This window comes from Chryseobacterium tongliaonense, from assembly GCF_041224435.1.
Classification (GTDB): Bacteria; Bacteroidota; Bacteroidia; order Flavobacteriales; family Weeksellaceae; genus Chryseobacterium; species Chryseobacterium tongliaoense.
On the sequence record NZ_JBGFFD010000013.1, the window covers coordinates 1 to 57,671 of the forward strand.

The following is a 57,671-nucleotide window of genomic DNA, read 5'->3' on the forward strand; positions in this document are numbered from 1 at the left end:
TAAATTTTCAAAATTAGGGAAAGGAGGAGAAAGAAAGTAAAAAATCATTGGGAATCCATTCAAAGCTTATAGGTTTTAAAAACCTATAAGCTGTAATTTTTTAGAATTAGAATGTCTGTGAAAGATATTTGGTACAAACCGGATATATCTGAAATCGGCGAACTAATAGAATATAATATAGCTTTTTAAAATAGATAAAAAGAAATCCCAACCAATAGATAGTCGGGATTCTTGTTGCTCATTATTTATATTTAATAATGAACAAACTACAATTTAGTATATGATTGAATGTTTTGGTGTCGTTTGAAGTATTTTAATTACATAATGTTAAAAACTGATGGCTCATTTGTACTTTGAACCTTGCTTCAGATTTTAACTTACTATATATTGTATGTTCTAAAGCATGTACTGCTTTTAGTTTCTGATCAATAAAGCCTGCAATCTGTACAATTGAAAACATGAAATTCCTGTATAATGTTATATCAACAGTCTGCCCGTAAACCGGCAGATAAGCTTTTAAAAAGGGAATTGTTGATTGATGCCGGCTATAATTTACACAATAACCTGGTCCTTCTTTGGAGGTAATAATTTCATCCTTATTAATATAGTCTAAAATGTTTTCGTTTTCTTTGGGAGAAATCCTGTTTTTAGAAAAATAACGATTGATCTTGTCCAGAATATGTTGGGCATATTCCATCATTGTAATGGTTTTCCATTCGAATACGTGTTTCATTCCATTTTTTACTGCATCAGAAGAAGGTTTTACATTTTCGCAACTTGTACAAAAAGAAATCCCTATTTTTTCGGAGTAAGGAAAAAAACAATCTTTAATCTGAATGGAAGCGTCTGCCTGAAGCCTGTCATTCGCAAAATTATAATACAGATACGGACTGTATAATTCCACGAGGTTTTTCAGATAATCTGTTTCGCTTGTATTGTAATATTCTTCAAACCATTTTTCAAGGTTATCATAATAATGGTTTTCAAATTCATTAAAACTTAAATAAAACGGCAATTCCATAGCTTTGTATTTTGATAAAGCAAAACTATTGCGGTAAAGCGACAAAACTTGACGTGTTAAAAAAAGTTTTCAGAAATCTGAAATTTTGAAGTCAGAGACTGGAAACACTATCTCTGTCTATCAACTCTTAACTACTTGTCATAATTCCTCATTATATATTCAAAATAATGAATCATCTTCATATAGTTTTCTATGCTGATATATTCATTGGTACTGTGAATACTCTGTTTTTCAGGATCGTTGATTTTAATGGGCATGAATCTGTAAATATGGTTACTGACGATCTGATATTTATAGGCATCCGTAGCAGCAATGGTAAGATAAGGTGTCGCTATGGCGTCAGGATAAATTTGTTTAATCCCCGACTCTATCATCTGATACGCTTTTGTATTGGAAGGTGACACCAGCGAAGCCTCTCTTGTATTGTCGATTTCCTCAACCTCAACATCGAAACCTTCTGTGGCTTTGGCAATATGTTCTTTAACGTCTTTAACAGAATTTCCGGGAAGCAGTCTGAAGTTTACAATAAATTCCACTTCGGGAGAAAGCACATTCGGCCCGTCACTTCCTTTCATCATCGTTAAAGCTGTGGTAGTTCTTACTAAAGCATTAGTGGAATTATTTTTTGTCAGCTGAGATAATAAAAGAGGTTTTAAAAGCCATTGATTGGAAATAGCCAACCGGTTGGCAAAAGGCATAGATCCGCCAATATTATCAAAAAAACCTTTGATAAGAGGAGTAATCGTTGGTTTCATCTGATTTTCTTCCAGCCGCTGCATGATAACGGCCGCTTTACCCATCGCACTTTCCGTAGGTGGCATCGAGGAATGCCCGCCTAATCCTTTTACTTTTATTTTTGCGGATAAAAATCCTTTTTCTGCACAACCAATAACTGCCACATCAGAATTAATGCCTTTAATACTTCCTTTTTCCAATATTAAACCACCCTCATCATATACGGCGTCAAACTTTAATCCTTTCTTTTTAAAATAATCCGCAATCTGTACCGCTCCTTTTTGTCCGCCTACCTCTTCATCAAATCCAAAGGCCAGATAGATATCCCGTTGTGGAGTCTGCCCGCTTTTGATCATATTCTCCATAGATTCCATTAAAGAAAACAGCATTCCTTTCATATCTATTGCTCCTCTTCCATAGATTCTTCCATTGGCTACCGCTCCTGAAAACGGGGCAAAATCCCAATCTTCCGCAACTTTTGTTACAGCAGGTAAAGGCTTGTCATCCGGCCTGAAAATATTTTCTTCTTTATTTTTCACATCAGCATCCCCCGGAGGCACCACATCGCTGTGTGAAAGAAATACAATCGGTTCAAGTGCGGGATTGCTTCCTTTAAGCCTGAATACCAAAGCATGGGTATTGATCTCGTAATTTTCCGTATGCTGATAGACCAAAGGATATGAGCTTTTTAAATATTCTTTAAACCTGTCAAAGGGGCCATAATCAAAATTCCCTAACTCACCTGTAGAAACCGTTGGAATCTTTATCCCTCCGGAAAGCCTTTGAACAGCTAAATTATTTTTCATCCATTTTACTTTATTTCCTGAACCGGATGCATTTTTTTTAAACGGATAGGTAAAGGTTTTTATCAGCAGAATGGCGATCAGAACAATAAGGATTCCCAAGATAATTAAAAGGATTTTTTTCATGGTGATTAAGTTTTGTGACGGTATGATTTATTACAAAGATAATGAACATACTTCCGGTAAGAAGGAATTATTTAATCTGAAATAAAAAAGCATTGAAAATTCAATGCTTACTCGTTATACCTGTTTAAATAGGATTCAATGTCGAAAAATTATTTTTATTATCCAGCTCATATTTTCTTTTTCGGATAAAATCAGTGGGGCGGATGCCATTAATTTCATAAAATAAGTCTGAAAAATTCTGCCTGGAAGCAATTCCGCATTCTTTGGCCAGTGTTTCAATTCCGTATTTCAGGTATTTTTTATCTTCAAAAAGCAGAACGGTTATATAATTAATTCTTAATTCGCTCAGGTATTTATTGAAATTAACGCCTTTACAGTCATTGATCACCTGCGAGAGATAATTCGAGTTGGTTCCCAGCTGACCGGCCAGCTTATGAATGGTGAGGCCTTTTTGGGTGAATTCTTTTTTGTCTTCAAACCTTTTCAGCTTTCTGAGTAATTCTTCCACTTTATTTTCATCCGGTCCTGATTTTTTCTCTTCCGTGGTGGTAAGAGATTTTTCGCTTAATGCATTCTGATGCAGGATAAACCGTTCTTCCAACAAAATATATTTCTTCTGAATATTCTTTTCTTTCCGATACCTGATGATCAGTAAAATAATTAAGCTAACGGCCAGAATAATCAATCCGGTAATAATCCAGCTTCCCCACGAATTGGCTTTCTCCAGTTTACTTTTTTCTTCCAATAAAGTTTTTGTATCATATTCTTTATGAATTTTGGGCGACAAATAAACAAAATCTTTTGAAATAATGCTATCTGCTTTTAAAAGCTGACCTGTATAATATAATTGTTGTCCCTGATCGCCTTCCTTTTTATAATGATTGATAAGAATTTCGTAGTTTTCTCTTAATTCGGGAAGAATAAACTGGTGTTTCTGGAAAATAGAATCTACCTTTTTAAAATAGGAAATAGACTCAGCATTATTCTTTAAGCCTGCATAGCTTTTCCCGGTGTAAAAATAATCTACCGACAGCCATGCAAAATCTCCTTTATCTTTAATAGGAAACGTTGATTGCCCCAAGTGATCTAATGCAGATTGGTACTGATTCTTTTTATAATCTGAAATTCCCCTGCAAAGAAGAAAGTAGCCTTTTTCCTGGATATAGTCTTTATCATCCCCCGTTTCAGCAAGACCTGTTTCTATCGCTGTATCTGCTTCTTTAAATTTTCCCAGGTTCCGGTAACAGATGATCAACTGGTGTAAGCTGTTCAGATACCCTTTTTTATTGTTGTAAATTTCATTCGGGTGAAGATCTGATTTTGTTTTCGGCAGATAATGGGCAATGCATTGCTTAAACATTTCGGAAGCTTCCTGATAATATCCCAGATAACTTTTTACGACACCAATATGGTACAGGTTCTGAAATTTTAAAAACTCATTTTCCGTATCTTTTGTGTATTCATAAGCCAGCAGATATTCATTAAGGGCAGACTGGAATCTTTTATAATGATAATAATAAATAATTCCTTTTTCCAAATAAGCAATTCCTATCAAATCTTTACTGTCAGATAATTTTGCAGCTCCGATGGCACTGTCTGCATAGATGATTTTTTTCTCGTTAGATGGTGAATAAAAAATCCCGTCTTTATATCCCTGTACTAATTTCTCATAGTTCTTTTCAGTCTTTGCCTTATTGATATAGGATTGAATGTAGGGGAAAGCTTTGGGATTATTTTCCTCGAAATTTTCATATTTCGTTCTCAGTTTATAATACTCACTATACCCTTCCTGAGAAAAGAAAAGTTGAAAAATTAATAGAGATAGTATATATGGTAGTTTTTTTATCACATTTAAATAATTATCAGGGTACAGTTTGTCATCAAAATTACATAAAATCATTTAATTTTTATCATTCAATATTGAATTAATAGGGATAATCTTCATTTCTTAAAACAAAAGAATAATATATTGATTATTAATACTTTAAATAAGTCCTAATTCATTAATTAGGACGTCTCAATTTCCGAATAGAGACAACAAGTGCTTTTTTTTATGGTTTTATGAGTATAATTTCGAACTCAGAATTCTGAAACAATATAACCTGGCCGGGATAACCTTTATAACTCTGAAATTATATGAAAAAGTTTATCTCATTAAAAATATCCTTAGTATTAAGTATTTTATTTTATTCAGCAACACTAATATCCTGCAGACAGGATGATGACAATGATTTTCAAAGATCTGAAACCGTTTTCAAGGACAGTAAAACAACCGGTAAAATAATACAGGACACTATACAGGAAGGCGATCCACCGATAAAAACAGGAAGCCACTGGAAAACAAAAAACTAAATTTAAAATATCCTAAGAAAGACTTTTCATTTTTATAATTAAAACTAATAACCATGTAAATATATAATTTAGTTGCTATTTGCAGGTAAATTGCAAGGGTCCGGGATCCGCCGGACCCTTTTATTTTAAAAACTTTTTAAAGCACAAAACACTATAAAAAAGAGGCTGTCATACGACAGCCTCCTCTTTCAAAAAACATTAAGGATTTATAATCACTTCCAGCCTCCGCCTAAGCTCTTATAAATATCTACAACTGTACTCAGCTGTTTTTGTTTAGCTTCAACCAGTTCCATTTTTGCATCCAAAGCATCTCTCTGATTCAAAAGAACCTCAAGATAATCTGCCCTTGAATTTCGGAATAATTGATTAGCAATATCGATCGATTGTTCTAACGATTTTGTTTCCTGTGCCTTTAGCTGATAATATTGGTCTATATTTTTCACTTTAGACATCAGATTTGCCACATCTAAATAGGCATTCAAAATCGTTTTATCATATTCATACAAAGCCTGGATCTGTCTGGCATCCGCTGTTTGGAAATTTGCTTTAATCGCACTTTTATTAATTAGCGGGCCAGCCAATTCTCCTGCTAAACTTGCAGCCATAGATTCCGGCAATTTAACCAAATAAGAAGGTTTGAAAGCTTCTAATCCTAATGTTGCGGAGATTTCCAGTGAAGGATAAAACTCTTTTCTCGCTGCTTCTACATCTAATTTTGATGATTTTAATTCGAATTCAGCTTGTTTAATATCAGGACGGTTTGCCAATAATTGTGACGGAATCCCAGTATATACCGTCTGCGGAATTGTGGTCATAAAATCTTCCTTCGTTCTTACAATCGGCTGTGGATAACGACCGCAAAGCGCATTGATTTGGTTCTCCTTTTCGGTAATATCCTGACGGATCGTATATTCTGTTGCTTTAGATTTTGCCAGTTCTGCTTCAAATTTTTTCACTGCCAATTCAGTTGCCGCCGCAGCTTCTTTCTGAATTTTTGAAATTTCCAAAGCTTTTTGCTGAAGCTTAATGTACTGTTGAATAATATCCAACTGATTATCCAAAGCCAGCAATTCATAATAATTATCTGCAACTTCTTCAATTAGGTTTGAAAGAACGAAATTCTTCCCTTCGACCGTTGACAGATAATGAGCAACTGCAGCTTCTTTTTCAGTTCTCAGCTTTTTCCAGATATCGACTTCCCAGTTTGCCATCAACCCGCCTTCAAAATTTCCAAGCGGATCCGGCATTTCTTTTCCCGGTTCAATTTCTGTTGTTGCATCACCTGCTCCTTCGCTTGTGTAGCGCCCTGCTTTCTTTACACCTGCTCCAATTCCCGCGGAAACAGTGGGTGTTAATCTTCCTTTTTTAGCTAAAACCCCACTTTTTGCAATTTCAATTTCCTGCAAAGTGATCATTAATTCCTGATTGTTTTTCAGAGCGGTTTCAATTAAGCTTACTAAATTCGGATCGGTAAAAAACTGTCTCCAGGGTGTTGTTCCGCTGTTGTTATTTGCATCACCCTGATCTTCCTGATTAAAGTTTTGAGGCACATTTTCTTTCACCTCATCTTTTATCACGGTCGCCATTGGTGCCTTACAGCTTGCTAAAAGAAGCGATAAGGCGATGGCTGCTATATATCTTTTATTATTATAAATCTTCATGTTTGTCATCGTGTTGATAAGGTTCTGTTTGTTCAGTTAAAGGATTTTCTTCTTCATATCTTGCCAGTCTCGATTTGTCTGCGATTGTTCCGAAAATATAATACAGTCCCGGAATAATCATCAGTCCGAAAATAGTTCCGATCAACATACCTCCTGCTGCAGCTGTACCGATCGTCCGGTTACCAATCGCACCCGGCCCTGTTGCCATTACCAATGGAATCAAACCTGCAATGAATGCAAATGATGTCATCAAAATCGGACGGAAACGAATGGCGGCTCCTTCAATGGCAGCCTGCGCTACCGGAATTCCTTCCTCTGCCTTTTTCTGAACGGCAAATTCTACGATTAATACGGCATTTTTACCCAAGAGACCAATCAACATGACCATCGCTACCTGAGCGTAAATGTTGTTTTCTAATCCTAATAATTTTAAGCATAAGAAAGCTCCGAAAATACCCGTCGGTAATGAAAGAATTACCGGTAATGGAAGAATAAAGCTTTCATATTGTGCTGAAAGAATCAGATAAACAAATCCTAAACACACTAAGAAAATAAATATCGCTTCATTTCCACGACTCACCTCATCTTTAGAGATACCCGCCCAGTCGATACCGAAACCTCTCGGAAGTGTTTTGTCTGCCACTTCTTTAATGGCTGCAATTGCCTGTCCGGAACTGTAACCCGGCGCAGGAGTTCCACTTACCTCGGATGAATTATACATATTATGTCTTGTGATTTCGGATAAACCATAGACTTTTTCCAGGTGCATAAAATCTGAATACGGAACCATCTGCTCTTTATCATTTTTTACATATAATTTCAACAGATCCGTCGGCAATGCGCGATATTGCGGTCCTGCCTGTACAATGACTTTATAAGGCCTGTCGAAGCGGATGAAACTCGTCTCATAGTTGGAACCAATTAACGTAGATAAGTTATCCATCGCATTTTCGATCGTCACACCTTTTTGTTCGGCAAGATCATTATCCACTCTCAACATATATTGAGGGAAACTCGCGGAATAGAATGTAAATGCAGAACCCAGTTCGGGACGTTTTTTCAGTTCCCTTACAAAGTCGTTGCTTACTTTTTCCATCTTCTGATAATCCCCACTTCCTGCTTTATCAAGCAAACGAAGTTCGAAACCACCTGCGGCTCCATACCCCGGAATCGACGGCGGCTGGAAGAATTCTATATTGGCTCCCGGAATATTTTTGGCTTTTGCTTCAAGCTTTTCTATAATTTCCGCAGCGGATTCTGAACGCTCATCCCAGCTTTTAAGGTTAATCAGACAAGTACCTGAATTGGAACCCGTACCTTCTGTAAGGATTTCATAACCTGCCAATGAAGAAACGGACTGTACTCCATCAATATCTTCTGATTCTCTTAATAGCTCTTTGGCAATCTGATTGGTTCTTTCCAATGTAGAACCCGGTGGCGTCTGGATAATTGCATAAATCATCCCCTGATCTTCTGCCGGAATAAACCCGGACGGAAGTGAATTACTCAGGAAGAATGTACAAGCACAAAAAGCTAACAATAAAGGAAGTGTAATGGTTTTCTTCTTTACTGTTTTGTTTAACATCTTCTCATATTTCCCGGCTCCTTTTGTAAATAAACTATTGAATTTATCCAGGAAAATGGTGATCGGAGTTCTTCTCTTAGCTTTTCCGTGGTTATTTTTCAGAATTAAAGCACATAAAGCAGGAGTCAATGTCAAAGCTACAACCCCCGAAAGGATAATTGCAGAAGCCATTGTAATGGAAAACTGACGGTAGAAAACCCCAACCGGACCGGACATGAACGCAATAGGAATGAATACGGATGCCATTACCAGAGTAATCGCGATAATTGCCCCGCTGATTTCATGCATTGCCTCTTCTGTCGCCTTTAATGGTGATAAATGTTTCTCTTCCATCTTGGCGTGAACAGCTTCAATAACCACAATTGCATCATCGACAACGACCCCAATGGCCATTACAAGAGCAAAAAGCGAGATCATATTTAATGTAATCCCAAAAGCGGACATCACGGCAAAGGTACCCACCAATGATACCGGAACCGCTAACGCAGGAATCAACGTCGAACGCCAGTCTCCCAGGAAAAGGAATACCACGATTGCTACCAGAATAAAGGCTTCAAATAAGGTATGAACTACTTTTTCAATCGATGCATCCAGGAATCTTGAAACGTCATAGCTGATGTCGTAGTGCATTCCTTTCGGGAATGTGGTTTTCTGCAATTCTGCCATCAAAGATTTTACGTTTTTGATAACGTCACTTGCATTGGAACCGTAAGACTGCTTTACAGTAATTGCTGCAGAAGGTTTTCCATTCAATGTAGAATAAATATCATACATCGAAGAACCGAATTCGATATCTGCAACATCTTTTAATCTGATAAATTCTCCGTCGGGTTTTGCCTTAAGGATGATATTTCCGTAATCTTTTTCATTATTAAAACGACCCGGATATTTTAAAATATATTCAAATGACTGGGATCTTTTACCTGAACTTTCTCCTGTTTTACCAGGTGATGCTTCCAAACTTTGCTGGTTCAATGACTCCATTACTTCGTCTGCCGAGATGCTGTAAGCCGTTAACCTATCAGGTTTAAGCCAGATACGCATGGCATATTCTCTTGTTCCCAGGATATCCGCAAAACCAACTCCGCTTACCCTTCTCAATTCAGACATTACATTGATATCTGCATAATTGAAAAGGAATTTCTGGTCTGCTTTCGGGTCGTCACTATACAAGTTGATATACATCAGCATGTTTGGTTCCTCACGGGTAATTTTCACCCCTTCACGCACTACCAGCGGCGGAAGTTTATTGACTACGGAAGACACACGGTTCTGAACGTTTACAGCCGCTACATTCGGGTCAGTTCCCAAGTCGAAAACCACCTGGATAGAGGCTTCCCCGTCGTTTCCGGCATCAGACGTCATATATTTCATTCCCGGCACACCATTTAAACCTCTTTCCAACGGGATAACCACGGATTTGATCAACAATTCGTTGTTGGCACCTGGATATTCTGCAGTAATGTTTACTTTTGGTGGTGAAATGGACGGGAATTGTGTAACCGGTAATTTAACCAGGGATAAAACTCCCATAAATACAATAATCAAAGAGATTACGATAGACAGAACAGGTCTGCGAATGAATTTCTTAAACATAAAAATAATGATAATTTATTAATGATGAATGATTAATGATGAATTTGAACAGTTTATATGATCAATTTATCGCTTATCAATTATCATATATTTTCTACTCTGCTTTTAATTTCAATGATTGAAGAACTTTTTTCGGATCCTGGGTTTTTGTCTGAACTTTCTGATCGTCTTTCACTTTCTGAACACCTTCCAGCAAGATTTTATCTCCTGTTGAAAGTCCCGATGCCACAATGTAAACATCCGGAAGCTCGTACGCTATTTTAATATTTTTAGATCTTGCCACACCATTTTTATCAATGACAAAAACATATTTTTGATCCTGGATTTCGTAAGTTGCTTTCTGGGGAATGATCAAAGCATTTTTCAACGGTAAGGTCATTCTCACTTTTCCTGTTTCCCCGTTTCTTAATAATTTATTCGGATTCGGGAATTTTGCTCTGAAAGCAATATTTCCAGTTTCATTGTCAAATTCCCCCTCGATGGTCTGAACTTCGCCTTTTTGCGGGAAAATATCACCATTGGCCATCACCAATGAAACCTGGTTGCTTCCTCTGTCTGCTACATGGGTCTGATAGCTCAAATATTCCGGTTCGGAAACGTTGAAATAGGTATAGATATCAGTGTTATCGGATAGGGATGTTAACAAATCTCCTTCATCAATTAAGCTTCCTAATTTCAAGGGTAGTCTGTCAATAATCCCTGAAAACGGAGCTTTAATATCTGTGAATGACAGGTGGATCTGGGCCAGTTTTGCTTCTGCATTGGCTGCATCAAGCTTAGCTTTTGCCATTGATCTTTCGTTTTTAGAAACAATGTTATTGTTTGCCAATGTACTTGCATTTTTCAGCTCAATCGTAGCCTGAGCGACTTCTGCCTGTGCTTTCAACAGTTCTGCCTGATACAATTTAGGCATAATGCGGAATAATGTCTGTCCCTGGCGTACGTACTGACCTTCGTCTACATAAATTTTTTCAAGGAAGCCTTTCTCCTGTGCGCGAACCTCAATGTTTTTTACAGATCTGATCTGAGCTACATATTCTTTATCAATCACCGTATCCATCACTACCGGAGTGGTTACGGGATAAATTGCAGCTTCTTCTTTTTCTTCTTTTTTCTTGTTACAACTGAACAATAAAAGACTGCTTAGCGCAATACTTGCGACAACTCTTTTCATCATAATTCTAGAGTTTATATAAATCGTTAATGTTTGTTTGAAATAAAAAATAGTAATAGAGAAGATAATGCTGTGATGATTACCGGCATACACAACATAAGCTATTCTCCGCTCCAGTTGAAGGGCAGAAAATATAATCGAAAAATGAATTTTAAATTCTGATAGAACGTATCAGAATGAATCTTTTTACTGTAGAAAAATCAGATAAAAAGCCATGGATAGTAGGCTTTGAACTTTTAAAGCTTTTTAAACCGAAAATATAAACCAGTGTAAAAACACTCGCAAAAACTACGATATCCTGTAAGGTATCTGACAGTTGGAAGTCGTCTTCCGCAAGTTCCAGTGAATAGATATTCCCGATATCATCCGGAGCTTGCTGAATGGAGAGTTTTTCGTAAGTCTGATTCAAACGGTTGACCTTTTTCGGCATATGATGAGAAACATGGCCTGAATAATTGCCTTGTAAAGTCTTGACGTTGATCTTGCTTTCTACTACAAAAAGCAGAAATAAGGCTGTCAAAAAATATACGATATAGTTTCTCATTTTGAAGTTGCAAATGTAAGCTTAGATTTGAATAGTCTTATACAGATTAACAAAATTTAACTCTCCTTTAAATAAGCTGAAATGCGATGGATATTATTTTCCTAAGACTTTTTCAGATTTTTTAAACTTAGTCTGACGCAATATTACACTTCAAATTATGAAAGAAAACGCTAATTAAGAAAATAAGAATTTCTAAATATTTTATAAAAATTTAACACATATTAAATAAAATAATCGTAAATTTATACAAAATCAACACTTAATTCATGAAACACTTAATCACTTATTCTTATGAAAAAATTAGTACCATTCATTATTCTTGGCCTTGCTGCCATTTCTGTAGCAGCGTGTAAACATCCGGGAAAGGAACCGGAAGTCGTCGTCGCCAATCCCCCAGCAACTACTGATGATATCGTTAAAGATATCTATACAGATAATTTCGGGGACAAAATAGAAGTATCCATTAATCATACAATGAATACAGCGACCATACATCTGGACGGTAAGACCTATGAGCTTACAAAAAGTGAAGATCTGCCGGATTACACTGCATCAAACTCCGAATATCAATATTCAAACATCAGAGGGAATATTACCTTTTTGAAAAGAAATGTTGATATGGTTCTCTTCCATCACAAGGCTGATCAAAAAGAATCAGGGCAAACAAAAATGGCATCTTACTAACTTAAATTAATAAACTATGAAAATTTTAACAACGCTTTTATTGATCTTTTTTTTAGCTGCATGCACCAGCAAGCCTGCTTCATCGAAAGATACTGACATTACCGGAAAAACATGGAAGCTTACGGAAATCAATGGAAAACCCATTCAGCTTAAGAATCCTAAAAATAACCCTTACTTTTCATTAAATATGGCAGACATGAGATACTCCGGACACGGAGGTTGTAATGGGGTTGGCGGAACATTTGAAATAAAACAGGACGTAATGCGGATCAAATTTAACCAGGGAATGTCTACAATGATTGCCTGTGAGGATCTTGAAACAGAGCAATTGTTTACAAAAGCTTTGCTGGCTGCTGATAATTATTCTGTTAATGGAAATACTTTAACTTTAAATAAGGCTAAGATGGCTCCGTTGGCAAAATTTGTTTTACAGTAACGAAATAAAACACATCCATATAAAGAGGAGCCTGTATTGCATACAGGCTCCTCAATTTTTCATCTTAATAAATATCACCCGTTCTAAGCTTTTGTGTTTCAAATTATATATTTTAAAATGAGGGATTTTTTTATTTAATTGCAGTTGCATAAATAGAGGTTTCCTGCCAGCTCCCGCCAAATTTTGATATAACGGTATCCTTAGTTGCCGGAGTAGCAGTGCCTCCTTTTACAGTATCGCCTGCTATATACCTGTAAGTTTTATTTCCTGCTGTGGTGTTATTGATAATAATCGTTCCCTGAAATACATCAAACTGTTGAGAATTTGATGCTGTTCCCGGCCCCTGTACTCTAAAGCTCATTAAACTGGGAGACTGTATATCCGAAGTTTTCCCTGCAACAACACCTATCGCTACATTCTGGTCAGTAAATGAGCTTCTTACAAACATCCATTCATCTGCATTTAAAGCACCCGAAGTGTGGGCCAGCTGAGTTATGGTAACCATCCACCTTCCAGGAGGCAGCGTAATTGAACGCCCTGTATACCGGTAGCTTGAATTACCAATAAAAGGTATATCAATCCCTGCATTTGTATCTCTTGTTCCTACAACAACATCTGTTACAGGTGCTTTCCAGACTGCTGTACCGTTTGAATCAGTAGAAGTTAGTACCATCCCCGCAGTAGGAGCACCGGTTTCAAGTCTTATTGTACCCAAAGTATGGAAGGTAGTCTGCGGGTTTGTAGTTCCTATACCTATCCGTCCATTATTTCTCAATACCATGGCAGGGTCTTCGGTAGCTTTGGTTCCGGCACGAAACTGAAGATTTCCACCTGCTGCACCTAATCCATAAAAATCATCACCTGCTGCATTATTATATACTGCTAATTTTTTAATATCATTCGTTCCCCCAAGGTCAAGTTTACTATTAGGTGAAATAGTTCCTATACCTACATTACCATTACGATTAATTACCACATCATTTGATAACTGAGCAGCCGTAGGTGCAGAATTTATATTATTATCTCTTGCCCCATCAATATGGAACATCTGCTGTGGTGTTGCCGTTCCAAACCCGATATCTTGATTATCAGCCACGAATACTCCCGGTCTGGCCGGATTATATGCATATTTGCTTCCGCCTGCTGATCCTATAGCTAATCCGTCGTAACCATACTTTGCTCCGGCTGCTGTATTATGTCTTATATAATAGCCGTAATTAAGGTCGTTTTCACTGAATCTCAATTCACCTCCGGAGCCGTCTGTATTAGCATTTGAATGAATTCTAAAAACAGGATCAGGTACAGATCCTGTCTGGGAAGCAGGCCCGCTCAATCTCATTTCATTTCCTAAAACCTGTAAGTCTGAATTGGGAGCAGCAGTACCAATGCCTACTCTATTATTAACTGCATCAACTGAAAAGGTACTTCCATCTACAGAGAATCCGTTAACAGCATCAGAATTAAAAGCTAATGTATTCTTTCCCTGAGTAACAACACGGTTCCCAGTAAGGCTTCCGTTTATATTATAAATAGTATTATCACTGATCGGGCCTGAGTTTATCTTTACCCAAACACTTCCATCAAAATAATAATATCCCGTATTGTTTATATTAATGGCTGTTCCGGCTGCTGTTCCGGTAGCAATGTTATTGACGTAAACCAACGTAGAAGTAATAACTTCTGTCATAGATTGTGCTCTCTGCCGGTCAACTCTCGGAACCAATAAACCGTCAGTCGTTCTGGCTGTTCCTGTTGCATTTTTTGCTACTACATCAAGTGTTGCCTGCGGATTCGGTGTATTAATTCCAACCTGTGCGAAAGCTAGTGACCCTGTTGAAAGGAACAAGCATGTAAAAATTTTGTTTTTCATTTTCTTAGTGTGTAATTAAATTTTAATTGAACCTGAACTGGATTTCCGAAATACAAATTCGATAAAACCTGGTTACAAATCTAGAACCAATACCCATAAAATGAGATACTGCAATTACACTTCAAGTAAATAACAAACTGATTTACAATAATATAAAAACACAATACAGTATAAATGAAGTAGAAAACATTTATAAAATGTGATTGCTAATAGTGGAGTTATTCTTCAATTTAATCGACAAAAATTGCTTTGATATCATAAAAAAATAAAGATTTGAAAATCAAATTACTTCTTTTTGTAGATCAAATAGCAAATAAATAAACAGGTATTAAGAAGAACTGCAAAAGAATTTGACAAAATAATGGGAAGTTCATTTTTTAAAAAACCATACCAAACCCATAAAGAAAGACCGCAAATAAGAACCAACAGCATTACCCATGAGATATCTTCAACATTTTTTTCTTTTATTACTTTTATTAATTGTGGAACCATTGAAATGGAAGTAAGTATTCCTGCTGCAATTCCTAAAATATTTTCGTTCATGATTTATATCCTATTTTTTTTGAAGATAATAAGTTTTATTTTATTTATGAAATTTCAACTTTTATATTGAAAAATTCCAAGAACACTTTTATATTTAGCATAAAATTCAATAAAAAAGCTATCTTATCATTAAAAATAAATATTTTTCAACATATCTGTAGAAGATATTTATTTAATGGTTAATTTTATATATAAATCTAAAATGATTGTTAATGTAAAAAAACAATAAATTAATTCCAAATTACTGTAAGAAAATCATTTATGAACCAATTTATATTAAGAATAAATATATAATAACAAGGTTAATGTACTATAATCAAATAGTAGTGATGTTATCAATTAATTTTGCACCTTAAAAACAAAATGTATGCTCTCAAAATCTTATTTCAGGAAAGCATTTTATGGTCTATTTTTATTATTTTTCATACAATATCCGGCACAAAATCGTAGCATAAAAGAACTTGATAGCCTTACAGAAAAATTAAGGTTGGAGGGTAATATTCAATCGAGCATTCAATTAAATCAAAATGCTATAAAATCATTTGAAAAGAAAAATAATGTAAATGGTTTAATAGCTGCATATATCAATATGGGTGGTCTTTTATGGTCACTTCATCAGTATAAGGAAAGCCTGGAATATCTGGAAAAAGCAGAAGAGAAGCTAAGAAAGATTAAAAATTACGTTTTATGTGCAAAAATGTATGGGGAATACAGCAGAAATTATGCTTCTTTAGGACTTATACAGCAATCCAACACCAGTCTGGATTCCTCAATCTATTTTGCTAAACAAATTACTGACAAAAAACAAAGAGAACAACTTTTATATTTTTATTATACGTGGAAGCTGGCAAATTTTGAAGAACTGCACCGTGTAGATTCTATTAATGCCATACAAAAAAAGCGCATGGAATTGTCTGCCCAGCCACTTACTTTCGTACATATTGCAGAAAAACATATAAAATCCAAACAGCTGGATTCCGCAGAGCTCTATCTTAATAAAGCTTTGGATATTTCGGAGAATTACAGCCTTTATCAAAAATCAATGACTTTATTTGCGTTTGGAAAACTGTACACTGAAAGGCAGGATTATGAAAAAGCCCTAAACTATTACCTTCAGTCTCTTTCTATTTCCACCAGGCTTCACCGTAAAGTAGATACTAAAAACACTTATAAAGCGATTTCAGATACCTATAAATTTCTTAATGATACAGGCAAAAAAAATGAATACCTGGAAAAATATTCTGATCTGAAAGACAGCATCAATGATTCTGAAAGAGAAGCAATGCAAATTCCTGTAGATAAAATTCTCAATGAAGAAACTCAGAAAGAAAAAAAAGAACGGATAAAGTTTTACATATTGATCTCAATTATTATCGCGACTTCGTTATTCTTGTTGATTTTTTTAACCAAAAAATATATAAAAAGTCAAAGGCAGAAGGATGAAATTATCATTGAAACCATGTATGAAACCGATGAGCTTAAAAGCAAACTCAATACAGCTTTTGAAGATTTATCTAAGCTTGCCATGACTAATGATCCTTTTTTCCTTACCCGCTTCAAAGAAGTTTATCCTGATTTTTATGAAACCCTTACTACAAAATATCCTCACCTTACCACAAATGATATCAAATTCAGCGCTTTTCTAAGGCTGAACCTTTCAACCAAAACCATTGCTCAGTACAAAAACATTTCTATCCGAACTATTGAATCCAGAAAATACAGGCTCAGAAAAAAATTAGAGCTGGCTTCGGATGTAGATCTGAATAAATGGATGATGGAATTATAGAAATTTACCTTTTAAATTTTACAGAATTCCTGTTTTAAATCGGAATCAGTGGATAATTTTAATTAAAACCCGACTGGTTATAAATATTGTATACTCTATTAACACTTCATTTAAAAACCCAAAATACTGTAATACAACATTTTAATAATTGAAGTAAAATTGCAGTAGTGAATTCCTTAATAATCAGCCTTATCTTTGAAACATATTCTAAAGGTTAGTATAAAACACAAATTTGTTCCCGAATAAGGATTTGGTTAGTGAGCGTAGAATAATTAATACGCTCACTCTTTTCTTCTAACCTGAATAAAAGAAAGAGATAATAAGTGTTTGTTTGAAGTGTTCGCTTTACTAAATTATGAAGTGGAAGCAGGAATGCAAATATGCTGATATCAGAAACTCATCCCGTTTTGTATTGGCTATTTGCATCCTTTTTTTTAAAACCAGGGACATCAAAATTTTATTTGAACCTGCTTAAAGAAACTTCTTCGTGCAGAGGAATACCTTTTTCTATAAAATCATACAGATTCTTTGCGAAATAACATCCATTTAAAATTCCTCTTGCTCCAAGGCCGTTAAAAACGTATAAGTTTTTATTTTCAGGATGCACTCCGATAATAGGCCTTCTGTCCTTTACGGTAGGTCTAAAACCGAAATTCACTTCCTTTACTTCAAAGTCATAGGGATAAACTTCTGATAAACCGTTAACCAGTTGTTCAACCGCAGACTCATCAACGTGATGGTGTAATTGTTCCCGGTCATAGGTTCCTCCATAAAAATACAGATCATTATCAATCGGGAACAGGAAATGTTTCTTTTTAATCGTGATGTTCTGAGGGATGGCCTCTGAAAGCTTAACCTTAATATGATGTCCTTTATTAGGATTTACAGGAATATCGGAGAAATACGGATTTTCCTTTACTCCCATTCCCTCACAGAAGATTATATTTTTAAAGGAAATATCATTATAAACAGAGTCTGAAACATTTAATTTATGATAATCGAACTTCTGCTTGATAAGCTGTTCATTTTCTTCAAAAAAACGGAAAAAATCACTGAAAAACCCGCTGACATCAAGCCTTGCCGATTGGTCCACTTTTCCTGTATTAAAAGGATTGTTTATAATCTCCAGATGTTCAAATTCCTTATTTAAAAATTGGGATAACTCGTCATTATCAGATTTCTTCAGCCATAACTTCTGCTCATTCTCATCATGAAAAACTCTGTGAATCGGAGCTTGAATCAGGTAATTTTTACCGGTATAAGATTCTATTTCCTCAAGTGTATTTTTTAGAAAATCAATCTGCTGCTGAGCAAGCCAGAATGTGGTGAATTTTTTAAGAACTACAGGATTAATAATTCCTGCCGAAACCTGTGAAGCACTTTTGCGGCCTTCAGAATAAATCACAAAAGATTTATTATTTCTAATCAATTGATGGGCAAAAAAGATCGCCGCATATCCGTCTCCAACAATAATATAGTCTACATTTTTCATAATAAAAAAACCTGAGTAAAAATACTCAGGTTTTCTATAATTATCAAGTGAAATTTAGTAATTCCACATTTCATTTTCCATGTCAAGAATCTGTGACTTGATTCTGTCACTTTCTTCTATCTGCTCATCAGCATTTCTTGGAATATAGTCTTTAATAGTACCATTTCCTAGTCCTGTTGAAGATTTAAAGATCACAGAAGAGAATCTTCTTGCATTGATAAGGTCGTCAAAAGATAAGTCAGCCGCTGAATTTTTTCTGTTATAAACATAATTGTTAGCTAAAACATCTCTTGCATTAGGATAGAATACCCAGAACAAATCAATCAGATCATTAGCACCATCCAAAGGTTTTCCGTCCGGTCCTAATCTACCGATCATTTGCGGATCCGGTCCCATGGCAGCAATTCCTAATGGTCTGTATTTCATCTGACCGTCTCTTTTATCAATAAACCACATACCGAATATTTTCAAAACTCTAACTTTATCCGTTGTAGTTTCATAAACGTCTGTAAGCTCTTTTTTCTCCTGTTCAGTAAGCTGACGACCACTGTTTAAGATGTTTACCGCTTCATCGTCAACACGAACGCTCACTAATCTGTCTTTGATTTGTTGAGGAGTAAGTCTTGTAACGAAGTTTTCATCATCGTAAACTTCTTTAATATCACCATTTAGAGCACCGTCCAATAATAATTTATAGAGAGATTTTGTTTCTGTAGCTAATAAGCCATCCGGATTGTTGTAGTAGAAAGGTTGATTGATCTTATCGTTCATATCAATAACTTCCCAGATATACATACTTTTCAAGATGTCCTTATCATCAACAAACCCGTATTCCAAAGGCTTTACAGTTTTATCGATAACAGTATCTCCTACTTTAATTTTGTTCTCAGCTCTCATTTTTCTGAACTCTTCCGGAGAAGAAGCGTTCAGAATAGTCTGGGAAAAAGCAAATCCCGAAACTAATACTAAAAAACTGCTAATATATTTTTTCATAATTCTCTATTAATTTTATTGGATGTTAATTAATACCGGTGAAATATTTGGAATTTTCATGTCTCCTAATCCGTTAGCGGTTGCTTTTATTTCAAAGATATATACACCATCTCCTGCTCTTAAGTTTTTAAACAATCCTGCTGCGTTTTGTAATGAATTACCTTGAATAAGCATTGATGCTCTACCAGGAACTCTTACCATGAACGATGTAACGTTGAACGATACAGGGAAATCAAAGTCCGGAATTACAGCCTGAAGATTCTGATTTTCAACTGACGTTGCCGGTAGAGTTAAAGAAACTTTTCCTCTGATCTGTCCTTGTGGCGGCGGTACATTTTTAATTCTGTACTCAAATACCTGTGAAACAGATTTTCCGTAAGGGTCAATTCCTGATAATGTAAGTTTAAGAACATTTCCTGCTCCCGGTCTTACATTCCATTTACCAGGTCCTGTACTCTTCACTGAAGCACCCGGAGCGGATAATGACAATCTTGAGTTATCAGCACCTAATATAGAACCTGAAACAGGGTTTTCAAGATTTCTATACATTACATTCATTTTATCGGCAGAAAGTAATAATCCTTTTTCAAGTTTTACTTCTCTTGGTCCTGCGATTACGTTGTAAGTATGCGTCCAAGGGAAACTCTGAGGCTTACCGCTTGCATCTGTTAAGGTAACAGTACCGCTTAATGTATGTTCTCCGATACCTGATCCTGTAATAGGGATGATACCTTTTCCGTTTTCTACTTTGCTAACTCCTGTAATAGAGATCTTGTTGCTTGTAGAATAAGTTCCCAACATTACTTTAACTTCAGCCTGCTTACCTGCCTGGATATCAACCGGACCGGAAACGATAGGCTCATAGCTAGAGAATTTAATACTTGCATCTACTTTTTCCTGTAGTAATAATGCTAATGCATCAGACTGAACGTTTCTGGCATCATTCTGGATAATCTCTAAATTTGAGATAGCCGCGATTAATGGCTGATGATAGAATTTGTTCTGGAACCAGGTTTTCTCATTCGGTGATTTTCCTTTAGGATATTCAGCGATAAGAGATTTATTAGCTCTTTCAACTAAGTCTTTCAATTGAGCGTTTTTTCCAAAAGTAGCGTTGATATAATTTCTTACATCATCTATTTTTGCTTTTAACTCCATTGCTTTTTTAGAAGGTGAATTCTCGTCACCGTCATTGAAGAAATAGTGTGTAGTAGCTTCATTATTATTAAGTGCAGCAAAATTTTCACTTACGTCAAGTTCCTTTTTTGTTTCAGGATCTCTTTCTCGAAATTCTGATTCCGTGTTCAGTGTATTTTTAATACCCTGAGCAGCGTTAACCAACGCATCGATTTTCGCTTTTAAAACTTTGTAGTCTTCCCAAGGCTGTGCATAGGTATCCGGTACCTGTTGTGCTTTAGCTTCTAAAGTTTTTTCGAAAATTTTCTCGTTCTTTCTTTCCGTTAAAGTTCTTGTTTCGTTAAGTGCTTTTGTAGAATCATAATATGATCTGATGATTTCCGCATCAATGTTTAGGGCCATCATAGCGATGAACACCAAATACATTAGGTTGATCATCTTCTGACGTGGAGTCTGTTTTCCTTGTGCCATTCTTTTTCTTTTTGTTTTGGATTAAAAATTAAATTTTAGAAATGGTTTAGAAATTAAGACTTCATAGCAGTTAACATACCACCATATACTCTATTTAAGCTATTTAAATTAGTTGTTAAACCTTGTAATTCCTGATTGAATTTTTCAGATTGCTCAGCAGACTTCTGCATATCTGCTACATATTTGTTAGCAAATTCAGATTGTCTTTTTCCGCTCTCTAACTGCATTGCATATAAAGCATTCATACTTTCCATATGCTCAGCAGCTTTGTTTAACTGATCGTTATATTTATGAGTAGAAGCAGAAACATCTACAGTCTGGTTGATTTGATCTACTGAAGTTGAAAATTTATCAATTCCTGTTCTTAATCTTTCAAATAATTGAACATCTAATTTTGCATCCTGAAGCATCTTATCCAATTTGGTTGAAAGAGAGTTTTCCAATTCTGCAAACTGAGCTGCATTATTTCTTGAAGATACATTAGAGTGTAGTGGATTAGGATTAGCATGCTTATCTAACAATTCAGGATAAACATTTTCCCAAGCATAAGACTCTTCAGATTTCGGAGGGTCAAAGGCAAAAATAATGAAGATAATAGCTTCAGTGATAAGCCCTACTGTAAGCGCTACGTTACCACTGATAGGCCCGATGTTAATGTGAGTAATTTTAAGCCAAGCTCCAAGAATTACAATTGCAGCACCGAACGAATAGAAGAAATTCATCCAAGCATCTTTAGTCTTAAACATATAAGTTAGTTTTTTTAATGATTAAATTGTTATTGAAAAATAATTGTATGGTTGATTATCTGTTAACCCTTTTTGCTTTAACAGCAGCCTCAGGAATATCCTGTACTGTTCTAAATCCAATGTAACTTCTAGCCGAATCTTTTCTTTCCCAATCTCTTGCACCAGTCATAAGCATAGCACCTATGTCTTTCCAAGATCCACCTCTTACTGATCTCTTCGTATCCTTGATATCTTTTGTAGAAGGATTTAATGTAGAAGAGAACTCGTATGAAGAATTGTTATAAGCAGATGATGTCCATTCAGAAACGTTTCCAGCCATATCAAATAACCCAAATCCATTTTTCTTAAATTTCTTTACTGGAGCTGTATATGTGTAAGTACCTTTTTTATCATCTTCCATGTAGTTACCTCTCTTAGGTTTAAAGTTTGCCAGGTAGCAACCTCTGTCATCCATTAAATATGGACCACCCCAAGGGTAAGTAGCATTTTGCATACCACCTCTCGCTGCATATTCCCACTCGATTTCTGTAGGAAGACGGAATTGTAATGGTCTTTGTTTTCTTCTTTTCAAGCTTTCATTATAATCTGTTTTCAGTTTAGATCTGAAATTACAGTATGCTCTTGCCTGATCCCAGGTTACCCCAACAACAGGATACTCTTTGTAGGCTTTGTGCCAGAAATACTGTTCAAATAATGGCTCGTTATAAGCGAAGTGGAAATCTTTTACCCAGACTGTAGTATCCGGATAGATGGCAATGCTTTCACTCTTAAGGTAGTTTGCACCTCTTTCGTTGTCAGCCACTGCTGCATCCATATCTCCCCACTGATAGTTGTATTTTAATTTACTAACATCGAGAATTCTTTCGTTACCGATTCTTGACGAAGCCGGTAAATATAAAGATTCAAGAACTTCCGCATATTCTACATCAGGATATTTAGAAGTATTCCAATGTAATGGAATTTTCCAGTCTAATCTTTTATTTACATCATAACCTCCGTCTTCTCTACCTCCTTGTCCCTCTAAATATTCCTGATACGGTGTTAAATTTTCCTCTTTTTTCGCAAGGTATGCATAATCACCTATCGTAGCACCTCTGCCGCCACCTTCACCACCTTCTCCGGCAGCTTCAGCAAGCATGGTTCTAGCAATAGAATCTCTTACATAATTAATGAATACCCTGTACTCTGCATTAGTAGTTTCTGCTTCATCCATAAAGAAAGATGAAACGGTTACTGTTTTCAATGATGCTTTCTCAGGAGTATTAGTCATATCCTGATCGGCTAAACCTGCAATGAATGATCCTGCAGGAATCGCAACCATACCGTATGGTCTTTCCGCAACAAATGATTTCGTTTTTTCTCTAGGTATCAATTCTCCTTTTGTTCCTGGTTTCCCTACAGAAGAAGATCCACCACCTGAACAAGATACCGACGCTACCGACGCAGACAATAATAAAAGAAATATCCTTTTCATGTTAATTTTTATAATTAAGCCGTAAATATATAATTTTTTTAAGAAACTTTTAAGATTTTTTTTGAAATAACGAAAGAAATCTAAATTTATTTTATTTACAAGTATTTTTTTATTCTATTCTAACGAAACCCGTTTATTTTATGAACAAAATTTCTATTCTACCGTAACAGATTTTGCCAAGTTTCTCGGCTGGTCTACATTTGCCCCTCTATATACAGCAATATAGTAAGCTAAAAGCTGTAAAGGTACTGATGCTACGATAGGTGAGAAGCATTCTGAGGTCTCAGGAATTTCAATTACATAGTCTGCCATTGCACTTACCTGAGTATCTCCTTTATTTACTACAGCTATAACTCTTCCTTTTCTGGCCTTTATCTCCTGAACATTACTCACGATTTTATCATAATGACCTTTTTTAGGTGCGATGATTACAATCGGCATGTTTTCATCGATCAGAGCGATCGGGCCATGCTTCATTTCTGCAGCAGGATATCCTTCGGCATGTATGTAAGAGATTTCCTTCAGTTTTAATGCTCCTTCCAGTGCAGCAGGATAATTGTATCCTCTTCCTAAATATAGGAAATTGGTTGCACTTATAAAATCTTTGGCAATATTCTGAGTCAGCTCATGGGTCGTATTTAATACTTCTTCGATTTTCTTAGGTATCGCATCCAATTCTGAAATCAGGCTCATGAATTCTGCATTTCCTAAGTTACCATTATGTTTTCCTAGTTTAAAGGCAATTAAAGTAAGGATAGTAAGCTGGGCAGTAAATGCTTTTGTAGAAGCAACCCCGATTTCAGGTCCGGCATGGGTATATGATCCGGCATCTGTAATTCTTGCAATAGACGAATCTACCACGTTACAGATTCCATATATAAATGCGCCTTTTTCTTTTGCTAATTTTAAAGCAGCCATGGTATCAGCTGTTTCTCCTGATTGAGAAATCGCAATAACCACATCTTTATCCGTAATAATAGGATTTCTGTATCTGAATTCCGAAGCATATTCTACTTCAACAGGAATTCTTGCATATTCTTCAATAAGATATTCACCGATAAGACCTGCATGCCAGGAAGTACCACAAGCAATAATAATAATTCTGTTGGCATTCTTAAATTTCTCTACATGATCCCAGATCCCGGCCATTTTAATTACGCCTTCGTCTACAAGCAGTCTTCCTCTCATTGTATCATGAACAGATTTCGGCTGTTCAAAGATTTCTTTAAGCATGAAATGTTCGTAGCCCCCTTTTTCTATCTGCTCAAGGCTTAATTTCAATTCCTGAATTTCGGCTTCTATTTTAGAATTGTCATTGATCGTTCTGATATCTACTCCTTTTTCCAAAGAAATAGTCGCCATATGCCCTTCTTCAAGGTAGATCGCTTCTTTTGTAAATTCTACGAAAGGAGAAGCGTCAGAGGCAATAAAGTATTCTTTTTCACCAATTCCGATTGCTAAAGGAGAACCTAATCTTCCTACCACTAAAACTCCCGGATAATCCTCGTGCATTACGGTAATAGCATAAGCGCCATACACTTCATTAAGTGCATACCGTACTGCTGTAGGGAATTCTGTCCCGGGGTTGATATCCATAAAATACTGAACCAGGTTTACCAGTACTTCAGTATCGGTTTCAGATTTAAAAGTAAATCCTTTTTCCTTAAGCATTGTTTTAATGGTATCATAGTTTTCGATAATACCATTGTGAATAATGGCAATTTTACCATTATTGGATAAATGCGGGTGAGAGTTTCTGTCGCTGGGAACTCCGTGAGTTGCCCAACGTGTATGCCCCATTCCTGTTGTTGCAATACCTTTCAACTGCTCAGAAATACCAACAAGATCGTCAACTTTCCCTTTTGTTTTTTCTACATTAAATTTGTCATTTGCATTCTCCAGAACGATTCCGGCACTGTCATAACCTCTATATTCTAGTCTTCTGAGACCATTAATTACAATATTATAGGCATCTTGAAAGCCTGTATATCCTACTATTCCGCACATATTTTATGAAGTGTTTGTTTAAATTTTTTATTTTGTTCCGTAAGTAACTATTAACTTAGCCTTATTGGCGTTTGTTGCCTCAGTATCAGATCCTACAAAGACAGCTCGAGTTCTGTTATAAGCTCTGGAAGTATATTTTGCTCCTGCTAAACCAGTATTATCTGAAGTAGCCAGGAAACTTCCCATATCGATTCTGAAATATAAAGTAGCTCTTTTAGTAGCGTCATAATCTGCTTTTTCTACAAGATCTTTTACAGATTTTGTGACAACAAAGTCATAGTGTGCCGGAGTTTCATCTAAATCATAAGACTTATAGATAGTATATCCTGTGAGACCTGAAAAATTAATCAGATCATCAGTGAAAGAAGTTACTAATTTAGGTTGACCATCAGCATTAGGTTTGGTAATATCTTTATATTTCTGTAAGAAAGTAAATGCAGTTGGGTTTGTATATTTAGTATCCCATGAATTTTTATCTGTATAGATTCTGATTTTAGCACTAATGATTGCTGCTTTATTATCATTATACAGTTTCTTAAGCTTATCTATCTCCCCTGAAGGAATTTTAATCCCAATTGAAGGACCTCCCATTCCCTGAGCATATAATTTTTTGTCTCCTATTATCTGATTCCCTGTAACCGCAGTTGATAATGCAGATCCTGTTCTGTCATATTCATACTGTCCTATATGGGTATTTCCGGCACCTAAAGCAAATGTGTAAGTAGCCTGTGGTCTCGTCGTAGTACCATTATCTGTTTTATCATACTTATAGTACATGATCAACTCTGTATCATTCGGAGAAAACTGGAATAAATAACCGTCATCTTCCGCTACAGAAATTCTAAGACCTTTGAAATGTCTGATGAAGTTGGCTGCATCCTGAAGTTCAGGTTTTCCTTTTTTGTCGATAATTTTCTGCTGGAATACATCTTTGTTCAGCTGAATTCTGAAATTCGGTGTAGTAGAAGTTGCAAACAATGATGAATTATCAGAATCTTTGGTAATGGTTACAACACTTGCCTTTCCATTCAATTCTTTTGAGCCTAATAAAGTGGCATCGTAAGCAAAAGTTGCATTGGATTTAACAGAGTCTGTTGCCCCTCTTAAGAACTCAGTAACTTCATTTACGTTGATATGCAATGTTTTTTTAGCCTTACCATATTTATTGATAGAATATGTTTTCACTTCTTTTTTAGCAGCTACATTTCCGTCCGGGTAAACATAGTTTTCATCAGTAGTGGTCGTTAATGAATCTGTTGCATAAGTCGGTTTCATTACCAGAACCACAGAGTCAACCACGGCATTGGTTCCGAAATCAGGATTATAACTGGTCAATCTCAACTGAGTAATATAAGATGCTCTCTGCATTCCGAACTGTCCTTCATTGAAGGCGCCCAGAACTGCCGCTCCCAATTGGGTAGCATCACTTTTAATACTATCATTATTGATAATGTTATACGCAATAACATCATAAGGTTTTTCATTACCCTGAGCTGCGTCTCCCAAAAACAACTGCTCGCCTAAAGAATCCGGATCCGGTTCACAATTATATAGCAATGCACTTCCAAAAATCGCCAAAGAAAGAATGGCGAAAGCTCTTTTAATAATATGAGTCATTAAAATGTGTGTTTTATTTTAATAAAGTTTGTTTATAGAATCTATATCAAGGTATTCCGATTTCGGAGTTGAAGTCTCGTTGAAGGCTTTATCTAATTCTTCATTAAGGAATTCATCTCCTTTCACTACACCATCTACATAGTTCATACTTTCAATCACAAAGGTTTGAAAGCTCGGATTATCTAACGCTTTTAACCCGGAAATATTATCGAATTCCAGTTTTTCTCCTATTTTTTCGTTTAAAGGAGCATCTTTCTCATTATATAAGGAAAGCACGATTTTAGCGTCTTTAAAATAAGTGTCAGATTTATAGTATGTTTTAAGGTAGATCGGCACAAAAGAAGCCATCCATCCGTTCAGGTGAATTACATCCGGAACCCAATTAAGTTTTTTAATGGTTTCTATTACTCCTCTTGCAAAAAATATTGCTCTTTCATCATTATCATCAAATGAAACCCCTTCGTCATCAAAATAATATTGTTTTCTTTTGAAATACTCTTCATTGTCTATAAAGTAAACCTGAAGTCTTTCCCCCGGAAGAGACGCTACTTTAATAATCAGAGGCTGATCAAGATCATTAATAATAATATTCATCCCTGAAAGACGAATAACCTCGTGGAGTTGGAACTTTCTTTCACTTATTTGTCCAAATCTTGGCATAAAAACTCTTACATCATTGCCTTCATTGTGCATTTTAAGTGCCATTTTGTTTACCACTGCAGCCATATTGGTGTCTTCTTGATATGGATACATCTCTGTAGTAATGTACAGTATTTTTTGATTCGGCATAAACTTCTATCTAATTTTTGTAAAAATGCTTTAATGTGCAAAATTACAAAAAAACATCCAACATTATTTTAATTAACATTTTTTTACGATAATTCCCATTTTCAAATTATCAAAACCACAGCTTATTATATGATATTTTTAGTATTTTTGAATTACTATTAAAATCAACTATGGAAGTTTTAAAAAATAAAAAAACACTTCAGGATTTCATTGAAAGACAGAAAGAAATGGGTAAAAAAATAGGATTTGCCCCTACCATGGGAGCCCTGCATAATGGCCATCTTTCACTGTATGAAGCTGCCAGAAATGAAAATGATCTTGTTATTTCTTCAATTTTTGTTAACCCCACTCAATTCAATAATGCCGAAGACCTGGAAAAATATCCGAGAGATATCAACAGAGACCTTCTTATTCTGGAAAATTCGGGTTTGGTAGATGCCGTTTATATCCCGGAAGTGGCAGATATATATCCTGAAAAAACAGAAAGTCAGCATTATGATTTTGATGGTCTCGAGAATGAAATGGAAGGCAAGTCAAGACCCGGCCATTTTGATGGTGTCGGAACTGTAGTAGAAGAGTTTTTCAGACAAGTACAGCCTGACAATGCTTATTTTGGAGAAAAAGACTATCAGCAATTGGCCATTATCAGAAAAATGGTTGAAAAGAAAAAGCTTCCCGTAAAAATAACAGGCGTTTCGATCTACCGGGCAAAAAACGGACTGGCCTTAAGTTCAAGGAATCAAAGACTTCATGAAGACAGAAGAGAAGCCTCAAAAATCATTTATGAGACCCTGAAGAAAGTTACCGATTGGTTTAGAGTAATTACGGTTCCTGAGATCAAAGAAAGAGTAGTGGATATTTTTGATCATCAGCAGGGAATGAAACTCGAATATTTCCTTATTGCTGACGAAAAAACATTAAAAGAAACCGATTTTTTTTACAAGGATAAATCTTACAGAGCTTTTATCGTAGTGGTGGTAGATGGTGTGAGATTAATTGACAATATGCATCTTGATTAGCCGGATCAATAAAAAATCAAAGGCTTCCTGACGGAAGCCTTTGAACACCAAATCACAAAATATTAATATGAAAAAAATTTACTTTTCAGTAAACTTGTGACCCGGCTGGGATTCGAACCCAGGACCCATACATTAAAAGTGTATTGCTCTACCAGCTGAGCTACCGAGTCGGCCACATTTTTGAAATATAAATATAAAATTTTTATCTATATTATAATCAAAAATATTATTTTTCTTTTGCAGTGCCTGCGACTGGACTCGAACCAGCACATCCTTAGGAAACCACCCCCTCAAGATGGCGTGTCTACCAATTTCACCACGCAGGCAAAAAAATTACAGAATTTAGTAATATTTTTGCTAGTGACCCGGCTGGGATTCGAACCCAGGACCCATACATTAAAAGTGTATTGCTCTACCAGCTGAGCTACCGAGTCGGCCACTTATTTTAAACAATTTTCATTTAAGTAATGTCCCTTGTTTTAAGTGGTGCAAAGATATAGCTTTTTTTTATTTCTCAAAACTTTTTCGCAAATTTGTTTAAAAAAAATTCATGATAATTTCACTGGTCGGATACATGGGAAGTGGCAAAACACACGTTTCCAAAATTTTAAGCGAAAAAATAAATTTTAAATTAATTGACCTTGATAAAGAGATTTCAAGAAGGAAAAAATTAACCATTCCCGAAATCTTCGAGAAAAAGGGCGAAATTTACTTTAGAAAGCTTGAAAGAGAAGTTTTAGAAGAGATCCTGGCAACCCAAGAAAACCTTATTTTAAGTCTTGGTGGCGGGACTCCGGTTTACTATAACAATATGGAAATTATTAATCATAATTCCCAAAGTGTGTTTTTAAGAGCTTCCGTTGCTACATTATCAGAAAGGCTTTCAAAACAGAAAGAAAAAAGGCCTTTAATTGCCAATGTTTCTGATGAAAACCTTCCTGAGTTTATTGCCAAGCATTTATTCGAAAGAAACGAATTTTACAGCAAGGCACAGTTTATGGTAAGCACAGATTCCAGAGAACCTGAAGATATCGTAAATGAAATTATTGAAAAACTGTATTTATAGATCTTTTTCAGCTTCATTTTCATCATCATCTGTTTCACCAAAAAAATCATCCCAGTCTGTAAAATCTGCTGTAATATCATTCCCTACATAGTCGTCCATGTCTCGTCTGTCTTTTTTGGTAGGCCTTCCCTCGCCCCTGTTTCTGTAATAATCCTGAGACATTTTACGTAGTTTGAGTAATTCATACTGCTCTTTATCGGTGATATCTCTTATGTGCAGAGGAACCAATTTTGCTCCGATCCTGCTTTTAGGGATCTGGATCACTTTAATTTTATAGTCAATCTGATTTTTACGGATCTTGATTTCATCCCCTTCTTTTACCTCTTTAGAAGACTTTACAGCGGAGATTCCAATGGAAACTCTGTTTTTCTTAATTTCCTCTGCTGCAATACTTCTCGTTTTATAAAAGCGAATGCTCCATAAAAATTTATCTATTCTCATAATTTTTTATACTTTTGCCGTTATATTATTTGTAAAGTAATTAAAGTTTTTTGAAATGAAAAAAATATTTTTATATATCCTTGCCGGATCTTTGTGTTTCTCTGCCTGTAAAAAAGATGACGACGTAGAAACATTTGTAGAGCCTGAAGATATTGCGGTAAGAAATACTTATGATGACCAGGCTATCCAAAAATTCCTAGACGAAAATTATCTGGATACGCAGGGAAATATAAAAGCTTTCAGCAGTTCCGATGCTTCTGATGATAACGAGAAGAAATTATCTGAGCTGAATCCCGTAAAACTGCCATCCGGTGTTATTTATATTGTAAGAGCCGGTGCACAGCCTTCTCCGGGAGCAACGATAGGAACCAACACCCTTATCAAAACCATGATGAAAGCAAGCTATTATCTTGCTACTGAGACGGATGGAAAAGGTGTATTTGGTCCTACTTTAAGCGGAACGATTTTAAATACAATTAACGGAACCGGTTCTCCTGTTACCGATCCTCAGTTCTACTATGTGAAAAATGCAGTTATAAACAATCCTGATCTTACTGGTGCAGCAAAAGAAAGAAGCTATTACGAAATTGAAGGTTTACAAGAAGGTTTGCAACACTTCAAAGGTTTCCAGAATATGTCAGACGGAGATCCTTATAATCTGCAAGGGGTAATTATTGTACCTTCAAGAGCTGCTTTTGCGAGAGATTCTCATTTTAATTACACGGGCTATTCTCTTAAAAATGTCTCATTTGTCTTTAACTTTCAAATCTACGATGCGAGGACCAGACAAACCAGTGAGGAATAAAATAAAAAAAACGCTTCAGATATCTGAAGCGTTTTTTTATTCTCTGTTTAGAATCTTGCTTTCTGTTTTACATTTCCTAAAATATCAGGGAAGTAAAGATCTGCCAGATGATCAAATTCATCTCCTCTCATAAACATAGAGGCATCCACTTCTTCATAAGAGCTTCTGCCGGCTGCCGCGATCAGTTCATTACAGGTATGAAGTGTATTTTTATGAAAATGATAAACCCTTTCACTTTTATCAGTAACATCCAATCCTTTGATCAGCATTTTATCCTGGGTCGCAACTCCTGTCGGACAATTGTTTGTATTACATCTTAAAGCCTGGATACAACCTAAAGAAAACATAAATCCTCTGGCATTGTTACACATATCGGCACCCATGGCAACAGCTCTCAGAATATCCAGACTGGTAAGTACTTTCCCGCTTGCAATGACTCTTAATTTATCTCTTAGATTATAACTGTTCAGCGTTCTGTTCACAAAAATCAAAGCAGGTTCCAATGGCATTCCTACTCCATCTGAAAATTCGGGTGGTGCAGCTCCTGTTCCTCCTTCTGCTCCGTCTATCGTGATAAAATCCGGATAAATCTTTAAAACATTCATCTGAACGCAGATATCTTCAAATTCTTTTGTATCTCCAATACATAATTTAAAACCAACAGGCTTTCCTCCTGAAAGTTCTCTTAACTGCTGTACAAAGTTCAATAGTCCTGCTGCATTCGAAAAAGCAGAATGTGATGGCGGGGAAATAACGGTCATTCCCGGTGTGACGTGACGGATTTTTGCAATTTCAGGGGTATTTTTTACTCCCGGTAAAACGCCTCCATGTCCCGGTTTTGCTCCCTGAGACAATTTGATCTCAATCATTTTCACATTCGGAAGGTTGGAATATTTTGTAAATAATTCAGGATTAAATTTACCTTCTTCATCCCTGCAGCCAAAGTATCCGGTTCCGATTTGCCAGCATAAATCTCCTCCTTCCAGGTGATGGGGAGAAATACCTCCTTCTCCGGTATTATGGTAAAAATTCCCTTTTTTTGCGCCTCTGTTCAGCGAAATCTGAGCCCTGTCACTTAAAGCACCGAAACTCATCGCCGAAATATTGAATAAAGAAGCATGATAAGGCTGTGTGCACTGCTCACCTCCTACCCATACTCTTGGCAGTTCTTCTGAAGGCGATTTGGCATAAATGGAATGTTTTATCCCTTCATATTTTCTGTGATTAACTTCTAATTGGGTTCCGAAAGCAACAGTATCACTCAGGTTTTTCGCACGTCTGTAAACGGCGGAACGCTGGTTTCTGGGAAATGGTTTCCCGTCTGTTTCTCTTTCGATAAAGTATTGTTGCATTTCGGGTGAAATACTTTCAAAAAAATACCGGAAGTAGCCCAGCACCGGAAAGTTCCTCAAAATAGCGTGTTTTGACTGGTAAGCATTGTACACGCCTAATGCATAGATAGCGGATAACAGCGTGGGTATCCAGTAATGCGCTCTGATTAGCAATGCTACAACCCATGTAGCAATGACTAATACAATTCCCCAAGATAAAAACTTATCTCTCATGAATGTAGTATTTAAAAGTTAAAATAAATTTAGTGGAAAATTTGCAATAAGACTATGCTTTTGCTAAAAAACTTTCGTAAGAAGAGTGCACAGAAACTGTGCCATCTGACAGGATTTTTTCTAAATTCAGAAATTCGATTTGATTGACAGTTGCAGGATCAAAGTCTTTCTGGACTCTCACATAATTTTCTGTGAAGCCAAACATTTTCCCGCCTTTATTTTCATGCTCCCAAAGTACAGGAAGCGTTTTCCCAAGCTGGGTCTGATAAAATGCCATTTTCTTCTTTTCAGAAAGGATTCTGAGCATTTTATTGCGTTTTTTTCTTTCAGAGACAGGAACTACGCCTTCCATTCCGACTGCTTCTGTATTTTCTCTTTCGGAATAGGTGAAAACATGCAGGTAAGTGATAGGAAGCTCATTCAGGAAATTATAGGTTTCCATAAATCTTTCTTCCGTTTCTCCGGGAAATCCTACGATTACATCAACACCAATTGCCGCATCAGGCATTACCTCACGGATTTTGCTTACCCTTTCTCTGTAAAGCTTGGTAAGATAACGGCGCTTCATTTTTTTCAGTAAATCATCACATCCGGATTGTAAGGGAATATGGAAATGCGGAACAAAGCTTCTGCTCTTGGAAACCAGCTCTATGCTCTCATCCTTCAACAGATTGGGTTCAATGGAAGAAATACGTATTCTTTCAATTCCATCTACCTGATCCAACTCCGTAATCAGATCTAAAAAGGTATGCTCATGTTTTTTATTTCCGAACTCACCTTTTCCGTAATCACCGATATTTACTCCGGTAAGAACGATTTCTTTGATATCTCTTGCCGCAATTTCTTTGGCATTTTTAAGAACGTTTTCAATGGTATCGGAACGAGAAATTCCTCTTGCCAATGGTATTGTACAATAGGTACATTTGTAATCACAGCCATCCTGAACTTTCAGAAAAGCCCTGGTTCTGTCACCGATTGAATAACTTCCGATAAAGAAATCGGTTTCTTCAATTTCACAGGAGTGCACGATTCCTTCACTTTCAGATTTTTCTAAATCATCAAGATAGCTCAGTATATTGAACTTTTCTTTAGCTCCCAAAACCAAATCAACCCCTTCAATCTGGGAAATCTCTTCGGGTTTCAACTGTGCATAGCATCCGACAATAACTACTAATCCTTCAGGATTGGCTTTCATGGCTCTTTTCACGTGAAGTTTACATTCACGGTCTGCATTTTCGGTTACGGAGCAGGTATTGATCACATAGACATCTGCTTTATCATCAAAACTCACCTTATCATAACCTGAATCTGTCAATTGTCGGGCAATAGTAGATGTTTCCGCAAAATTTAATTTGCAGCCGAGGGTATGAAATGCAGCAGTTTTATGAAAAGTAGACATTTGTAGTCCTGAATTTTATGGGTGCAAAGATAGCAATTTTAATAAAAACTCTGAATTGATTCAGTCTATTGTTTATATTCGTCTCTTACTTCCGGGCTATTCTGATAACAAACCGGCGAGGAATTGGCGTTTGAATCATCTCCGGAAAATTTATTTTTCATTTCAGAATTAAATTCCTGTGATTTGTTTCTGGCAATAGAAAGGGTTTTCCAGTCTTCATTCTTTATCATTTTGGCAATGTAGACGATCTGCCCGATATGATACGGATAATGGGCCAACTGACGGAAAACTGCATCAATAACCGGATGCGCCTCTCCTCTTATATAAATGGTGGAATATAAGTTTTCATCATTAATCTGTTCCAGAGCATCAAAAAAGCATTTCCAGCCTTTCTCCCAAAAATCAAGAATATCCTGTTTGTCTGTAAAGGTACTTACAAATTCTTCATCGCGGTTTCTCGAAGCCTTTTCTCCGTCTTCAGTTAAGAAATTCGTCCATCTTGAAAGCATATTTCCTGCCATATGTTTTACAATAATCGCAATCGAATTGCTTTCTTCATTGTACTGCCATAGAAACTGTTCATCAGAAAGCTGTTCAAATGCTTTATCTCCGAGAGATTTGTAATACTCAAAACGTTTGATAAAAAGATCTTTCATACTGTTTTAAAATAAAAACCAAGTTAGCACTTTTCCTGTATATGAATTGCAATTGCATTTTTTAAAATCCATTATACCTGTACAAAAATTAAAAAGCCATCCTATTAAAGATGGCTTTTATTTATTATTAATTTATTCCCTGTTTTTTACCAGAACCCAGCTTGAAAATTTGAAAGCAGTGCTTTTCTTATCATTCTCATTCCAGGTTACAGAATACCAGTAAGTTCCTGTTGGTACTTTCCTGCTTCCATTTGTACTTCCGTCCCATTTGTAGCCGTTTGTTTTATCAGCCTGGTGTACTTTGTTACCATATCGGTCATAAATGTTGATAATCAGGTTTTGTTTATAAGCCAATGCTGAATAATCAATCACATCGTTGATTCCATCACTGTTTGGCGTGATCACATTGATCATGTTAGGAACAGTAACCGTAATATCGATCGGATCACAATCATAATCATCTTTCACATAAATATGAACATCTCCTCTCGGAAGATCTGAGAATGTATTGGAATCCTGCCAGTTGATATTATCGATTGAGTATTTATATGGCGGTGTTCCTCCGATTACATTTACCGTAATGCTGTTATTGGTAATATCTACATTGGTAATAACAGGTTGTTCGGAAGGATAAACTTTTACCGTTTGAGTGGTGAAACATTCTCCTGTTTTTAATTTTACCCAGTAAGTTCCTACACCCACATTGTTGATAGCTTGGGTAGTGGCTCCTGTGCTCCATTCATATCCGTCAAAACCGGGTCCTGCATCAAGAGTGGTCGTATCTTCCATACATATGATCTTATCGATAAGAACGGCAGATTTCACCGGTGGTAAAACGATCAGAGTCACTTTTGCTATAGTATAACATCCGTTTCCATTGGTCACTCTTACGTACACCACTCCGTTTGGAGCGATATAAGCTGAAGGGGTTCCGATTACATTGGTCATATTGATCGCATCGGTTAAAGACGGGTAATATGTTTTCGTAACTCCCGGCTGAGTGGTCACACCTGCAGCAGTAAGGTTGAACGAAGCTGTTGAAGGATTAGATTCGATGAAACATGATCTCAGGGTAGCTTCATTGACTACAACCACAGGGTAAAATTTTAATGTGATTTTGGCTGTAGCAACACATCCGTACTCAGAGGTTACTTTTACATATACTACTCCTTCAGCAGAAAGATATGCAGTAGGACTGGTAATCTCATTCGTTCCTGCGTTAAGATCATTCATCGAAGGGTAATATTTTTTCACAACTGTAGGATCGGCGATCACATTCGCAGTTGTTAAATCAAATACAGCAGTTCCTGCATTGTTATTATTACATTCCGTTAAGGTAGCATCATTTGCCGTGATAGATCCGTCTTTGAATTTGAATTTACCCGTTTGTCTGCATTTATTGATAGGGTTGGCAGGATTGGCAGGATCTGAATAACTGATGCTGTAATAGTAAACCGTGGTCGTATTTACCATAATCGGAGCAGTAATAGGATTGTTTCCTGTCAACGCATCATTTTGGCTTGTATGATAAGATACATTGAAGTTAGGGTTTCCATTAAGGATACCTGCTGTTAATGTACTGAAATCAAAAACCACGGAACTCGAACAGATAACCACTTCTCTTGGATCCGCAGGATTAGCTGCAGGAATTCCAGGAGGTGTAAACGGATGCGGCTGGATCGTAGGATCTGTAAAAGGAGAAGCCAAAGTAGCCGTTCCACCCCAGGTCAAATTAAACGTATACACTGTTGTTGAATAATTATCAACATATAAAAAATACGTTTCGCCGGGAAGAACATCCAGATATTTTACAAAACCGTCTCCGAAACCGGGCCCTTCACTGGTATCTGTAGCTGTCATATTCATTCCTGTAGGATAACCCGCAATCGTACCGTCGTTGGAAGAACATCTTATGGGAGTTCCTTTGGTTGCGCAGGTTTTATTGGGTCCGTAAATCGCCCAGTCATAATCCACCGGACCGGTCGGATTAATTTCAAAGGTAAGAGTACCTCCTGTAGCAATGGTAAATGTATACCATGCTGAATTGTGCTCTGACTGTAAACAGCCGCCTAAACTTTCATTTACAGCACCTATTCCCGAAGGAGTATAAGTAATATCTGAATTACCACAAACTGCTAATGCAGATGAACAATCTGCCTGGGAAAAGAAAATCTGTGAAACAAATAAAAAAATAAAAAGTAGATTTTTTCTCATAAAATACATGTTTTATTAAAAATTAATCATAAATTAAATCAATACATAACACATATTTCAAATATAACTATAATTCAATTAAAAATAACAAAATTGTTAAATTATTGAATTATTTTAATAAAAAAGGTAGATTTATTATCGTATTAAAATTTGAGTTATTTAATACTCGTTATATTACCACAAAGGTTTTCAAGATGGAAAATCTTATGAAAAGGACTTTTAACCTCTTCCAGATGTTCTTTATCCTGGATAAAAGTATATCGTGATGCAATGGAATTCATATCGGAAACAATCACCAGCCAGCATTCGTCAACTGAGGTATCGTAATAAGGGAACTTTTCGTTTTTCTTTTCGATCAGTTCCAAAATCTTCTCAGAACAAAGCTCATCAAAAAGATTCATGCTGTATTCATGAGTAATGAACACATTTCTGCGATGAAAAGATTTTCTTACACTTTTTACACAGCCTACCGCTTTGTTTTTCTTAATGCTTTTATAGATACTGAGTACATTTTCCTGCTGCTCTTCAAGATGGTCAAACTTAATATTCGGGTGGAATTCTAAAAAATAAACACCACGATATTTCGTAGTGTCTTCTTGTTCTAATAATATTTCTGCCTGACGGAACATCTTGTTTAAATTACTTTCAACCTTCTTCATTTCCAGATGATTGATTACTTCCGTAAGCTCGATTCCTATTTTTTTGCCGTTGAATTTGGCGATAAAGTCAGGACTTTCGCAGGTAAGGTTTTCAAATTTAACTTCAGGGAAATGGTGCATAAAAGAATTAAGGAGTAAAATCTCAGACTTTTTTTTATATTTTTCCCTGTCGTGAAGCGGAGATTCGTCTATTGTACGGTGATACTTCTCTATCGGCTTTTTTTTCAAATGTCGATTCAGGTAATATAAGCTCAGATTTTTAATTAAATCTTCGTCGGAAAACACCTTTTTCATGACCGCTTTTTTAGAGTTGACAGATCGTACTGATATTCATCACTTCACTCAAGAAGTTTTTGATTATCAAAATTTTACACTTAAAGGTAAGCAAAAAAACTATTCAACAGATACTTTTAAAAATAATTTATCATATAATTAATGTAGAGTTTATTTTCATAATCAATACCTTTGCCCCTTCAAATATAAAACTGTGATTCATGGATTTTAAAAATTTTAAAATACCTTATAGCATCAATCCACAATACTCAAAAAGAGTTGCTTATTTTTCAATGGAATTTGCCCTTGAGCAGGTTTTAAAGATCTATTCCGGCGGACTGGGATTTCTGGCGGGATCTCACATGAGAAGTGCCTACAACTTAAAGCAGGATCTTATCGGGATCGGGATTCTTTGGAAATTCGGATATTATGATCAGGCAAGAAACCACGACCAGACTTTACAACCTGTCTGGACAAGAAAAATGTACAGCTTCCTTGAAGATACCGGAATAAAATTTCAGATTGAAATTCACAGTGCTCCGGTTTGGGTGAAGGTTTGGTACCTGGATCCTGAAATTTTCAATACGGCTCCTATGTTCTTCCTCTCAACAGATGTTCCGGAAAACGACCATATTTCTAAAACAATCTGCCATAAATTATATGACGCCAACGAATCTACAAAGCTGGCACAGTATATTTTACTGGGAAAAGGAGGTGCAAAATTATTGGATGAAATGAATCTTGAAAGAGATACTTATCATCTCAACGAAGCCCACGGACTTCCGGCCGCTTTTCATCTATTAAAAAAATACAACGGAGATCTCAATAAAGTAAAAGAAAAACTGGTTTTCACCACCCATACCCCTGAAGAAGCCGGAAATGAAAAGCATAACATGAGATTATGCTATGATATGTCCTATTTTTCAGGTTTCACGATGGAGGAAGTAAAAAGTATTGAAGGAGTTGATGATGACCGTTTTAATCATTCACTTTGCGCTTTGAAAATGGCAAGAATTGCCAATGGTGTATCCCGGCTTCACGGCGTTGTTTCAAGAGCAATGTGGAGTAAATATCCGGGAATCTGTGAAATCACTTCTATTACAAACGCTCAGGAATTTAAATACTGGTCTGATAAGCCTCTTTACAATTCCAAAGATGAAAATGACGAAACCGTTTTCGATTACCGTAAAAAACATCTGAAAAAGAGACTCTTCACCATCGTTGCCGATCAGACAGGTAATTTATTCAACCCGAATGTTTTCACAATTGTCTGGGCCAGAAGATTTGCAGGCTACAAGCGTGCAGATTTGCTTTTACATGATAAAGACCGGTTTTATAAATTATTAAACAATCCTAAATATCCGGTACAGATCATCTGGTCGGGAAAACCTTATCCGATGGATTATTCCGCCATTTCTACATTCAATACATTGGTTGAAGAAAGTAAAAATCATAAGAATATGGCTGTTTTAACCGGCTACGAACTTTCTTTAAGTAAATCTTTAAAGCAAGGTTCGGATCTGTGGTTGAATAATCCAAGAGTTCCGAGAGAAGCTTCGGGAACTTCCGGAATGACAGCAGCAATGAACGGTTCCGTAAATCTTTCTACAGATGACGGTTGGATCCCGGAATTTGCAAAACACGGGGAAAATTCGTTTGTCGTTCCAAAAGCAGATTATTTAAACATGAGCATTTATGAGCAGGATAATTACGATTTAAATAAATTATATGAAATCCTGGAAAATGAAATTCTGCCCACATATTATGATAATCCGGACAAATGGAGAAAAATCCAGCATAATGCAATGAATGATGTGAAAGACCAATTCAACAGTGATAGAATGGCTGATGAATATTACAGAGTTTTGTATGGTGAAGGAAAGAGCTAAAAGGTTAAATGGCTAAAAGTTAAATGGCGAATAGGCAAAAGGGTAAGAAAGTAAATAAGTGATTTAGCTTTTCAGAGATTTTACTTTTTTGCTTTTTTACCATTTCAAAAAAAATCCTGAAACATATGTTTCAGGATTTTTTTTGAAAGTTATTCCTTTTTCTTCTTCGGTACTTTCAATCCTTTTTCTCTGGCTTCAGAAATACCGATCGCCACAGCTTGCTTTTTGCTTGTCACTTTCTTTCCGGAAGAAGATTTTAATTTTCCTTCCTTGAATTCGTGCATTACTTTTCCTACTTTGTCCTGAGCTTTGTCTGAATATTTTGTCTTGCTCATGATATTATTTTTTTAAGATTTTGGTAAGGATACTCCTAATTCATACACTTTAGCGTGTTTCAAATATTTTGAACGCTCTCTGGATGTCACCGATTCCAGATGACCATTTTTAATCACAATAATCGGGTCTTCTATATTTTCAATTTCAAAATTGGCAAAATATCTTTCGTCCGGACTTGTTTTATCATTACGGGCTTTTATTTTCTGTAACTCATCAGCATATTTCCTGAATCCAGGGTCTGATGAATGGATAAATTTGTACTCATCACCTGCATCAACATAATAATGAAGTTTTTTTTCTACAAGTCCTGCATCATCTGTTATCTGAGGATTATCATTCCCATCTTTAAAACCTATTTCCACCAATGTTCCCCCTTTTTTATGGGCACATTCTTCAGCATCTTTAAAACTTGAAAAACCTGTATAAACGATCCGGTCATTCAAAACATAACGGTTCAGTTTCTGGTTGTATGCATTTGTTTCCATAATTATTATTTAATTTGATTTGTAATTATATCTATTCAATTTTTCTGCCAAAACAGGTATAAGAAAGCTTTTTTTCATGTATTTTGATAAAATTGTTATCTTTGAAATCCATTAAAATTAGAAATGAAAAAATTCTTATTAACGCTTACTGTTGCTGCTGCATTTCAAAACCTGTCAGCACAGGAAATTACCTTAGATAAAATATATTCAGGATATTACCGTGGAAAAGGCATTGCCGGAATTACTTCCATGAAAAACGGCGAAAATTATCTTGTTATTGAGCCAACCGGAATTGCCAAATATTCATACAAAACTTCTCAGAAAGAAGGAAATATCGTAGACGGCCAATATGAAAGCTATGAGTTTTCTGATGACGAATCTAAAATTCTTTTACTGAAAGAAAGTGAGCAGATTTACAGACATTCATTTTTAGGAAAATTTGATGTAAAGGATCTAAAATCCGGAAAAATAATCAGCCTGAATGACGGAAAAGCCGTTCAGGAACCGAGATTCTCCCCTGATGCAACGAAAGTAGCTTTTGTTTCTGAAAACAATTTATTCTATCAGGATTTAAATTCAGGGAAAATTACCCAGATAACCCAACACGGAGTTAAAAATAAAATTCTGAACGGATTGGCAGACTGGGTGTATGAAGAAGAATTCGGGCACGCAAGATTATATGAATGGACTAAAAATTCCGATGCTATTGTTTTCATTAAATTAGATGAAACTGAAGTTCCGGAAATTTATATTCCGATTTACGGGAAATCGCTTTATCCTAAAGAAATGCGTTACAAATACCCGAAAGCAGGAGAAAAAAACTCTGTAGTTTCGGCTCATATATATCTTTTGGATGGCGGTAAAAAAACAACAATCAATTTAGACAATTACAAACATTACTATATTCCAAACGTTGTTCAGACGGCAAAACCGGATGAAATTGTTTTAATTACTTCCGAGAGAATTCAGAATGCTTCCGATGTTTTAAAGGTAAATACAAAAACAGGTGCTGTTCAGAAATTATTTACAGAAACTGATGAAAAATGGATCGATACGGACAGCCCGACTTTAGAATTCCTGGAAGATGATTCTTTCCTTTGGGGTTCTGAAAGAGATGGAAACCGTCATTTATACTGGTATGACAAAGACGGCAAACTCAAAAAGCAGGTGACAAAAGGAAATTGGGAAGTAACAGATTATTACGGCTACAATCCGAAATCCAAAGAAATCTATGTTCAGACTACTGAAAAAGGAAGTATCAATAAAGTGGTTTCCAAGATCAATATCGAAAACGGAAAATCCCAGCTGATCTCTAACGCAGAAGGAAACAACTCTGCCAATTTCAGCAAAAACTATAATTATTTCATTGAAACTTCTTCTACTGCCGCAAAACCTTACACTTTTGTGTTAAAAGACGGTAACGGAAAAACAGTAAAGGAGCTTCAGAACAACAACGAGCAACTTCAAAAACTGAAGGCTGATAATTTCGTTGATAAAGAATTCATAACGATTCCAAACTCTGCAGGAGACCAGATGAATGCATGGATCATGAAACCTAAGAACTTTGATCCTAACAAGAAATACCCGTTATTTATGTATCAGTATTCAGGTCCGGGCTCTCAGCAGGTTGCCAATTCATGGGATCAGGGAAATGCTTTATGGTTCAATCACCTGGTTCAGAAAGGCTATATCGTAGCTTGTGTTGACGGGCGTGGAACCGGCTATAAAGGCGCCAAATTCAAAAAAGTGACTTATATGAATTTAGGGAAATATGAAGTCGAAGATCAGATAACAGCAGCAAAGTGGTTTGGAAACCAGTCTTATATTGACAAAAGCAGAATCGGTATGTTTGGATGGAGCTTCGGCGGCTATATGACGAGTTTAGCTATGACAAAAGGCGCTGATGTTTTCAAAGCCGGAATCGCAGTAGCCCCGGTAACCAACTGGAGATATTACGACTCAGTTTATACGGAAAGATTTATGAGAACTCCTCAGGAAAATGCCGACGGATACGACAAAAACTCCCCTACTGAATACGCCAATTTATTAAAAGGAAAGCTACTTTTAATTCACGGGACTGCTGATGACAACGTACATTTCCAAAATTCCATGGAATTCTCGGAAGCTTTGATTCAAAACAAAAAGCAATTTGATTTCATGGCTTATCCGGATAAAAACCACGGCATTTATGGTGGACAGACAAGACCGCAACTGTATCAGAAAATGACAGATTTTATTTTGGAGAATCTTTAAAATCATCACTCAATAATAAAAAAATCCGGCTCATTACAGTCGGATTTTTATTTTCTTTTTTTCCAGTTTTCAGGATCTCTGGAAGTATGGAAAACAGCGTATATTTCAATTAAATTTTCCTTTTCACTGTAAGAGTAATGAATTCCGTAGGGAAATTTTCTGAAGAAAATGATTCTGTTATGATCATATTTTAATTCAAAAGACAAAGGATTTTCTTTAATGTAATTGATTTCGAACGAAATTCTTTAATGAAATTATTCCATAACTCTTTATCAATTTTCTTGTACCAATCGTAGATTTCTTTTAAGTCTTGTTTTACAAAAGGGCTGTAGATTAATTTAATCTCCACTTTCCAAATCATTTAAATAATGATCCATTTCAGATTCAGAAACAAAGCTTTGCGGATTATTTTCAGCATAATTCACCCTGCGTCTTACCTCTTCCTTCTGCCATTCTGGAACTTCATCATGTTTTCTTTTAAAATGTTTCTGTTTCAAAAAATCGATAAAATCATTCACTTCTTCATAAAAATTTTCGGGAAGCGTTCTGATATTATTTTCTAAATCTTTTAATGTAATTTCCATTTTCTTCATCTTTATATGAGTCAAAGTTAATAAAATTCGATTATTGTTTTTTTAAATTTTATATTTGTGAAATTTGAAACTTGAAAATATGAAGACTAAACATCCTAAGGGATTGCCTTTCCTCTTCTTTACGGAAATGTGGGAGCGTTTCGGGTATTATCTGATTCTCGGAATTTTTGTTTTGTATGTGATTGAACCAACCGGTTTAAAAGGCGGACTTGGACTTCCCGACAAAACTGCAGATGACATTTTCGGAACCTATATCGCTTTAACTTATCTTACTCCTTTTATCGGTGGATTTTTGGCTGACAGAATTTTAGGATATATCAAATCGATTTATTTAGGTGGTATTTTGATGGCCGCAGGATATATCGGCATGGGAGTTTTTAAAGAATTACCCCTGTTTTACGGATCTTTAGCATTAATTATTATAGGAAACGGCTTTTTTAAGCCTACTATTTCTACTTTATTAGGAAACCTTTATTCTGAAGAACCATATAAAGCCAATAAAGATTCCGGCTACAACATTTTCTATATGGGAATCAATATCGGTGCATTTATCTGTAATATTATCGCCGCTTTCATGCGTAATAAATTCGGTTGGGGTGAAGCCTTCATCACAGCCGGCGTTGGGATGCTGATCGGAATGGTGATTTTTACCATCGGAAGAAAACACTACATTCATGCAGCACAGATGAAGCCTGTACAGGAAGGTGATACAAAGCTTTCTGAAATTTTAATCAAAGTTTTCCTGCCTGCTATTATTGCTGGAGCTATCGGCTGGTTTATCCCGGGAAATATTTTCGGAAGTGACAGCACCGATGCCTTTATTTTTGCCTGTATTCCTGTTATTTATTTTTATGCATCTCTTTATTTTAAAGCAAAACCGGAAGAAAAATCATCAATCGGAGCTTTGCTTTCAGTATTTTTAATCAGTATGTTTTTCTGGGCGGTTTTCAAACAAAACGGAACAGCATTAACGAGATGGGCCAATTATTATACGGACAGAAGTGTTCCTGCGTCCGTAGAAAAACCATTGGAAGGTATTTATATGGTTGACGGAAAAAGCTATGAGAACAAAGAAGTTCCTGTTTATGACGAACAGTTTCAGTCACAGAAAGATAAAGACGGAAACACAATTAAGGAGCAGGGAAAAGATGTTTATTTTAAAAATATTTCACCTGAGCAACGTGCAGAATTAGAAAAAAACCCTGAAAATAAAGTCTATTTATACAATACCGAATTATTCCAATCGATCAATCCGTTTTGGGTAATTGCTTTAACACCGGTTATTGTAGGCTTCTGGGCATTGTTAAGACGAAAAGGAAAAGAACCGCTGACCCCGACAAAAATTGTTTTGGGATTATTCATTTCCGGGTTATCGTGTTTAGTAATGGTATTGGCTGTGATGGCAGGAGATAACGGAGCCGTAAAGGTTTCTCCGTGGTGGCTGGTCGCAGGTTATGGGGTAATTACTGTGGGTGAGCTCTGTCTTTCCCCGATGGGACTATCTTTCGTTTCCAAGCTTTCACCGGCAAGAATTACGGCACTGATGATGGGTGGGTTTTTCCTTGCGAACTCCGTAGGGAATAAGCTTTCAGGAATCCTGGCAAGTACCTGGTACAGCTATGACAATAAAGTTAATTATTTCCTTGTCAACTTCGCTTTATTGATATTTGCTACATTATTAGGACTTTCAATGTTAAAAAGATTAAATAAAATCATGAAAGAAAAAGGCCATTAAACCTTTATTTTTTATAATGAATATAAGGCTGTAGATTCGTTCTGCAGCTTTTTTATTTAAATATAAAATTAAAACCTTGCCAAAAACTCAAAAAAAACTATATTTGCTAGTCTTAACAAAAATTAACAATAAAAAATGGATAATACTGAAGCATTAAGTCCGAAACCGGATGAATTTGTAGAGAACAAGGGTTCCAGACATCCAAAAGGATTATGGGTTCTTTTCGGAACAGAAATGTGGGAGCGTTTCAACTTTTATGGGATGAGAGCACTTTTGACGCTCTTTATGGTAAATTCCCTATTAATAAAAGAAGCTGATGCAGCGATCATCTATGGTGGATTTTTAGCTTTATGTTATCTGACTCCTCTTTTAGGAGGATTCATTGCTGATAAATATATCGGAAATAGAAATGCAATTTTAATTGGTGGATCATTAATGGCGATTGGTCAGTTTTTGCTTTTCATCAGTGCATCTACATTTTCCGGCAGTATAGGAAGTGCCAAGCTGATCATGTGGCTGGCCCTGTTTGTTATCATTTTTGGTAACGGATTCTTCAAACCTAATATTTCCTCAATGGTGGGTAGTCTTTATCCGAAGCAGGAAAAGTCAAAATTAGACTCTGCTTTTACCATCTTCTACATGGGAATCAACATCGGAGCTTTTTTAGGACAGTTTATCTGCCCGTATTTAGGTGACGTAAAAGATGCCACTACAGGAGTAAGAGATATATTTGCCTTCAAATGGGGATTCCTGGCGGCTTCTATGGCTATGATCATAGGAACGGTAACATTCTTTTTCCTTAAAAATAAATATGTTGTAACACCGGAAGGAAGACCTATCGGTGGATTACCAAAACACAATACAAGTGCAGATTTTGAAGAAGGGGAAACTCAGACTGCAAAATTCTCAGGCAAATTCTTAGCGTTTACAGGAATTATATTTGTTATTCTATTTTTTGCATTCAGATATTTACTGGTAGGTGAGTTTGGATTTAACTCCGTAGAAATGGGGCAGCTTATCAAAGGAATTATTTATCCTTTCATTTATGCAGCCGGTATTTCTTTAGCCTTTCTGATCATGAGTTCTGCAGAAAATAAGGTTGAAAAACAAAGAATCTGGGTGATCTATATTGTATCATTCTTTATCATTTTCTTCTGGGCAGCTTTCGAGCAGGCCGGATCTTCACTTACCTTTATTGCAGACAACCAAACAGACCGGAATATTTTCGGATGGAATATGCCGCCTTCAATGGTGCAGATTTTCAACGGAATCTTCGTTGTATTATTGGCAGTTCCGTTCAGTCTATGCTGGGATAAATTAAGAGCAAAAGGAAAAGAACCGGTTTCTCCGCTGAAGCAAGCTATCGGTTTGGCTTTAATTGCCTTAAGTTATTTCATTATCGCCCACAATGTAAAAGATCTTGGAAACTCAGGATTGTTAGCTATAAAATGGTTAATGCTTCTATATTTCATTCAGACTTGTGGTGAGCTTTGTTTATCTCCGATCGGTTTATCATTGGTTGGAAAATTGGCTCCAAAAAGATTTGCTTCATTATTATATGGTGTTTTCTTTATTTCTAATGCTGCGGGTTATGCGCTTGCAGGTTCATTGGGAGCGCTTATTCCGGCTACGGGTGATAAGTTTGAGAAAGCAGAAAAAATAGGGGTTAATCTTCAGGATGTTTTAGATAAAAAAGTAACCTTAACAGCTGATCAGGTTGCTGCATTTGAAAAAGCTCAGTTACCACTGCAAAACCCGACATTTGCAGGATTTGAAATCCACAATTTATTTGAATTCTTCATGGTATTTGTGGTACTTTGTGGTATTGCTGCTGTTATTCTGGCAGTAATTTCACCGATCTTAAAGAAAATGATGCACGGTGTAAACTAAGTGTATCAACAAAATACTTAAAAACCTCTGCTAAGTCGGAGGTTTTTTTTATTTTCGTATGATGGAAGTTTCTGAAGATTCTTTGTTCCAGTCCGTAAAGGAAATTATTAAACAGTCGCGCGAAAAGGTTTTTCGGATAGCGAATTCTACCTTATTGCTTACCTACTGGCAAATCGGACAGCTGATCGTAGAAGATGAGCAGAAAGGAAAAGAACGGGCTGCTTACGGAAAATATACGTTAAAGAATCTTTCTCAAAAATTATCTCTGGAATTCGGAAAAGGTTTTGACTATACCAACCTTTCCAATATGCGTAAATTTTATATGGCATTCCCAATTGTTGACACATTGTCTCAACAATTGAGCTGGTCTCATTACAGACTTCTTTCAAGTCAGGATGACAAAAATAAACGAAACTACTATCTCAATGAATCCATTCAAAATAACTGGAATGTCAGAGATCTGAAAAGGCAGATCAATTCTCTCGCCTATGAAAGAGTTCTGGAGCATAAAAAATCTTCCACTGAAAACATCCACAGTGTATTAAAAGATCCCTATATTTTTGAATTTTTAGGATTAAAACCTGATGAAAAGATTTCTGAAAAAGAAATTGAAACCGCTATTATTGATCACATCCAGAAATTTTTACTTGAATTCGGAAAAGGATTTGCTTTTGTCGCAAGACAGCAGCATATCTCTACAGACACTTCAGATTTTTATATCGACCTGGTATTTTACAACTATATTCTAAAATGTTTTGTCATCATCGATTTAAAAACAGGAGAACTTTCTCATCAGGACATCGGGCAAATCGATATGTATGTAAGGATGTACGATGATATAAAGCGAAATGAAGGAGACAATCCGACGATAGGAATTTTACTGTGTTCCGAAAAGGATGAAACCATTGTAAAGTATTCCGTGCTTAACGATAAAAACAATCTTTTTGCAAGCAAATATTTATTGTACCTCCCGAAAGAAGAAGAATTAAAAGAAATTATTGACCAGGACAGAATCCGTTTTGAACTGGATCAGAATAACAAAAACCCTAATAAACAATCATAAATCATTATGAGCTTAACTTTAGACGAAATACAAAATTTTAAAGGAAAATACCCGAAACAAATCTGGAGCCTGTTCTTTTCTGAAATGTGGGAACGCTTCTGTTTTTACGGAATGCGCGGAATGCTGGTTTTCTTCATGATCTCACAATTAAATTTTCATGAAAAAGAAGCTAACCTTCAATATGGTGCTACACAGGCGTTCGTATATGCTTTTACTTTTGTGGGCGGTCTTTTTGCCGATAAAATACTGGGATTCAGAAAATCTTTGTTCTGGGGCGGCCTTTTAATGATTGTGGGAAGTTTGATTTTAGCAACAGATCCACACAAGTTTTTCTTTTTAGGAATTGCTTTTACTGTTGTGGGAACAGGTTTCTTTAAACCGAATATTTCATCAATGGTAGGACAGCTTTACAAACCGAATGACTCAAGAGCCGATGCAGGTTTCTCGCTTTTTTATGCAGGAATTAACCTCGGAGCATTATTGGGCGGATATTTGTGTATTGCCATCGGTAAAGGAGAGATTCTCGAACATTTCATTCCTGAAGGAGCACGATGGAATATTGCCTTCGGACTGGCAGCTATTGTAATGGTTGTAAGCTTGATTAATTTTATATTTACTCAGAGAAGCCTTGGAACGATCGGGCTTCAGCCGGGACATCCTTTGGCAGAAGTAAAATCTGCACCGATCCCGAAATGGAAAGAATACGGCGTATATGTTCTGTCACTTGTTTTTGTCCCAATTATTATGATCATGGTCGCAAAAACAGAATATACAGACTATTTTATGTATACAATAGGGCCTCTTACCCTTCTTTATTTATTTTATGAAATGACTAAGGTAACACCTTCAGAACGTAAAAAACTTTGGGCAGCATTGGTTTTCATCCTGTTTTCCATCCTGTTCTGGGGAATTTATGAGCAAAGCGGAGGCTCATTAAGTATTTTTGCTGCCAAAAACTTAAACAAAGACCTTTTAGGATTAGACCCTAATGGAGTGAACAATTCCGGAGGTGCATTTTTCATCATTTTCCTGGCTCCGCTTATTGGATTACTATGGATCTGGCTGAATAAAAGAAAGATCGAACCAAACACGCTTATTAAATTCGGATTAGGATTTATTTTTCTGGGAATCGGTTATTATGTTCTGTTTGCCACAAGGCTTTTTGCCAATGCTGCAGGAATTACCTCTTTGAATTTCTTTACCATCGCTTTATTGGTGATTACTCTTGGGGAACTTTGTCTCTCCCCGATCGGGTTATCGATTATGACAAAGCTTTCCACGAAAAACCTGCAGGGAATGATGATGGGAATGTGGTTCCTTGCTTCTGCCTATGGACAGTATGTAGCAGGAATTATCGGGGCCAATATGGCTACGGCAAAAGCAGGCTCAACCAACTATGATGCTTTGATCACTTATACTGATGGATATAAACAATTGGGATTATATGCGGCAATTGCCGGTGTGGTATTAATTTTGATATCCCCGTATGTGAAAAAATTAATGCAAGATGTAAAATAAACGTAAGCTTATTATGCTTATTTTTATTAATAATTAAATTCTCATGAAAAAATTGATAAGCATAATAGCCCTGTTTTTAATAAGTTTCAGCTTTGCCCAGATCAAATGGATGAGTATTGATGAAGCTCTTAAAGCCCAAAAGCAAAACCCGAAAAAAATTCTTATTGATTTTTATGCAGACTGGTGTGGCCCATGTAAAATAATGGACAAAAAAACTTACGGACATGAAGTTATTGCTCAGATTTTAAATGAGAATTATTATCCTGTAAAGTTTAATGCCGAGGAAAAGAAAAACATCGAAATTTTCGGAAGAACATTTTCAAACCATAATACCGAGCAGAAAAAAGGGAAAAATTCACTGCATGAGTTTACTCAATATATGAATGTAGCAGCAGTCCCGAGTACAGTCTTTTTAGATGAAAAAGGTGACCCGATTACCATTCTGCAGGGAGAGTTATCGGCTAAAGAGCTTGAACCTTATCTTGAATTGATTTCAAAAGATATGTATAAGAAAATCCGTAGCCGGGAACAATGGGAGGATTATCAGAAAAAATTCAAGTCTAAGATTAGGTGACGATCCGGATTTACAAATAATGAATGAATAATTCATCAGACTTTCAATTTTTTTTGGAAGTCTTTTTTATTTTACCGAAATTCGAACCTTTGTTTTTTTATTCAAAATCAGGATCCCGAAACCGGTATTCCAGATATAATGACTTTAGAAACCTCCATAGAATACGTAAAAGGAATCGGTCCGGAAAAAGCCAAGCTCATTAAAAATGTGTTGGGAATTTCTACGGTGGAAGATCTTCTCAACTTCTACCCTATCCGGCATCTGGATAAAAATAAGGTCTATAAAATCTCCCAGCTTCAGGAAAGCAATCTTGAGATTCAGCTGAAGGGAAAAATAACCCTTGTCCAGGAAATTCAAACCGGAAAAACCAAACGTCTTACCGCAAAATTCAATGATGAAACCGGAACTATGGATCTGGTGTGGTTTCAGTATTCAAAATGGATGAAGGAACAGCTTCCCATCAATAAGGAAATTTATATTTTCGGAAAAATAAATGTTTTCAACAAGCAGTTTTCGATGCCTCATCCTGAGATCGAAATCGAAGAGAATAAAGAAAACGATAACCGTCTGAAACCGATTTATCCAAGTTCGGAAAAACTAACGAAATGCGGACTGAATCAGAAATTTTTCCAGACCATTCTGAGAAATATTTGTAAAGAAATCCCCAATCTCATCCAGGAAAATTTACCCGATTACCTCATGAAATCTTTTAATTTTTTTTCCAGGCAACATACGTATCTGAATATTCATTTTCCACAGAATTTAGAATATTTTGAAAAAGCCAACAACCGGTTAAAGTTTGAAGAATCTTTCTTTTTCCAGCTCGGTTACGGTTTAAAAAAGCTTCATCATAAAAGCCAGTCATTTGGAAATCCGTTTCCTATTGTAGGAGATTATTTCACCGGATTCTACGAAAATTATCTTCCGTTTGAGCTCACCAATGCACAGAAAAGAGTTTTAAAGGAGATCCGGCTTGATATGAAAAAACCTATTCAGATGAACCGGCTTTTGCAGGGTGATGTAGGTTCTGGAAAAACAATGGTAGCTTTACTTACCATGCTGATCGCTATGGATAACGGGTTTCAAAGCTGTATGATGGCACCTACCGAAATCCTTGCCCAACAGCATTATAACGGAATAAAAGATTTATTACACGAAACCAATATCAATGTCCGCCTTTTAACAGGCTCCACCAAAGCCTCTGAAAGAAAAATCATTCATGCAGAACTCGAAAGCGGAGAATTATCCATTCTTGTGGGTACACATGCTGTTCTCGAGGATAAAGTAAAGTTTAAAAATCTGGGTCTGGCCATTATTGATGAGCAGCATCGATTTGGGGTGGCGCAGAGGGCAAAACTCTGGGCTAAAAATAAAATCCCGCCCCATATTCTGGTAATGACCGCCACACCTATTCCGAGAACTTTAGCAATGAGCTTTTATTCTGATCTGGATGTTTCTGTAATTGATGAAATGCCGGTGGGAAGAAAACCGATCGTCACCGCTCACAGACGTGAAAAAGACAGGGTTTTTGTGTATAATTTCTGCCGGGATGAAATTAAGAAAGGAAGACAGGTATATTTTGTTTATCCTCTGATTGAAGAATCTGAGACCTTAGATTATAAAAACCTGATGGAAGGCCTTGACCAGGTGATGAATTCTTTTTCGGAATATAATGTTACCATGCTTCACGGGAGAATGAAGCCGGATGAAAAAGATACGGCAATGAATTATTTTGCTTCCGGAAAAGCGGAAATCATGGTGGCTACTACTGTGATTGAAGTAGGAGTAAATGTTCCGAATGCTTCTGTAATGGTCATTGAAAGTGCAGAAAGATTCGGATTGTCACAGCTTCATCAGCTAAGGGGACGTGTCGGACGTGGTGCGGAGCAAAGTTATTGCATCCTGATGACTTCGGATAAATTATCTACCGAAAGCAGAACCCGCATCAAGACGATGACCGAGACTAATGACGGGTTTAAAATTTCTGAAGTAGATATGCAGCTTCGCGGCCCCGGTGATATCCTGGGAACCCAGCAAAGCGGTGTTGTAGATTTTAAAAGACTGGATCTGGTGAATGATTCGGCAATTATAAAAAGTACAAAAAAAACGGTTGAAAAAATTCTTGAGGCGGATCCTCTTTTAAGCCGGGCCGAAAATCAGGTGATTAAAAACTATTACGTAAAGTATTATAAAGGAAAAAATAAATGGAGTAAAATTTCATAAAAAAACCGCGAAAAGAAATAATCTTTCCGCGGCCCCCTTATAAAACTGTTATTTAGAAGAAATTACTTTTGTTCTGATAAAAAATTTATTTAGTAGAACACTTAATATTTTGTGATAGGGTGTTTGAAAATATTTATATATTATTTGAATGACTGACTATTTTAAGCTACTACTAAATAAATTATGAAAAACAAAATGAACTATGTTTCCAACTTACTTATTATAAAAACTAACTGGGTCGTCAGAGGATGATTTTTATGAAACGAATATAACTTATTCCTCCAACTTTCGAGTTTTCATGATTGTACCGTTTTGTTTAAAGATCTTCTACGCTTAACATTGGAAATTCATATAATTCATTTTGTTTGACTAACATTGTGATTTATATAATTTAGTTTTCTAAAACAGAAATAATTGGCTTATCATTTACTGTTTTTTATATAGATAATTTGTGTTATCATTTTATATTACAAATTTGATCATTTACAATCAAAAAGTTTTTATATTATTATATTTAATCGTTATAAAATTTTCACCTAATTGTGAATATTATGTAATAAATACAAAACATTCAGTTAACATTAATTAATAAATTTCCCTTTATTCATCATACTTTCATGATAAAATTCTCTCTGTTCAGTCCTGAAGTATGATACTGCCAGTTGATAGCAATGATTTCTGAAATCACCTTTTTTAAGTCATTGTAATGCCCGGGCTTTTTCATATAAATATTGGCTCCTTTCACAAAAATATCCTCTACTTCGGCTTCAGACAGATCATCTGAATAAACAGCAGTAATCATATTGCTGAACCTGAAATCAATTTTAATTTCCTCAAGATATTCCAGGCTGTTTTTTTCAGGAAGATGGTAATCCATAAACAAAACTTCAGGAATAAGGGCTTCTTCGTTATTAAGATACTTCATCATATCTTCACCGTTTTGGAAAGACTGCACTTTAACCGGTATTTTTAATTCTTTCAATATGCTTTTAAAGAACACGAGATTTCCCTCATCGTGATCTGCAAGAATAACATTCAGATATTCTTTATTCATAAAGCATTTTAGTATTGATGATTATACTTTGTGCATTCCTTCTTTTTGTTATCAGCTTCTGAAACTGAGAAGGGGTAATACCTGTCGTATTCTTAAACTGTGTACTCAGGTGGGCAACGCTGGAATAATTAAGCTTATGCGCAATTTCGGTAAGGCTAAGCTTATTATTGATGATTAATTCTTTAGCATATTCTATTTTCTGAAGAATAATAAAGTTCTCTATGGAGGTATATGCTACTTCTGAAAATAGATTTGATAAATAACCATAGCTGTGGTTGAGTTTTTCGGCAATATAAATCGATGCTTTTACAGGAATTACATCATCCGAAAAAACCAGTTCTACAATAGCATCTTTTATTTTCTGTACCAGAGTTGTCTTCTGGCTTTCGATAATTTCAATGCCATAATCTTCAAGGTTTTTCTTGAAAGTGGTGTGCTGCTCTTGAGTAAATGATTCATAAAATTCTACCTCACCAAAGTTCAGCAAGCGGTATTTCAAGCCTTGTTCTTTAAGTTTCTCATCCAATACCTTCTTGCAAAGTGCATTGAAATCAAATTTTACATACATTTTCATCCTGATATAAGTGTGTCTAAATTTTAAGTAAATATAGTACTTTATTTCATAACAAAGTGAAATAGGGAAAAAAAATGCATTTACCTAATAAACGCAAAAAACTCCTGCATTATTGAATACAGGAATTTAAACACTAAGGATGAAAAAAATATACTGATCAAAGCTTTTGACAGCTTACAACCAAGCATATGAATGTATTGTTATTAAGTGATTTGGTTCTGATACAAAGATCAATCAAAAAAACACATCACTTGTTATAGAATTATAAGATAATGTTATAGAATTTTAAGTCAATTATTTGTGAATTATCAACTCCATTAAATAGTCATCCATGAAAAAATTATTTCCAATATCAAAAACCCCTTCATCATAGACTTTATATCCCTGTGATTCATAAAATTTCCGGGCATCATTATATTTATTTACATTCAGGATAATTCTTCCGTCACCGTTTTCTGCAACTTTTTCAGCCAGAAAGACAAGCGCTTTTTTTCCCAATCCTTTTCCTTTACTTTCAGGAACGAGATAGATGCGGTGAAGTTTTGTAGTCTGGTTTTCATAAGCATGCTCGTAGCCGATAAAGCCGTCAAATGAGCCTGTAACTTCATCTACGATCAAATAATAATGATAATTCGGATTTTGCAAGTGATCCGAAATCTCCTCTGCAGAATACATTGTACTCAGCATATACTCCATCTGCTCACCGGAAAGTATTTCAGCATAAGCTTTTTCCCAGGATCTTCTTGCCAGTTCCTGAATCATTGGAATATCTTTTTCCGTTGCTATAATTAATTTCATGATTTTCTGATTAAAAAAAAGTGAAAAGCCGGAACCTTTCACTTTATTATTTTAAAATATTTTAATGTCAATGATGAATGGTCAATTTAATTTATCATAAAATTCCCAATCCATTTGCCCGGCAAAATTGACGATTCATTTTACTTAAATATTTGCCATTTCAGCTTTGATCTTGGCATACAATCCTTCTGATGCAGCTACAAGAGGAAGCCTCAAATAGTTTTTAATGATTCCTTTTTCTGCTAAAATAACTTTAATTCCGCAAGGGTTTCCTTCTGCAAAAATCAAACGGGTAATTTCAACCAGTTTATTATGAATTTCATATGCTTCCTTTACTTTCCCTTCAAAAGCCAGCTGTACCATTGTGGAAAATTCTTTCGGATATCCCTGTCCGATTACAGAAATCACACCGTTCCCGCCTGCTAAAGTTACCGGTAACGTATATTCATCATCTCCTGAAACCAGGGAAAATCCTTCAGGCCTTTTTCTTAAAATATCAAAATACTGAAGAATGTTTGGTGCCGCTTCCTTAATCATGAATAAATTAGGGAATTCTTTTGCCAGACGAATAGTGGTATCTGCCTCAACATTCTGCCCTGTTCTGGAAGGCACATTATAGATAATGATATTTTTACCGGTGGAAGCCAAAGCTTTGTAATGCTGATAAAGCCCTTCCTGATTAGGTTTATTATAGTACGGAGATACAGAAAGTACGGCTTCAAAAGCTGAAAGATCCGTCTCTTCAATTTGCTCTTTTACTTCAAGGGTATTGTTTCCTCCAATTCCAAGTACTAAAGGAAGGCGTTTACTATTTACCTTTATGATATGATCTATTACCTGTTTCTTCTCTTCAGCAGAAAGTGTTGCAGCTTCCGCTGTAGTTCCCAATACTACTAAATAATTGGTTCCGTTCTCGATATTATATTCAACAAGTTTGGTTAAACTGTCAAAATCAACGGATAAATCTTCATTAAAGGGTGTTACCAAAGCGACACCTACTCCTTTTAAAATGCTCATCTGTTAGAATTATTTTCCCCAAATTTAATAATTTAGACCAAGAATTTGTAATAAAAAATAATGTTTTATTATACATATAATTATATTTGCATATACTAAAAGAAATTATGAAAAATAAATTCTTATTATTAGGAATTATACTGATTTCGTTAACCTCTTGTAAAACAACTTTACAGGTGGCTAATGTGCAGCCTCAGAAAAACATTTCTATTAATAAAGAGCTGAAGAATGACGAGGAGTTTGTAAAAGTTATTGAGCCCTACAAGCAGAAACTGGATAAGGAGATGAATCAAAAAATCTCACATACCAGTGTAGACCTTACCAAACAGGGTGATAACAGCAATCTGGGAAATCTTTTAGCAGATTACACCTTCGATGGAGCGGATGAATGGGCAAAAAGCCATCTTCAAAAAAATGTAGACGCCGCTCTGATCAATATCGGAGGAATCCGTACTACGATCGGTAAAGGAGATATTCTCCTGAAAAGCGTGTTTGAAGTAATGCCTTTCGAAAATGAAGTGATCATTGTAAAAATGAAAGGAGCCGATTTACAGGGTCTTTTTGATTATTATGCAAAAACCCAGGTGAATAATCCGGTTTCGCATTTATATATTGAAACCAATAACGGGCAGTTATCTAAAACACTGATCAATGGAAAGGCCGTAAATCCTGACCAGGATTATTATATTGCAACTTCAGATTATCTGGCATTGGGTGGTGATAATATGAAATTCTTTTCAAAAGGAGAAGCCATCCCAACCGGAATTAAATTAAGAGATTTATTCATTGATTATTTCAAGAAAAACTCTGAAGTGGTTCCGAATACAGATATTCGTTTAAATTTTACCGGTAAGAAATAATGAATAGAAAAAGTTTTTTAAAAGCAATAAGTGGCGGAACCCTGGCTATGGCCTTGGCTCCGAATATGATGATGGCGGAAGATTTATCATTCAATGGTTTAAAATCTGCAAATAAACTTACTTTACTTCATACCAACGATCAGCACAGCAGAATAGAGCCTTTTGATGAAAGCTATACCAAAAATCCCAACCAGGGTGGCTTTGCAAGAAGAGCAAGCCTGATTCAGCAGATCAGAAGCCAGGAAAGCAATGTTTTGTTGCTGGATTCAGGTGATATTTTCCAGGGAACTCCTTATTTTAATTTTTTCGGAGGCGAGCTGGAATTTAAATTAATGTCAATGATGAAGTATGATGCCTCCACCATGGGAAATCATGATTTTGATAACGGGCTTGACGGATTTTTAAAGGTGTTGCCGAATGCCAAATTTCCGTTTATCTGCTCCAATTATGATTTTAAAAACACCATTCTTGATGGCAAAACTTCACCATATAAAATTTTCAACAAAAACGGGATCAGGGTCGGAATTTTTGGAGTAGGTATCAAGCTGGACGGGCTTGTCGGGAAAAAGCAATATGCCGAAACCGTATATTCAGATCCTGTAGAAGTTGCCCAACACTATTCCAACTTTCTGAAAAATGAGCAGAAATGTGATCTTGTCATCTGTTTATCCCACATCGGATATGATTATAAAGACGAACCTAATAAGGTAAGTGATAAAATTTTAGCAGCCGGCACAGAAAATATTGATATCATTCTGGGCGGGCACACCCATACTTTCTTACCGGAACCCCAGACATTTAAAAACCGGCAGAATAAAAATGTCCTGGTCAATCAGGTAGGCTGGGCTGGGCTTCTTTTGGGCAGAATAGATTTCTATTTTGACACCCATAAAAACATACAACACATTTCGTGGAACAATCAGGTTATAGACAGCAGTATAATAGCGTAATATGAAAAAACTCCCCATAATTTCCCTTGGTATTTTAGCATCCCTGCAGTGTGCAAATGCACAGACGATTTCTTCAAAAAAATGGTCCGATTTATTTTCTTACAACAATGTTCTGGCAAT

49 protein-coding genes and 3 tRNA genes (1 of these 52 running past the window's edge) are annotated in these 57,671 nt (G+C 35.9%); 18 read left to right on the forward strand and 34 right to left on the reverse strand.

Going from position 1 to position 57,671, the window contains the following annotated elements; translation table 11 throughout:
• Positions 1 to 313: 313 nt before the first annotated feature.
• From AB8P06_RS19145 to AB8P06_RS19155, 3 genes are all read right to left on the reverse strand, one after another.
• On the reverse strand, positions 314 to 1,021 hold the full coding sequence (locus AB8P06_RS19145) for a hypothetical protein (protein WP_369844010.1): 708 nt from the start codon (positions 1,019 to 1,021) through the stop codon (positions 314 to 316).
• Between the two features lie 131 nt (positions 1,022 to 1,152).
• Positions 1,153 to 2,685: a M20/M25/M40 family metallo-hydrolase gene (locus tag AB8P06_RS19150; protein WP_369844012.1), complete on the reverse strand. Its 1,533-nt coding sequence runs from the start codon at positions 2,683 to 2,685 to the stop codon at positions 1,153 to 1,155.
• Between the two features lie 124 nt (positions 2,686 to 2,809).
• On the reverse strand, positions 2,810 to 4,534 hold the full coding sequence (locus AB8P06_RS19155) for an AraC family transcriptional regulator (RefSeq protein WP_369844014.1): 1,725 nt from the start codon (positions 4,532 to 4,534) through the stop codon (positions 2,810 to 2,812).
• Positions 4,535 to 4,821: 287 nt separating this feature from the next.
• Between AB8P06_RS19155 and AB8P06_RS19160 the strand changes: the two genes are divergently transcribed.
• The gene (locus AB8P06_RS19160; protein ID WP_369844016.1) at positions 4,822 to 5,037 is read left to right on the forward strand and encodes a hypothetical protein; all 216 of its coding nucleotides are present in this window, start codon (positions 4,822 to 4,824) and stop codon (positions 5,035 to 5,037) included.
• 212 nt (positions 5,038 to 5,249) lie between these two features.
• Here the strand turns inward: AB8P06_RS19160 and AB8P06_RS19165 are convergent, their stop codons facing one another.
• The 4 genes from AB8P06_RS19165 to AB8P06_RS19180 form a co-directional block, all read right to left on the reverse strand.
• Entirely contained in the window at positions 5,250 to 6,698 is a 1,449-nt protein-coding gene (locus AB8P06_RS19165; protein ID WP_369844019.1) for a TolC family protein, read from the reverse strand.
• Complete coding sequence (locus AB8P06_RS19170; protein ID WP_369844021.1) at positions 6,685 to 9,879, reverse strand: efflux RND transporter permease subunit; 3,195 nt, start codon at positions 9,877 to 9,879, stop codon at positions 6,685 to 6,687. Before AB8P06_RS19170 ends, AB8P06_RS19165 begins: the two co-directional genes overlap by 14 nt.
• A gap of 94 nt (positions 9,880 to 9,973) precedes the next feature.
• Entirely contained in the window at positions 9,974 to 11,053 is a 1,080-nt protein-coding gene (locus AB8P06_RS19175) for an efflux RND transporter periplasmic adaptor subunit (RefSeq protein ID WP_369844118.1), read from the reverse strand.
• A gap of 151 nt (positions 11,054 to 11,204) precedes the next feature.
• Positions 11,205 to 11,597, reverse strand: coding sequence for a hypothetical protein (locus AB8P06_RS19180; RefSeq protein WP_369844023.1), 393 nt, complete (start codon positions 11,595 to 11,597; stop codon positions 11,205 to 11,207).
• Positions 11,598 to 11,888: 291 nt separating this feature from the next.
• Here AB8P06_RS19180 and AB8P06_RS19185 point away from each other — a divergent pair, with 291 nt between their 5' ends.
• Together AB8P06_RS19185 and AB8P06_RS19190 are read left to right on the forward strand one after the other, a co-directional pair.
• On the forward strand, positions 11,889 to 12,281 hold the full coding sequence (locus tag AB8P06_RS19185; protein ID WP_369844025.1) for a hypothetical protein: 393 nt from the start codon (positions 11,889 to 11,891) through the stop codon (positions 12,279 to 12,281).
• Between the two features lie 16 nt (positions 12,282 to 12,297).
• Complete coding sequence (locus AB8P06_RS19190) at positions 12,298 to 12,717, forward strand: META domain-containing protein (RefSeq protein ID WP_369844027.1); 420 nt, start codon at positions 12,298 to 12,300, stop codon at positions 12,715 to 12,717.
• Between the two features lie 130 nt (positions 12,718 to 12,847).
• Here AB8P06_RS19190 and AB8P06_RS19195 read toward each other — a convergent pair whose 3' ends face one another.
• Both AB8P06_RS19195 and AB8P06_RS19200 read right to left on the reverse strand, forming a co-directional pair.
• Positions 12,848 to 14,587 carry a phage tail-like protein gene (locus AB8P06_RS19195; RefSeq protein WP_369844029.1) on the reverse strand — a complete coding sequence of 580 codons (1,740 nt, stop codon included), beginning with the start codon at positions 14,585 to 14,587 and terminating at the stop codon, positions 12,848 to 12,850.
• 285 nt (positions 14,588 to 14,872) lie between these two features.
• Entirely contained in the window at positions 14,873 to 15,130 is a 258-nt protein-coding gene (locus AB8P06_RS19200) for a SemiSWEET transporter (RefSeq protein ID WP_369844031.1), read from the reverse strand.
• Positions 15,131 to 15,497: 367 nt separating this feature from the next.
• On the opposite strand from AB8P06_RS19200, the gene AB8P06_RS19205 reads away from it, so the two are divergent.
• The gene (locus tag AB8P06_RS19205) at positions 15,498 to 16,916 is read left to right on the forward strand and encodes a tetratricopeptide repeat protein (protein WP_369844033.1); all 1,419 of its coding nucleotides are present in this window, start codon (positions 15,498 to 15,500) and stop codon (positions 16,914 to 16,916) included.
• Between the two features lie 457 nt (positions 16,917 to 17,373).
• Here AB8P06_RS19205 and AB8P06_RS19210 read toward each other — a convergent pair whose 3' ends face one another.
• The 8 genes from AB8P06_RS19210 to AB8P06_RS19245 form a co-directional block, all read right to left on the reverse strand.
• Positions 17,374 to 18,408, reverse strand: coding sequence for an NAD(P)/FAD-dependent oxidoreductase (locus tag AB8P06_RS19210; RefSeq protein WP_369844035.1), 1,035 nt, complete (start codon positions 18,406 to 18,408; stop codon positions 17,374 to 17,376).
• Positions 18,409 to 18,462: 54 nt separating this feature from the next.
• On the reverse strand, positions 18,463 to 19,401 hold the full coding sequence (porN, locus tag AB8P06_RS19215) for a type IX secretion system ring subunit PorN/GldN (protein WP_369844037.1): 939 nt from the start codon (positions 19,399 to 19,401) through the stop codon (positions 18,463 to 18,465).
• 15 nt (positions 19,402 to 19,416) lie between these two features.
• Complete coding sequence (gene porM, locus AB8P06_RS19220; RefSeq protein ID WP_369844039.1) at positions 19,417 to 21,009, reverse strand: type IX secretion system motor protein PorM/GldM; 1,593 nt, start codon at positions 21,007 to 21,009, stop codon at positions 19,417 to 19,419.
• 53 nt (positions 21,010 to 21,062) lie between these two features.
• Positions 21,063 to 21,755, reverse strand: a complete 693-nt coding sequence (gene porL, locus AB8P06_RS19225; RefSeq protein ID WP_369844041.1) for a type IX secretion system motor protein PorL/GldL — start codon at positions 21,753 to 21,755, stop codon at positions 21,063 to 21,065.
• A 55-nt stretch (positions 21,756 to 21,810) separates the two neighbouring features.
• Positions 21,811 to 23,229: a T9SS ring complex lipoprotein PorK/GldK gene (porK, locus tag AB8P06_RS19230; RefSeq protein WP_369844043.1), complete on the reverse strand. Its 1,419-nt coding sequence runs from the start codon at positions 23,227 to 23,229 to the stop codon at positions 21,811 to 21,813.
• A 153-nt stretch (positions 23,230 to 23,382) separates the two neighbouring features.
• Positions 23,383 to 25,236 (reverse strand): glutamine--fructose-6-phosphate transaminase (isomerizing), encoded by a 1,854-nt coding sequence (gene glmS, locus AB8P06_RS19235; RefSeq protein ID WP_369844045.1) that lies wholly within the window; start codon positions 25,234 to 25,236, stop codon positions 23,383 to 23,385.
• A gap of 27 nt (positions 25,237 to 25,263) precedes the next feature.
• Positions 25,264 to 26,853, reverse strand: coding sequence for a DUF4270 family protein (locus tag AB8P06_RS19240; RefSeq protein ID WP_369844047.1), 1,590 nt, complete (start codon positions 26,851 to 26,853; stop codon positions 25,264 to 25,266).
• A gap of 18 nt (positions 26,854 to 26,871) precedes the next feature.
• The gene (locus AB8P06_RS19245) at positions 26,872 to 27,642 is read right to left on the reverse strand and encodes a glycogen/starch synthase (protein ID WP_369844049.1); all 771 of its coding nucleotides are present in this window, start codon (positions 27,640 to 27,642) and stop codon (positions 26,872 to 26,874) included.
• Positions 27,643 to 27,812: 170 nt separating this feature from the next.
• On the opposite strand from AB8P06_RS19245, the gene panC reads away from it, so the two are divergent.
• Positions 27,813 to 28,661, forward strand: a complete 849-nt coding sequence (gene panC, locus AB8P06_RS19250) for a pantoate--beta-alanine ligase (RefSeq protein ID WP_369844051.1) — start codon at positions 27,813 to 27,815, stop codon at positions 28,659 to 28,661.
• Positions 28,662 to 28,758: 97 nt separating this feature from the next.
• Here panC and AB8P06_RS19255 read toward each other — a convergent pair.
• The 3 genes from AB8P06_RS19255 to AB8P06_RS19265 all read right to left on the reverse strand — a co-directional run bounded on the left by AB8P06_RS19255 (position 28,759) and on the right by AB8P06_RS19265 (position 29,095).
• A tRNA-Lys gene (locus AB8P06_RS19255) sits at positions 28,759 to 28,831 on the reverse strand.
• 73 nt (positions 28,832 to 28,904) lie between these two features.
• A tRNA-Leu gene (locus tag AB8P06_RS19260) sits at positions 28,905 to 28,987 on the reverse strand.
• A 35-nt stretch (positions 28,988 to 29,022) separates the two neighbouring features.
• A tRNA-Lys gene (locus AB8P06_RS19265) sits at positions 29,023 to 29,095 on the reverse strand.
• A gap of 116 nt (positions 29,096 to 29,211) precedes the next feature.
• Between AB8P06_RS19265 and AB8P06_RS19270 the strand changes: the two genes are divergently transcribed.
• Positions 29,212 to 29,727 (forward strand): shikimate kinase, encoded by a 516-nt coding sequence (locus tag AB8P06_RS19270; RefSeq protein ID WP_369844053.1) that lies wholly within the window; start codon positions 29,212 to 29,214, stop codon positions 29,725 to 29,727.
• Here the strand turns inward: AB8P06_RS19270 and AB8P06_RS19275 are convergent.
• Complete coding sequence (locus tag AB8P06_RS19275) at positions 29,722 to 30,168, reverse strand: RNA-binding S4 domain-containing protein (protein WP_369844055.1); 447 nt, start codon at positions 30,166 to 30,168, stop codon at positions 29,722 to 29,724. The genes AB8P06_RS19270 and AB8P06_RS19275 overlap by 6 nt on opposite strands.
• A 55-nt stretch (positions 30,169 to 30,223) precedes the next feature.
• Between AB8P06_RS19275 and AB8P06_RS19280 the strand changes: the two genes are divergently transcribed.
• Entirely contained in the window at positions 30,224 to 30,973 is a 750-nt protein-coding gene (locus tag AB8P06_RS19280) for a hypothetical protein (RefSeq protein ID WP_369844057.1), read from the forward strand.
• Positions 30,974 to 31,020: 47 nt separating this feature from the next.
• On the opposite strand, the gene AB8P06_RS19285 is transcribed toward AB8P06_RS19280, so the two are convergent.
• The 5 genes from AB8P06_RS19285 to AB8P06_RS19305 form a co-directional block, all read right to left on the reverse strand.
• Entirely contained in the window at positions 31,021 to 32,538 is a 1,518-nt protein-coding gene (locus AB8P06_RS19285; RefSeq protein WP_369844059.1) for an FMN-binding glutamate synthase family protein, read from the reverse strand.
• A gap of 52 nt (positions 32,539 to 32,590) precedes the next feature.
• Positions 32,591 to 33,937, reverse strand: a complete 1,347-nt coding sequence (mtaB, locus tag AB8P06_RS19290; protein WP_369844061.1) for a tRNA (N(6)-L-threonylcarbamoyladenosine(37)-C(2))-methylthiotransferase MtaB — start codon at positions 33,935 to 33,937, stop codon at positions 32,591 to 32,593.
• Between the two features lie 65 nt (positions 33,938 to 34,002).
• Positions 34,003 to 34,593, reverse strand: a complete 591-nt coding sequence (locus tag AB8P06_RS19295; protein ID WP_369844063.1) for a DUF1572 family protein — start codon at positions 34,591 to 34,593, stop codon at positions 34,003 to 34,005.
• Positions 34,594 to 34,725: 132 nt separating this feature from the next.
• Positions 34,726 to 36,807 carry an FIDD domain-containing protein gene (locus tag AB8P06_RS19300; protein WP_369844065.1) on the reverse strand — a complete coding sequence of 694 codons (2,082 nt, stop codon included), beginning with the start codon at positions 36,805 to 36,807 and terminating at the stop codon, positions 34,726 to 34,728.
• A gap of 155 nt (positions 36,808 to 36,962) precedes the next feature.
• The gene (locus AB8P06_RS19305) at positions 36,963 to 37,760 is read right to left on the reverse strand and encodes a hypothetical protein (RefSeq protein ID WP_369844066.1); all 798 of its coding nucleotides are present in this window, start codon (positions 37,758 to 37,760) and stop codon (positions 36,963 to 36,965) included.
• A 200-nt stretch (positions 37,761 to 37,960) separates the two neighbouring features.
• Here AB8P06_RS19305 and glgP point away from each other — a divergent pair, with 200 nt between their 5' ends.
• The gene (glgP, locus tag AB8P06_RS19310) at positions 37,961 to 39,628 is read left to right on the forward strand and encodes an alpha-glucan family phosphorylase (protein ID WP_369844068.1); all 1,668 of its coding nucleotides are present in this window, start codon (positions 37,961 to 37,963) and stop codon (positions 39,626 to 39,628) included.
• Between the two features lie 149 nt (positions 39,629 to 39,777).
• Here glgP and AB8P06_RS19315 read toward each other — a convergent pair whose 3' ends face one another.
• Both AB8P06_RS19315 and AB8P06_RS19320 read right to left on the reverse strand, forming a co-directional pair.
• Positions 39,778 to 39,963 carry a DUF6496 domain-containing protein gene (locus AB8P06_RS19315; protein ID WP_369844070.1) on the reverse strand — a complete coding sequence of 62 codons (186 nt, stop codon included), beginning with the start codon at positions 39,961 to 39,963 and terminating at the stop codon, positions 39,778 to 39,780.
• 12 nt (positions 39,964 to 39,975) lie between these two features.
• Entirely contained in the window at positions 39,976 to 40,449 is a 474-nt protein-coding gene (locus tag AB8P06_RS19320; RefSeq protein WP_369844072.1) for a hypothetical protein, read from the reverse strand.
• A gap of 123 nt (positions 40,450 to 40,572) precedes the next feature.
• On the opposite strand from AB8P06_RS19320, the gene AB8P06_RS19325 reads away from it, so the two are divergent.
• Positions 40,573 to 42,702 (forward strand): S9 family peptidase, encoded by a 2,130-nt coding sequence (locus AB8P06_RS19325; RefSeq protein WP_369844073.1) that lies wholly within the window; start codon positions 40,573 to 40,575, stop codon positions 42,700 to 42,702.
• A gap of 47 nt (positions 42,703 to 42,749) precedes the next feature.
• Here the strand turns inward: AB8P06_RS19325 and AB8P06_RS19330 are convergent, their stop codons facing one another.
• Together AB8P06_RS19330 and AB8P06_RS19335 are read right to left on the reverse strand one after the other, a co-directional pair.
• Positions 42,750 to 42,908 carry a hypothetical protein gene (locus AB8P06_RS19330; RefSeq protein WP_369844075.1) on the reverse strand — a complete coding sequence of 53 codons (159 nt, stop codon included), beginning with the start codon at positions 42,906 to 42,908 and terminating at the stop codon, positions 42,750 to 42,752.
• A 132-nt stretch (positions 42,909 to 43,040) separates the two neighbouring features.
• Positions 43,041 to 43,286 (reverse strand): DUF2281 domain-containing protein, encoded by a 246-nt coding sequence (locus AB8P06_RS19335; RefSeq protein ID WP_369844077.1) that lies wholly within the window; start codon positions 43,284 to 43,286, stop codon positions 43,041 to 43,043.
• An 88-nt stretch (positions 43,287 to 43,374) separates the two neighbouring features.
• Here AB8P06_RS19335 and AB8P06_RS19340 point away from each other — a divergent pair, with 88 nt between their 5' ends.
• From AB8P06_RS19340 to recG, 6 genes are all read left to right on the forward strand, one after another.
• On the forward strand, positions 43,375 to 45,030 hold the full coding sequence (locus tag AB8P06_RS19340; protein ID WP_369844079.1) for a peptide MFS transporter: 1,656 nt from the start codon (positions 43,375 to 43,377) through the stop codon (positions 45,028 to 45,030).
• 135 nt (positions 45,031 to 45,165) lie between these two features.
• On the forward strand, positions 45,166 to 46,920 hold the full coding sequence (locus AB8P06_RS19345) for a peptide MFS transporter (RefSeq protein WP_369844080.1): 1,755 nt from the start codon (positions 45,166 to 45,168) through the stop codon (positions 46,918 to 46,920).
• Positions 46,921 to 46,978: 58 nt separating this feature from the next.
• Positions 46,979 to 47,983 carry a PDDEXK nuclease domain-containing protein gene (locus AB8P06_RS19350; RefSeq protein ID WP_369844081.1) on the forward strand — a complete coding sequence of 335 codons (1,005 nt, stop codon included), beginning with the start codon at positions 46,979 to 46,981 and terminating at the stop codon, positions 47,981 to 47,983.
• 6 nt (positions 47,984 to 47,989) lie between these two features.
• Positions 47,990 to 49,501 carry a peptide MFS transporter gene (locus tag AB8P06_RS19355; RefSeq protein ID WP_369844082.1) on the forward strand — a complete coding sequence of 504 codons (1,512 nt, stop codon included), beginning with the start codon at positions 47,990 to 47,992 and terminating at the stop codon, positions 49,499 to 49,501.
• Between the two features lie 43 nt (positions 49,502 to 49,544).
• The gene (locus AB8P06_RS19360) at positions 49,545 to 50,075 is read left to right on the forward strand and encodes a thioredoxin family protein (protein WP_369844084.1); all 531 of its coding nucleotides are present in this window, start codon (positions 49,545 to 49,547) and stop codon (positions 50,073 to 50,075) included.
• Positions 50,076 to 50,213: 138 nt separating this feature from the next.
• A complete protein-coding gene (recG, locus tag AB8P06_RS19365; protein WP_369844086.1) occupies positions 50,214 to 52,298 on the forward strand; it encodes an ATP-dependent DNA helicase RecG in 2,085 nt (694 codons plus the stop codon).
• A 607-nt stretch (positions 52,299 to 52,905) separates the two neighbouring features.
• Here the strand turns inward: recG and AB8P06_RS19370 are convergent.
• The 4 genes from AB8P06_RS19370 to dapA form a co-directional block, all read right to left on the reverse strand.
• The gene (locus AB8P06_RS19370) at positions 52,906 to 53,352 is read right to left on the reverse strand and encodes a response regulator (RefSeq protein ID WP_369844088.1); all 447 of its coding nucleotides are present in this window, start codon (positions 53,350 to 53,352) and stop codon (positions 52,906 to 52,908) included.
• A complete protein-coding gene (locus AB8P06_RS19375) occupies positions 53,345 to 53,926 on the reverse strand; it encodes a helix-turn-helix domain-containing protein (protein ID WP_034670567.1) in 582 nt (193 codons plus the stop codon). Before AB8P06_RS19375 ends, AB8P06_RS19370 begins: the two co-directional genes overlap by 8 nt.
• A gap of 294 nt (positions 53,927 to 54,220) precedes the next feature.
• Entirely contained in the window at positions 54,221 to 54,724 is a 504-nt protein-coding gene (locus tag AB8P06_RS19380) for a GNAT family N-acetyltransferase (RefSeq protein WP_369844090.1), read from the reverse strand.
• 144 nt (positions 54,725 to 54,868) lie between these two features.
• Positions 54,869 to 55,741 (reverse strand): 4-hydroxy-tetrahydrodipicolinate synthase, encoded by an 873-nt coding sequence (gene dapA / locus AB8P06_RS19385; protein ID WP_369844092.1) that lies wholly within the window; start codon positions 55,739 to 55,741, stop codon positions 54,869 to 54,871.
• A 107-nt stretch (positions 55,742 to 55,848) separates the two neighbouring features.
• On the opposite strand from dapA, the gene AB8P06_RS19390 reads away from it, so the two are divergent.
• The 3 genes in view from AB8P06_RS19390 to porZ are tightly spaced (at most 1 nt apart) and all read left to right on the forward strand, a layout consistent with a single transcriptional unit that may run on beyond the window.
• Positions 55,849 to 56,601, forward strand: coding sequence for a 5'-nucleotidase C-terminal domain-containing protein (locus AB8P06_RS19390; RefSeq protein ID WP_369844094.1), 753 nt, complete (start codon positions 55,849 to 55,851; stop codon positions 56,599 to 56,601).
• Positions 56,601 to 57,551, forward strand: coding sequence for a bifunctional metallophosphatase/5'-nucleotidase (locus tag AB8P06_RS19395; protein ID WP_369844096.1), 951 nt, complete (start codon positions 56,601 to 56,603; stop codon positions 57,549 to 57,551). The genes AB8P06_RS19390 and AB8P06_RS19395 overlap by 1 nt, the downstream gene beginning before the upstream one ends.
• Position 57,552: 1 nt before the next feature.
• Positions 57,553 to 57,671: the 5' portion of a type IX secretion system anionic LPS delivery protein PorZ gene (gene porZ, locus AB8P06_RS19400; protein ID WP_369844098.1), read on the forward strand. 2,149 nt of this gene lie beyond the right edge of the window; only the first 119 of its 2,268 coding nucleotides appear in the window; it begins with the start codon at positions 57,553 to 57,555; its stop codon lies beyond the right edge, outside the window.

What these genes read in the sequence shown, in the direction of transcription:
- AB8P06_RS19315 (WP_369844070.1), bottom strand. Translation starts at nt 39,963, where the DNA reads ATGAGCAAGACAAAATATTCAGACAAAGCTCAGGACAAAGTAGGAAAA.
- AB8P06_RS19340 (WP_369844079.1), top strand. Translation starts at nt 43,375, where the DNA reads ATGAAGACTAAACATCCTAAGGGATTGCCTTTCCTCTTCTTTACGGAA.
- AB8P06_RS19205 (WP_369844033.1), top strand. Translation starts at nt 15,498, where the DNA reads ATGCTCTCAAAATCTTATTTCAGGAAAGCATTTTATGGTCTATTTTTA.
- AB8P06_RS19295 (WP_369844063.1), bottom strand. Translation starts at nt 34,593, where the DNA reads ATGAAAGATCTTTTTATCAAACGTTTTGAGTATTACAAATCTCTCGGA.
- AB8P06_RS19245 (WP_369844049.1), bottom strand. Translation starts at nt 27,642, where the DNA reads ATGCCGAATCAAAAAATACTGTACATTACTACAGAGATGTATCCATAT.
- porK (WP_369844043.1), bottom strand. Translation starts at nt 23,229, where the DNA reads ATGAAAAGGATATTTCTTTTATTATTGTCTGCGTCGGTAGCGTCGGTA.
- AB8P06_RS19285 (WP_369844059.1), bottom strand. Translation starts at nt 32,538, where the DNA reads ATGAGAGATAAGTTTTTATCTTGGGGAATTGTATTAGTCATTGCTACA.
- AB8P06_RS19160 (WP_369844016.1), top strand. Translation starts at nt 4,822, where the DNA reads ATGAAAAAGTTTATCTCATTAAAAATATCCTTAGTATTAAGTATTTTA.
- AB8P06_RS19210 (WP_369844035.1), bottom strand. Translation starts at nt 18,408, where the DNA reads ATGAAAAATGTAGACTATATTATTGTTGGAGACGGATATGCGGCGATC.
- AB8P06_RS19150 (WP_369844012.1), bottom strand. Translation starts at nt 2,685, where the DNA reads ATGAAAAAAATCCTTTTAATTATCTTGGGAATCCTTATTGTTCTGATC.
- glgP (WP_369844068.1), top strand. Translation starts at nt 37,961, where the DNA reads ATGGATTTTAAAAATTTTAAAATACCTTATAGCATCAATCCACAATAC.
- AB8P06_RS19355 (WP_369844082.1), top strand. Translation starts at nt 47,990, where the DNA reads ATGAGCTTAACTTTAGACGAAATACAAAATTTTAAAGGAAAATACCCG.
- AB8P06_RS19200 (WP_369844031.1), bottom strand. Translation starts at nt 15,130, where the DNA reads ATGAACGAAAATATTTTAGGAATTGCAGCAGGAATACTTACTTCCATT.
- porN (WP_369844037.1), bottom strand. Translation starts at nt 19,401, where the DNA reads ATGAAAAAATATATTAGCAGTTTTTTAGTATTAGTTTCGGGATTTGCT.
- panC (WP_369844051.1), top strand. Translation starts at nt 27,813, where the DNA reads ATGGAAGTTTTAAAAAATAAAAAAACACTTCAGGATTTCATTGAAAGA.
- AB8P06_RS19320 (WP_369844072.1), bottom strand. Translation starts at nt 40,449, where the DNA reads ATGGAAACAAATGCATACAACCAGAAACTGAACCGTTATGTTTTGAAT.
- AB8P06_RS19240 (WP_369844047.1), bottom strand. Translation starts at nt 26,853, where the DNA reads ATGACTCATATTATTAAAAGAGCTTTCGCCATTCTTTCTTTGGCGATT.
- AB8P06_RS19175 (WP_369844118.1), bottom strand. Translation starts at nt 11,053, where the DNA reads ATGAAAAGAGTTGTCGCAAGTATTGCGCTAAGCAGTCTTTTATTGTTC.
- AB8P06_RS19195 (WP_369844029.1), bottom strand. Translation starts at nt 14,587, where the DNA reads ATGAAAAACAAAATTTTTACATGCTTGTTCCTTTCAACAGGGTCACTA.
- AB8P06_RS19190 (WP_369844027.1), top strand. Translation starts at nt 12,298, where the DNA reads ATGAAAATTTTAACAACGCTTTTATTGATCTTTTTTTTAGCTGCATGC.
- dapA (WP_369844092.1), bottom strand. Translation starts at nt 55,741, where the DNA reads ATGAGCATTTTAAAAGGAGTAGGTGTCGCTTTGGTAACACCCTTTAAT.
- AB8P06_RS19390 (WP_369844094.1), top strand. Translation starts at nt 55,849, where the DNA reads ATGAAAAATAAATTCTTATTATTAGGAATTATACTGATTTCGTTAACC.
- glmS (WP_369844045.1), bottom strand. Translation starts at nt 25,236, where the DNA reads ATGTGCGGAATAGTAGGATATACAGGCTTTCAAGATGCCTATAATATT.
- recG (WP_369844086.1), top strand. Translation starts at nt 50,214, where the DNA reads ATGACTTTAGAAACCTCCATAGAATACGTAAAAGGAATCGGTCCGGAA.
- AB8P06_RS19380 (WP_369844090.1), bottom strand. Translation starts at nt 54,724, where the DNA reads ATGAAATTAATTATAGCAACGGAAAAAGATATTCCAATGATTCAGGAA.
- AB8P06_RS19170 (WP_369844021.1), bottom strand. Translation starts at nt 9,879, where the DNA reads ATGTTTAAGAAATTCATTCGCAGACCTGTTCTGTCTATCGTAATCTCT.
- AB8P06_RS19275 (WP_369844055.1), bottom strand. Translation starts at nt 30,168, where the DNA reads ATGAGAATAGATAAATTTTTATGGAGCATTCGCTTTTATAAAACGAGA.
- mtaB (WP_369844061.1), bottom strand. Translation starts at nt 33,937, where the DNA reads ATGTCTACTTTTCATAAAACTGCTGCATTTCATACCCTCGGCTGCAAA.
- AB8P06_RS19325 (WP_369844073.1), top strand. Translation starts at nt 40,573, where the DNA reads ATGAAAAAATTCTTATTAACGCTTACTGTTGCTGCTGCATTTCAAAAC.
- AB8P06_RS19180 (WP_369844023.1), bottom strand. Translation starts at nt 11,597, where the DNA reads ATGAGAAACTATATCGTATATTTTTTGACAGCCTTATTTCTGCTTTTT.
- AB8P06_RS19375 (WP_034670567.1), bottom strand. Translation starts at nt 53,926, where the DNA reads ATGAAAATGTATGTAAAATTTGATTTCAATGCACTTTGCAAGAAGGTA.
- AB8P06_RS19280 (WP_369844057.1), top strand. Translation starts at nt 30,224, where the DNA reads ATGAAAAAAATATTTTTATATATCCTTGCCGGATCTTTGTGTTTCTCT.
- porM (WP_369844039.1), bottom strand. Translation starts at nt 21,009, where the DNA reads ATGGCACAAGGAAAACAGACTCCACGTCAGAAGATGATCAACCTAATG.
- AB8P06_RS19165 (WP_369844019.1), bottom strand. Translation starts at nt 6,698, where the DNA reads ATGAAGATTTATAATAATAAAAGATATATAGCAGCCATCGCCTTATCG.
- porL (WP_369844041.1), bottom strand. Translation starts at nt 21,755, where the DNA reads ATGTTTAAGACTAAAGATGCTTGGATGAATTTCTTCTATTCGTTCGGT.
- AB8P06_RS19350 (WP_369844081.1), top strand. Translation starts at nt 46,979, where the DNA reads ATGATGGAAGTTTCTGAAGATTCTTTGTTCCAGTCCGTAAAGGAAATT.
- AB8P06_RS19185 (WP_369844025.1), top strand. Translation starts at nt 11,889, where the DNA reads ATGAAAAAATTAGTACCATTCATTATTCTTGGCCTTGCTGCCATTTCT.
- AB8P06_RS19305 (WP_369844066.1), bottom strand. Translation starts at nt 37,760, where the DNA reads ATGAAAAAGGTGTTTTCCGACGAAGATTTAATTAAAAATCTGAGCTTA.
- AB8P06_RS19395 (WP_369844096.1), top strand. Translation starts at nt 56,601, where the DNA reads ATGAATAGAAAAAGTTTTTTAAAAGCAATAAGTGGCGGAACCCTGGCT.
- AB8P06_RS19300 (WP_369844065.1), bottom strand. Translation starts at nt 36,807, where the DNA reads ATGAGAAAAAATCTACTTTTTATTTTTTTATTTGTTTCACAGATTTTC.
- AB8P06_RS19335 (WP_369844077.1), bottom strand. Translation starts at nt 43,286, where the DNA reads ATGGAAATTACATTAAAAGATTTAGAAAATAATATCAGAACGCTTCCC.
- AB8P06_RS19360 (WP_369844084.1), top strand. Translation starts at nt 49,545, where the DNA reads ATGAAAAAATTGATAAGCATAATAGCCCTGTTTTTAATAAGTTTCAGC.
- AB8P06_RS19145 (WP_369844010.1), bottom strand. Translation starts at nt 1,021, where the DNA reads ATGGAATTGCCGTTTTATTTAAGTTTTAATGAATTTGAAAACCATTAT.
- AB8P06_RS19345 (WP_369844080.1), top strand. Translation starts at nt 45,166, where the DNA reads ATGGATAATACTGAAGCATTAAGTCCGAAACCGGATGAATTTGTAGAG.
- AB8P06_RS19270 (WP_369844053.1), top strand. Translation starts at nt 29,212, where the DNA reads ATGATAATTTCACTGGTCGGATACATGGGAAGTGGCAAAACACACGTT.
- AB8P06_RS19370 (WP_369844088.1), bottom strand. Translation starts at nt 53,352, where the DNA reads ATGAATAAAGAATATCTGAATGTTATTCTTGCAGATCACGATGAGGGA.